We start from the raw sequence: 56,183 nt of genomic DNA on the forward strand, positions 1-56,183 counted from the left end.
CCACTGTCACAAGCCCGCGAAGGTCCCGTCGTCTAGTGGCCCAGGACGCCGCCCTCTCAAGGCGGTAGCGCCGGTTCGAATCCGGTCGGGACTACCACTGTCACAAGCCCGCGAAGGTCCCGTCGTCTAGTGGCCCAGGACGCCGCCCTCTCAAGGCGGTAGCGCCGGTTCGAATCCGGTCGGGACTACGTCTATCACACTCGCTCCGGCGCTCACAGCCCGGAGCGTTTCTGTTTTCCGCTCCCGCCTGCCACGTCTCCCTGGACAAAGCCCACCCACATGCGGCGCCTCGCCGACCCGAGGTGTCCGGCTACGCGTGGAGGGCCTGAGGTATCCGGCCGCGTGCGGTGGTGCCGCCCTGAATGTCCGCCCCGTTCGGTGGGCGCTCGCTGTGGAGTCCGAGGCCCACGAAGCCTGGCCGCGTGCGGTGCCTGCTCTCCCAAGGCGTCCGGCCCTTGCGGCTGCTCGTCGTGAGCGTACAAAGCGCCAGAAGGCCGGGGCACGTGGAAAGGCCCCCGCCGAGTGGCGAGGGCCTCCATGGAGCGGTGGTTACACGGAGCGGGCCTTGAAGAGGGCGCGGCGGGCCGTCTTGGCGACCTGCTTGTCCGGGTGGACCTGGGAGATCAGGTCCAGCAGCTCCTCCACGTGCGCGTGCGGAATCCGCCAGATCACCTCGAGCAGGTTGTTGACCATCTCCGGCCCGATGTCCCGCAGGCTGCTCACGAACTCGGAACGCCCCAGCCCGGCTGAGATCGTCCACATGTCCAGGATCAGCCAGTGGGTGTCGTCCTGGGTGGGCTCGGGAGCCCCCTCGACCTCCAGCTGGCTCAGGTGCGTGGCCGCGTAGGGCCGGAGCGAGGGCTGTTTGAGCGCCGCCTGCCAGGCCGGGATGGCGGCCTCGCCCAGGGTGCCGACCACGCTGGCCGCCTGCACCCTGATCAGCGCGTCGCTCTCGTCCTCGGCCGCCGCCTCCAGCAGCTCCTCGGCCGCCTTGCCCGGCTCCCGGAGCCGCATCCAGGCCGCGAACTCCGCGTCGGCCTCGTCCTCGGGCAGCTCGGCGCTGAGCGCCAGCAGCTCGTGGGCGCTCATGGACTCGATCGCGGGCCGCGCGTCCACTTCGATGTCGGCGTCGTCCACCAGGTGGACGACGCCCTCGGTGCCGAGCGGCGTGAGGCGGACGGTGCTGCCGTCGACCTCGACCATGCCGTACCCGACGAGCCAGTCGATCGCGGGGGCCAGCGGTTCGCCTGCCGCCTCCCACGCGTCAGAGCCCAGCTCGTCGAGGTCGGCGGCGGACTCGGCCAGGTCCTGCGCCAGGTCGTCGAGCTCGCGCGAGCCGCCCGCCAGCAGCAGCCTGACCAGCAGGCCCCGGGTCAGGCCCGCCAGCGCCATCGTGAGGTCTTCGTCGCTCAGCTCCGGGTCGCCGTAGTCGACGGAGTGGAGCCCGAGCATCCAGGCGTCGAGCACGTCCTCGTCGTCGTCGAACGGCCACTCAGAGGTGTCGTCCTGCACCGCGACCGTGTTGCCCTCGCCGGGCTGGAGGAACTCCAGGTCCACGGCCAGGTTCCAGATGTTCCAGAGCTGCGGGACGACCTCGGCGATCGGGCCGTCGGTGTCGGGCCTGGGCAGCCCGACGGCCGCCAGCGCCTCCTCCACCTCGGCGTCGGTGAGCAGGGTGTCCTCGCCCACCCGGCGGCCGGAACCCACCCAGAGGGCGAGGTCGCGGGCCTTGGCCACCAGCGGCGCCTGCCGGGCCGCCGCAGCGAGCTCCGAGTCGGGCCGCAGCCTGATCGTGTCGAGTTCGGCGAGGTCGTCCGCGAACGGCTCGAAATCGCCCAGGTCGCCGACCTCGTCCTCCCCGTCGTCGTCGCCCTCGGCGTCGTCGAGCAGCTCTTCCATGAGGTCGACGAACTCGTCCTCGACGTCGTCGAGCTCAGCCTGCAGATCGGCGAGGGAGTCCGAGCCCTCGGCCAGCCTGCCGGTCTGCGAGAGGAACGTCAGGTACGCGTCCACGGCCGGGAGCATCCCGTCGGCGGCGGCGTCGGGATCCTCCACGACCTTGGGCATGCGGTCGAGCAGCAGGTTGCGCAGGTCAGCACGCTTCCACGTGCCGAGGTCCTGCGAGAAGGCGAGACGGTGCCACAGTGCGGCGGGCCCCACGAGCTCGGGGTCGCTTCCGGGCGCGTTCGCACGCGCCCACATGATGAACTCTTCGAGCAGGGGTCGCAGCTCAGTGGCGGCTACCTCGATGCGATCTGTCACGCACTCAGGCTAGTGCGCCCACGAGGCACTCGGCTCCCCAAATACCTGCTTTCGCCGATCATGACGTGCGACGCATTGCCTCTGTTATACGTTCGGCCGCCGCCATAACGGGCACCGCGTGGAGCCGGCCCGGCGCCCTCGTGAGCCGTTCGATGGGGCCGGAGACCGACACGGCCGCGATCACCTTGCCGCCGCTGCCCCTTATGGGCGCCGACACGCTGGCCACCCCCTGCTCGCGCTCGCCGACGCTGTGGGCCCAGCCACGGCGCCGTACGGAGGCGAGGGTGGCGGCGCTGAACTTGGCGCCGCGCAGGCCGCGGTGCAGCCGGTCCGGCTCCTCCCACGCCAGCAGTATCTGCGCGGCCGAGCCCGCCGACATGGGCAGCGCGGAGCCCACCGGCACGGTGTCCCGCAGGCCGCTCGCGCGTTCGGCGGCCGCGACGCAGACGCGCTCGTCGCCCTGCCGGCGATAGAGTTGCGCACTCTCTCCAGTGAGATCCCTGAGCTGCATCAGCACGGGGGCGGCCACCGCCAGCAGCCGGTCCTCGCCGGCCGCGGTGGACAACTCGGAAAGCCGGGGACCCAGGACGAACCTGCCCTGTGTGTCACGACTCACAATGCGGTGGTGCTCAAGTGCGACGGCCAGCCGGTGGGCCGTGGGGCGGGCCAGACCGGTGGCCTGGACGAGCTGCGCCAGTGAAGCGGGTCCCGCTTCGAGGGCATTGAGTACAAGAACTGCCTTGTCGAGTACTCCGACTCCGCTAGAGTTGTCCATAAACCGATACTGCCGTCTCGACATATGAGAAGGCAAGTCGGAGGCAAACTCCCCCGCGAGGGAGCGCCGGTCTCTGGACTGAGGAACGAAAGGGACCGACCCGAGCGACCGAGCCGCGATACGCAGCATCGCAGAAGGCACGGAGGGAGCGCTGGTCCCCCGGAGCGGCGACCGGCGGGACCGGGCCTGAGCAAGCGGTGCGATGGCGCACCGCGAACAAACAGGAGGAGATCATGGGCCGCACACTGGCCGAGAAGGTCTGGGAGCAGCACGTAGTCCGGCGTGCCGAGGGCGAACCGGACCTGCTCTATATCGACCTGCACCTCATTCACGAGGTGACCAGCCCGCAGGCGTTCGACGGGCTCCGTCTCGCCGGCCGGAAGGTGCGGCGGCCCGATCTCACGATCGCCACCGAGGACCACAACGTGCCGACCGTGGTCGGCCCGATCTCCGACCCGGTGTCCAAGACGCAGGTCGAGACGCTGCGCAAGAACGCCGCCGAGTTCGGCATCAGGCTCCACCCGATGGGCGACGCCGGTCAGGGCGTGGTGCACATCATCGGCCCGCAGTTCGGGCTGACGCAGCCGGGCATGACGATCGTGTGCGGTGACTCCCACACCTCGACGCACGGCGCGTTCGGCGGTATCGCGTTCGGCATCGGCACCTCCGAGGTCGAGCACGTGCTGGCCACGCAGACGCTGCCCGCGTACCGGCCGAAGACGATGGCGATCGAGGTCTCCGGCGAGCTGCCCGCCGGCGTGACCGCCAAGGACCTGATCCTGGCCATCATCGCCAAGATCGGCACCGGCGGCGGCCAGGGTTACATCGTGGAGTACCGCGGCGAGGCCGTCCGCAAGCTCTCCATGGAGGGCCGCATGACGGTCTGCAACATGTCGATCGAGGCGGGCGCCCGCGCCGGCATGATCGCGCCGGACGAGACCACGTTCGAGTACCTGAAGGGCCGCCCGCACGCGCCCGAGGGCGAGGCGTGGGACCAGGCCGTCGCGTACTGGAAGACGCTGCGCACCGACGACGACGCCGTGTTCGACAAGGTCGTGGAGATCGACGCCACGACGCTGACCCCGTACGTCACGTGGGGCACCAACCCGGGCCAGGGCCTGCCGCTGGGCGAGTCCGTCCCGTCCCCGGAGAGCTTCTCCGACCCGGTCGAGCGCTCGGCCGCCGAGCGGGCGCTGGAGTACATGGGCCTGACCGCCGGCACGCCGCTGCGTGAGATCGAGGTCGACACCGTGTTCGTTGGCTCGTGCACCAACGGCCGCATCGAGGACCTGCGCTCGGCCGCCGAGATCCTGCGCGGCCGCCAGGTGAAGACCCGCACGCTGATCGTGCCCGGCTCGATGCTGGTCAAGCTGCAGGCCGAGCAGGAGGGCCTGCACGAGGTGTTCAAGGCCGCCGGCGCCGAGTGGCGCGAGGCCGGCTGCTCGATGTGCCTGGGCATGAACCCCGACACGCTCCAGCCCGGCGAGCGCAGCGCCTCCACCTCCAACCGCAACTTCGAGGGCCGCCAGGGCAAGGGTGGCCGCACCCACCTGGTGTCGCCGCAGGTCGCCGCCGCGACCGCCGTCACCGGCCGTCTGACCGCGCCCGCCGACCTGTAAGGAGACCTGGACCGATGGAAGCATTCACCACCCACACCGGTACGGCGGTGCCGCTGCGCCGCAGCAACGTCGACACCGACCAGATCATCCCGGCCGTCTGGCTCAAGCAGGTCAGCCGCACCGGGTTCGAGAAGGGCCTGTTCGCGGCCTGGCGCGAGGACCCGACGTTCGTGCTGAACGACCCGTCCTACGAGGGCGGCTCGGTCCTCGTCTCCGGCCCCGACTTCGGCACCGGCTCCTCGCGCGAGCACGCGGTCTGGGCGCTGCAGCAGTACGGGTTCCGCGCCGTGATCGCCGCCCGCTTCGGCGACATCTTCCGCAACAACTCCACGAAGATGGGCCTGCTGCCGGTCATCCTGCCGGGCGACAAGGTCGAGGCGCTGCAGTCGGCCGTCGAGGCGGACCCGAAGCTCGAGGTCACCGTCGACCTGGTCGAACGCCAGGTCCGCTGGGCCGATGAGGCCGTGTCGTTCGAGATCGACGACTACACCCGCTGGCGGCTCATGGAGGGCCTCGACGACATCGGGCTGACCCTGCGTCACGCCGACGATGTGGCGGCGTACGAGAATGGTCGGCAGCCATGGCTGCCGACGACCGTCTAGAAGACGACGAACTGGCGCGGCGGTTGCGCGAGGCGCACCGCCGCGTCCGCATGCTTCCCCCAGCCGAGAAGGACCGGCTGGCCCGCCGCTACCTCGCGATTTGCGATCTGGCGAAGCGTGACCCGGAAAGGGCCGCCGCCCGCCTCGACGCCTTTCTGGCCTCTCTCGACACGCCACGTAGTGAGGAAAACGCGCTAGGTGATTGAGTTCACCGGCGATCCCGCCTACTTTCAAGCCCGTAAGGGGTTTCTAGGGCGAACTCATGAGCTGGAACCCCGAGCCGTAACTGGGGGAGCAGGACTTTCATGAACAAGCGAGAACTCGTCGAGGCCATCGCTGATCGGGTTGGCGACAGGAAGACGGCCACCGAGGCCGTGAACGCGGTCATCGACACCATCCAGAAGGCCGTGGCGAGCGGCGACAAGGTCTCGATCACGGGCTTCGGCGCATTCGAGATGGTGAACAAGCCCGCCCGCACGGCCAGGAACCCGTCGACCGGCGCGGAAATCAACGTCCCCGAGAGCTGGGGGCCGAAGTTCCGCCCGGGATCCGACTTCAAGGAACTGGTCAACCAGGGCGGCAAGAAAGCCGGAAAGAAGAAGTAAACCCAGCACGCGCTTCCGCCCGGGCCATCGGCCCGGGCGTTTCGCATTTCGGCCCGCAATCGGCCGGGCCGCGACCCGGCAAAAGGGCCTGTTACTCGGAATCGCCCGCCGGCGGGCGGCCGCGGAAGGCGTCCGGGACCGGGAAGGTCGAGAGCGTGATGTAGGCGATCTCCCCGCCGGACATCCCGATGTTGACCCGCTGTCCCGTGCGCAGCAGCCGCAGCGGCCCCGCGTCGAAGGCGGACGTGCCGAACTCCAGCACGGTCCCGTCGTCGAGGAACACCGTCCCCGAGCGCGTGGCCTCGTCGAAGCTGCGTACCGTTCCCTGCACGCTGATCAGCGTAATTCGTTTGCCCCTTGTCCGGCCAGGCGGCAAAGATCGAGAGACATGGGACGTACGGGCGATTTCTGGCGGTTCGCGTGGGCGAACGCCATCACGCAGCTGGGCACGCAGGTCACGGTCGTGGCCCTGCCTCTGGCGGCGCTCCTCGCCCTGGACGCCGGAGCCTTCCAGCTCGGCCTGCTGTCGGCGGCCCAGATGCTCGCCTTCCTGCTGATCGGGCTGCCCGCGGGCGTGTGGGTGGACCGGTCGCGGCGCCGCCCGATCCTCATCTGGTCCGACCTCGCGCGTGGCGTGGCGCTGCTGTCGGTCCCGGTGGCGGCCTGGCTCGACGTGCTGACGCTGCCGCAGCTGTACGCGGTCGCACTGGTGCTGGGCGTGGGCACGGTCTTCTTCGACGTCGCCCACATGAGCTTCCTGCCCGCCATCGTGACCAAGGAGCGCCTCGAACGCGGCAACGGCGTCCTGGAGGTCACCAGGAACACCTCGCTGCTCGCCGGACCGGGCGTCGGAGGCTGGGCGGTGGCCGTGTTCACCGCGCCGATCGCGCTGCTCGCCGACGCCGTCAGCTACCTCCTCTCCGCGTTCCTGCTGTGGGGCGTGCGCGCCGAGGAGAGCCCGCGGCGCGGCGAGCGGAGGCTGCGCCAGGAGGTGGCGGAGGGCATCAGGTTCGTCGCGGGAGAGCGGGTGCTGCGCAGGGTCGCGATCGTGGGCGCGCTCGTCATGGCGGCCAACGGCATCGCGGCCGTCGGACTGCCGCTCTACCTGGTCAAGGAGCTGGGGGTCGGCTCCGCCCAGTACGGGCTGCTGCTGTCGGCCGCCGCCGTCGGCTCCCTCGTGGGCGCCGCGCTGGTGGCCCGCCTCACCGCGCGCTTCGGCAGCGGCCCCACCCTGTACGGCGCCGCCGTCCTGGCGGCCGTGCTCTACCTGCCCGCGCTGGCGACCGGCCCCGGCTGGCGGCTGCTGATCTTCCCGGTGGCCTCGTCGCTGTTCGGCGCGGTCAGCTCGATCTTCGGCGTGGCCCAGCTCAGCTACCGCCAGCGCATCACGCCCGACCACCTGATGGGCCGGGTCAACGCCAGCATGCGCTTCCTGATGTGGGGGGCGTACCCGCTGGGCGGGCTGGCCGGGGGCACGCTGGGGGAGTGGCTCGGCGGCTACGCGGCCTTCGCCGCGGCCGTGGCCCTGATGAGCCTGGCGCACCTGGCGGTGGCGACCTCGCCCGCCATCATGAAGACCTCCGCGACCACTTCATGAGCCCTCGGCAAGGAGACCGGAACCCAGCCGTCTCATGAGCCCGCGGCAGGAGAAGACCGGACCCAGCCGTCTCATGAGCCGGGCCACAGCTCGGCGACCACCGCGGCCGTGTGGCGGCCGAGGCCCAGCGCGATCGCCGCGCGCAGGTCGTCGGGCGTGTCCACGTCCCGCCGCACCGAGTCGATCCCCGTCAGGCACAGCTCCTTGGCCCCGCCCGCCAGGTGCTTGGCCCGCGACTCCCCGCCGAACCTCGGCGTGAACGGCATCCCGGGCCGCACCCCGTAGAAGGTCGTCCCGACGTCGAGCGCGTCCGGCACGAAGGACTGGTCGAACTCGGCGGCGGCCTCCAGCGCCGTCCCCAGCTCCGACGACCGCAGGGCGGGCAGGTCCGCCTGGAGCGCCCCCACCGCGTCGCCCGGCGCGACGCGTACGGCATGGGCGGCTCCGGTGCGCAGGGCGGTGTTCAGGCCGCGGTCCGGGTCGGGCACCACCTCGGCCCCCAGCGCGCCCAGGGGCCCGGCCGCGGCGGGATCGGCCGTCACCACGATCACCCGGGCGACCCGCGCGCACGAGAGCGCCGCCGCCACCGTGTCACTCGCCACGGCCACGGCCAGCCTGGTCCGGTGCGGGCCCGTGGCCGCCGCCAGCCTCGTCTTCGCCGCGACCAGCGTCTTCACCGGGATGACCAGGGACCAGCGGATGCTCATAGTCTTAAGCATCCCGCCTCGACATCCCGCGCGGCCAACCGGGAGACTTGGGGCGCATCCCGTACGTGTTGGAGGAGACCATGAGCCGCCCCGCGCGACCATCGCGTTTCTGGGAAACCCTGGCAGTCGTCATCGTGAAACCGCTGTCCTGGCTCCTGGTCAAGAGGGACTGGCGTCGTGGGGAGCGCATCCCGCGCACCGGCGGTGTGATCATCGCGACCAATCACCTCTCCTGGGCTGATCCGGTCCTGCTGTCGCACTTCCTCTACAACAACGGGCGCTGGCCGGTAATCCTGGCCAAGTCCGCTCTGTTCAAGGTGCCGTTCCTGGGCAGGGCGGTGACGGGGCTCCTGGCCATCCCCGTCGATCGGGGCAGCGCCGAGGCGGCGAAGTCCCTGCACATCTCGGCCCAGCGGCTCGAGGACGGCGGAGCGATCCTGTTCTACCCCGAGGGCACCTGCACCCGCGATCCCGACCTGTGGCCCATGGTGGGCAAGACGGGCGCGGCCCGGCTGGCGCTGGAGAGCGGCGCGCCGGTCATCCCAGTGGCCCACTGGGGCGCGCATGAGTTGCTGCCGTACGGGGAGAAGAAGCCCAGGCTGTTCCCGCGCAAGACGTTCCGCGTGACGGTGGGCCCACCGGTGGACCTGTCGAAGTACCAGGGCCGGCCGCTGCAGGCGGAGGTGTTGCGCGCGGCGACGGCCGACATCACGGCCGCGATCACCCAGCAGCTCGCCGAGCTGCGTGGCGAGAAGGCCCCCGAGACTCCCTACGATCCGGCCAAGGAGTGATGGCATGACAAAGGTGGCCGTTTTCGGGACGGGCTCGTGGGGGACCACGTTCGCGACGATCCTGGCCGAGGCAGGCAACGAGGTCACGCTCTGGGGCCGTAGACGGGAGCTGGTCGAGGCGATCGACCGCGACCACGTCAACCCCGACTACCTGCCGGGCCTCCCCCTCCCGGAGAAGCTGCGCGCCACGACCGACCCGGCCCGGGCGCTCGAAGGGGCCGAGTTCGTGGTGCTGGCGGTGCCGTCGCAGCAGCTGCGGCCCAACCTGGCCGCCTGGCGCGAGCACATCCCGCCGAACGCCGTCCTGGTGAGCCTGATGAAGGGCATCGAGCTGGGCACGACCAAGCGGATGAGCGAGGTGATCCGCGAGGTCGCCGAGGTGCCCGAGGAGCGGGTCGCGGTCGTCTCAGGCCCCAACCTGGCCAAGGAGATCGCCGAACGCCAGCCCGCCGCCACCGTCGTCGCCTGCACCGACGAGTCGGTCGCCGCCCGGCTGCAGGCGATCTGCCACCTGCCGCCGTGGTTCCGCCCGTACACCAACCACGACGTGGTCGGCGTGGAGCTGGGCGGCGCGGTGAAGAACGTGATCGCCCTGGCCGTGGGCGTCTCCGCGGGCATGGGCATGGGCGACAACGTCGGCGCCATGCTCATCACCAGGGGGCTGGCCGAGATCTCCCGCCTGGGCGCGGCCCTGGGGGCCGATCAGCACACGTTCGCGGGGCTCGCGGGCATGGGAGACCTCGTGGCGACCTGCACGTCGCCGCTGTCGCGCAACCGCACCTTCGGCGAGAACCTGGGCAGGGGCATGACCCTCGCCGAGGTCGTGGCCGCCACCAAGCAGACCGCCGAGGGCGTGAAGTCCTGCGAGTCCGTGCTGGAGCTGGCCAGGAAGCACGACGTCGAGATGCCGATCACCGAGGTCGTCGTCGGGGTCGTCCACGACGGCATGTCCCCGGCGGAGGCGGGCATGTTGCTCATGTCCCGATCGCCCAAACCGGAGCGGTACGGCGTGTAAGGATGGGAGAAAGTCCTGATTACGGCGTGCTCGGCTCGCTGTGACCCGGACACCCCGGTAGATTCGGACACCATGAGCAAGCCACGCGTCGCCGTTGTTTTCGGAGGCCGCAATTCGGAGCACGCCGTGTCCCTGATGGGCGCGGGCAGTGTGCTGGATGCGATCGACAGGAGCAAGTACGAGGTGATCCCCATCGGGATCGCCCAGGACGGCAGGTGGGTGCTGGCGGCTTCGGACCAGCGGTTCGCCATCGAGTCGGGCGAGCTGCCGGTCGTCGACACCTCGGGCGCGGCGCTGGCGCTGCCGTCCGGTGGGAGTTCGCTGGTGGCGTACGACCCCGGCAGCATCCCCGTGGAGCTCGGCTCGGTGGACGTGGTGTTCCCCGTGATGCACGGCCCGTTCGCCGAGGACGGCACCATCCAGGGGCTGCTCGAGATGGCCGGGGTGCGCTATGTCGGCTCGGGCGTGCTGGCCAGCGCGGTGGGCATGGACAAGGCCCACATGAAGACCGTCATGGCCGCCGCCGGGCTGCCGATCGGCCGCCACGTCGTCGTACGCGACCGCGACTGGCGGCTCGACCGCGACCGCGTGCTGAAGGAGGCGGAGGGGCTCGGCTGGCCGGTGTTCGTCAAGCCCGCCAGGGCCGGGTCCTCGCAGGGCATCTCCAAGGCCCACGACCTGGGCGAGCTGGAGGCGGCCGTGGAGGTCGCCAGGCAGCACGACCCCAAGGTGCTCATCGAGGCCGCCATCGTCGGCCGCGAGATCGAGTGCGCGGTGCTGGAGTCGCTCGGCGACGAGCCCGCGGTCGCGTCCCGGCCCGGCGAGGTGAAGGTCGAGGGCGGCCAGGAGTTCTTCGACTTCGAGGCGAAGTACTACCCGGACCAGATGTCGCTCACCGTGCCCGCCGACCTCCCCGAGGAGGCGGCCGAGCAGCTGCGGGCCATGGCGGTGGGCGCGTTCGAGGCGCTCGACTGCGAAGGGCTCGCGCGGGTCGACTTCTTCTACACGCCCGAGGGCCACCTGATCTTCAACGAGATCAACACCATGCCCGGGTTCACGTCGCTGTCGGTGGCGCCGCAGCTCTGGGCCGCCTCGGGGCTGGACTACCCGGCGCTGGTCGACCGGCTCATCCAGCTCGCGCTGTCGCGCTCGGCGGGCCTGCGTTGAGATCGCGCGGTCACTGGGACGAGGGCGAGACCTGGGCGATCGGCTTCGACAGGTCCGCCAGCACCTCGGCGGCCACGTGCTCGCCGCCGACCGTGACCTCCACGTAGGCCGCGTCCGTGACCGCGGTGAACAACGTGGGCCTGTCGGGGTCGGCGAACCAGCCCACCCCGCCGATCTCCTGGAGCTGGTCGGTGGGTGCCATCCTGGCCGGCCTGGGCACGCCGCAGCGCAGCGCGATGACCCCGTCGCCCCAGATGGCCACGTACGGCGACTCGGGCGTGGACGTGCCACGCCGGTCGCCGTCGAGCGTCTGGGGCAGCAGCGTCGCCAGCTTGCCGCAGGCCGTCACCGCCTCACCCGTCGGTTTGGGCGGCTCGACCTGTACGGTGCCGCCGCAACCGGCGAGCGCGAGGAGAACGAGCAGGGCGGCGGCGGCACGCATGCGACGACTACCTTTAAATGTGGACGATCGGACACGTAAGAGTACGCGTGATCCCTTCCACCGCCTGAATCTGTGCCACCACGAGCTTGCCCAGCTCGTCGACGTTGTTGGCCTCCGCGCGCACGATCACGTCGTAGGGCCCCGTCACGTCTTCCGCTTGAGTGACCCCGGGAATCCCGGAAATCTCGCGAGCCACGGCAGCGGCCTTGCCGACCTCGGTCTGGATAAGGATGTAGGCCTGCACCATCACGTCCTCCCGGGCGATTGGATCACGCCGAAGGGCCACCGTACCCTGTGTGCGTCAGGAGGTGCGTCATCACAGTCGGAGATCTCGGCGAATTCGGAGTGATAAATCGGATTACCGGTCGTCTGCCCCAGGGTGCGGCGGTAATGCTCGGTCCGGGTGACGACGCCGCCGTGGTCAGCGCGCCTGACGGCCGGGTCGTGGTCTCAACGGATTTGCTGATCGAGGGTAGACATTTTCGGCGGGATTGGTCCAGCGGTTACGACGTGGGTCGTAAGGCCGCCGCCCAGAACCTCGCCGACGTGGTCGCCATGGGCGCCGTGCCGACGTCCCTCGTGGTCGGGCTGGGCATGCCCGCCGACCTGCCGCTGACGTGGCTCGACGGGCTGACGGACGGGTTCCGCGACGAGTGCGCGGTGGTCGGGGCGAGCGTCGCCGGGGGCGACATCACGCGGTGCGACCTGGTGGTCATCGGGGTGACCGCGCTGGGCGACCTGGGCGGGCGGGCTCCCGTGACGCGCTCCGGCGCCCGGCCCGGGCATGTCGTGGCGGTGACCGGGCGGCTGGGCTATGCCGCCGCCGGGTGGGCGCTGCTGGAGGCGGGCGTGCCGGAGAACCCCGTCCTGGAGGAGGTCGTGGTCGCGCATCGGCGGCCCAGCCCGCCGTACGCGATGGGGCCGGGGGCGGCCGAGCTGGGCGCGAGCGCGATGCTGGACGTCAGCGACGGGCTGCTGCAGGACCTCGGCCACGTCGCCGAGGCCAGCGGCGTGCGCATCGAGCTGGATCCGCGGGCCTTCGCCGTGGGGGAGCCGGTTGCGGTCGCGGCCAAGGAACTTGGGGTCGACCCGCTGGAGTGGGTGCTCACGGGTGGTGAGGATCACGCGCTCGCGGCGGTCTTCCCCGCAGAGGTGAGTTTGCCACCGTCGTGGCAGGTCGTGGGCCGGGTGGCCGAGGGTGAAGGTGTGCTGGTTCATGGGCGCGAGATCGGCCGGCGCGGGTGGGATCACTTTCGGTGATGACTTGTCCCGATTTGAGTGACATTTTCCGGATTTGTGGTGGGACTCCGGGGATTGCTGTGACAACGGTGTCGCAAAGGTGTTATGAAGATTGGCGGCCACTGTAACCGCGAGAAAGGGCAGCCATGGGCCGCCACGGCACAGGTGGATCCGACGACGGGGATGAACGGGGGAACAACAGCGCATTCTGGGGTCCTGACGAGCAGGCCGAGCCGCCCGGCTGGCCTTCGCTGCCGGACGAACCCGAGGTGACGGGCCAGTGGGCTCCTATGCCGCGGCGCACTGACGGACCGCTTCCGCGCGGGCCGCAGTCCGAGCCGTTCGAGACCACCGGTGCCTTCGCGCTGCCCAACAACTCCGACGGCGGCTTCCCCCCGGCCAACGACCCCGTGCATGGCTTCCCGCAGCCGGGTCCTGGGGAGGCCGGGCCGTTCGAGACGACGGGCGCCTTCGCCCGGCCGCCGGAGTGGGGCCAGCCGGGCGACCGCCCTTTTGACGCTCCCGGTCCCTTTGACGGGCCCATGGAGCGCACGGCCTTCTTCGACGGCCCCGGCAATCCGGGCGCACCCGCCGGGCGGGGCCCTTTCGACGCCGCGGCTCCCATGGAGGGGCCCGCCGAGCGTACGGCCTTCTTCGGCGGCCCGGACGCTCCGCCCAGCCCTGGAGGACCGGGTCCGGGCCCGGCCGGCGGTCGAGGCCCCTTTGAGGCGTCTGGCCCCTTTGACGGGCCCATGGAGCGTACGGCCTTCTTCGACGGCCCCGACGTGCCGGGTGGCGCCTTCGGCGGACCACCTCCCGGCGACCGGCCCGGGCCCTTCGACGGGCCGTTCGATGGGCCCGGTGACCGTACCGGCGCGGTGCCCATGTCGGCCGGCCCGCCCGAGCCCGGGGACGTCAAGGTGGCCGGGGAGCCCACGGCCGTGCAGGCGCCCGCCTGGGCGAACGCCGAGACCGGCTTCCTCGCCTCCGACTGGGCGGCCGACCCCGGCCTCGACGAGCCTGACGAGCCCAAGGGCCGCCGCGGGCGCCGTAAGGGCGGACGCGGCGGCGGCGGCGACGTGCTCACCGCGCCCCCGTCGTCGGGTGGCGGCAAGGGCCGGGTCGCGCTGCTGTCGGTCGCGGCGGTCGCCGTCGTGCTCGGCGGCACCGTGGCGGGCGTCAAGTTCATGAGCTCGTCGGGTACGCCCGACAAGTGCGCGGGCGCGACCTGCGCCGCCGTCCAGGCGACGAACAACCAGCCGGGTCCCGCGGCCTCCCAGCCGACCGAAGAGGAGACCACGCCGGAGGAGGAGCCGTCCGAGGAGGAGTCGGCGGACGAGGAGCCGACGACGTCCAAGACCCCGGTGCCGACGGCTTCGTACAGCGCCCGTACACCCCCGCGCCGCACCGCCTCCGCGACGCCGACGCCCACCAAGACCAAGGTGAAGACGTCCGCGAAGCCGACGAAGGAGCCGACGCCGCCCGTCGAGGAGCTCGCCACCGAGACGCCGACCGAGGAGCCTTCGACGCTGGACGACGGCGACACCGGCGGGGGGACCAGCAGCGGCGGCAGCACCCCGCTCCCGACCACCACGAACACGTTCGGGTCCGGCCAGGGCGGCGCGATGAACATCAAGCAGACCATCAAGCAGCGGGTGCTCAGCTACCAGGCCGACATGACGCTCTCGAACACCTCTCGGGAGACGCTGGAGAACCCGACGGTCTCCGTCCCGGTCGAGGGCAAGGTCATGGCCGTGACCGGCGCCCAATGGACGCAGGACGGCGATCTGCTGATCCTCGACCTGTCGGCGTCGCTGTCGGCCGGTGACTCGGTGAACGTCTCGTTCACCGCCACGGGCGAGGGCCAGAAGGCCGCCAACTGCGGGCTGGTCAGCGGGGACTGCGCCATCAGCTGAGTGGTTGGATGGGGGACATGACGGTTTCGACCCCTCCACGCGTGCTGACCGTCGCCGGCTCCGACTCCGGGGGCGGCGCGGGCATCCAGGCCGACCTGAAGACCATGCTGGCCATGGGCGTCCACGGTATGAGCGTCATCGCCGCGGTGACGGCTCAGAACTCCCTGGGCGTCCAGGGCTACTGGGAGCTGCCGCCCGAGGCCGTGCGCGCGCAGCTCGACTCGGTCCTGGGCGACATCGGCGCCCAGGCGGTGAAGACCGGCATGCTGGCCTCCCCCGCGCTGGTCGAGGTCGTGGCCGACGCGCTCGGCTCGTACGCCGCGCCGGTGATCGTGGACCCCGTGGGGGTGTCGAAGCACGGCGACTCGCTGCTCGCGCCCGAGGCCGTCGACACGCTGCGGACGCGGCTGCTGCCCGTGGCCACCGTGGTGACGCCGAACCTGTGGGAGGTGGAGCAGCTCACCTCCGTCAAGGTGGAGGACGAGGGCGGGCTGCGGGCGGCGGCCGAGGCCGTTCTGGAGCTCGGGCCCAGGTGGGCGCTGATCAAGGGCGGCCATCTGCCGGGCGCGCCCGTGGACCTGCTCACGGACGGCACGGCCGAATACCGCTTCGCCGCCGAGCGCCTCGACAACCGCCACACCCACGGCACGGGCTGCACGCTGGCCTCGGCGATCGCCTCCCGGCTCGCGCTGGGCGACGACGTGCCGGAGGCGGTGGGGAAGGCGAAGGAGTACGTGACGGGCGCGATCGCGCGCGGTTTCCCTCTGGGAAGCGGCATCGGCCCGGTGGACCACGCCTGGCGCTGGCGCTGACGCTCGGGCCTCAGGGGCCCGAAAACGCGTAAGCCCGCGGCTCCCTCGGGAGCTACGGGCTTACGCGAAAGTGTGGGACCTAGCGGGTGACCTTGCCCGCCTTGATGCACGAGGTGCACACGTTGAGCTTCTTCGGCGTGCCGCCGACGACCGCGCGGACCGTCTGGATGTTGGGGTTCCAACGACGACGGGTACGGCGGTGGGAGTGGGAAACGTTGTTGCCGAAGGTCGGGCCCTTGCGGCAGACATCGCAGACGGAAGCCACGGTTCGCTCCTTAAAACAGTCGATGTAGCCCTGTCCGCTGATGCTTTCCGGGCGGAGGGCATGCCGGGACAACCGGCCAGCCAGACGAGAATATCCGATCCACACCGATGGGCGCGAACTGGAACGCTGGACCGGTGGTCCGGCGGCGATATTCTCCATCGACAACCGTAGCGCATCCGGGCCACGCCGGGAGCCGGGAGGGTGCAGATGAAGGTCCTCGACCCGCCGGCGGTGCGCCGCTGGGCCCGCCTGGCCGCCGACGCGCTCGGCCGGGCCAGGACCGAGATCGACGCGCTGAACGTGTTCCCCGTGGCCGACGGCGACACCGGCACCAACCTGCACCTGACCATGCTGTCCGCGGCCGAGGCCGTCGAGTCGCTGCCCGACGACGTGGACGCGGCCGTGGTGTGGCAGACGCTCTCGTACGGCGCGCTCGTCGGGGCCCGCGGCAACTCCGGCGTGATCGTCAGCCAGGCGTTACGCGGCCTCGCCGAGGTGCTGAAGGACGGCTCCGACCTGCGGGCCGGGCTGCTCAGGGCCGCCGTGCTGGCCAGGGAGGCGGTGGCCAGGCCGGTGGAGGGCACGGTGCTGAGCGTGCTGGAGTCGGCCGCGCGAGCCGTACAGGACGTGGACGGGGGCGATCTGCGGGCGGTGGCGCGGCAGGCGGCGGGTGAGGCCCGCGCCGCGCTGCGCCGTACGCCTTCCCAGCTGGACGTGCTGGCCCGCAGCGGCGTCGTGGACGCGGGCGGCGCGGGCGCGGCGATCGTGCTGGAGACCCTGGCCTCCGTGATCACCGACTCCTACAGCGATCACTACGACGTGCCCGCGCCGACCTCGCGGGTCGCGCCGATGGCCGAGGTGGGGGCGGGGTACGAGGTGATGTACCTGCTGGACGCCGACGACGCCGCGGTGGCCGCGCTGCGCGAGGAGCTCGACGCCATGGGCGACTCGCTGGTCGTGGTCGGCGGCGGCGGGCTGTGGAACGTGCACGTCCACGTGGCCGAGGCCGGTCCCGCCGTGGAGGCCGGGCTGCGGGCCGGGCGGCCGCACCGGATCAGGATCACGTACCTGGCCGAACGCACCCACCGCGGCAGCGCGGGCCGGGGCGTGGTGGCGGTGGCCGCGGGGGACGGGATCGCGGCGCTGTTCGAGGAGTGCGGCGCGGTCGTGGTACGCCGCGAGCCCGGCACCCGGCCCACCCTGCCCGCCATGCTGGCCGCGATCAGGCAGGCGGGCGGCGAGGTCGCGGTCCTGCCGAACGACGAGGGCGTCAGGTCGGTCGCCGCCGCGGCCGCGGAGATCGCCCGCGAGGACGGGGCCGTGGTCAGCGTGCTGCCGACGAAGGCGACCGTGCAGGGGCTGGCGGCGCTGGCCGTACACGATCCGCTGCGCCGCTTCGACGACGACGTGGTGGCGATGACGGACGCGGCCGGGCACACGCGGTACGGACACGTGACGGTGGCGGACCGCGAGGCGATGACGAGCGCGGGCCTGTGCCGCCCCGGGGACGTGCTCGGCATGATCGACGGGGACGTCGCGGTGATCGGCGGCTCGCTTGACCGCGTGGCCACCGTGGTCGTGGACCGGATGGTGGCCGGCGGCGGCGAGCTGGTGACCTTGGTCACGGGCGCGCAGGCGCCGCCGGGGCTCGCCGCGCGGCTGGAGGAGCAGTTGCGCGGTACGCGGCCCGACGTGGATCTGGTCGTGTACGACGGCGAGCAGGGCGGCTATCCGCTCCTGATCGGCGTGGAGTGACACCGATGAACGGGATTCCTGTCGGGCCGACGCGGTAGAACTTAATGCCGTGAGCCGTTTCGACGAGCCTCTGACGAAGGCGCTCGACCCGAAGACCGCCAAGTTGCTGCACAGCGTGCTCGACCTGGAGACGGTCGGCGACCTGCTGCGCCACTATCCCCGGCGTTACGCCGAGCGCGGCGAGCTGACCACGCTCGACGCGCTGGAGGTCGACGAGCACGTCACCGTGGTCGGCGAGGTGACCAGGCTCATGCGCAAGCCCATGCGCAACCGCGGCGGCACCTGGCTGGAGGTCGAGGTCGTCGACGGCAACGGCAACAGGCTCTACCTGTCGTTCTTCGGCAAGGGCTCCCACGTGGCCGAGTCGCGGCTCAAGCCCGGGCAGCGGGGCATGTTCGCGGGCAAGGTGGGGCTGTTCGGGGCGCGGTCGAAGCCGCGCTGGCAGCTCGCGCACCCGGAGTTCGAGCTGTTCGAGGAGGGCGAGGCGAACGCGGAGGAGTTCGCGGCGGCGCCGGTGCCGATCTACCCCGCGGGCAAGGACGTCACGCCGTGGGCGATCAGGCGCGCGGTCGGCGTCGTGCTCGACACGCTGGGCCCGCTCGACGACCCGCTGCCCGCCGAGCTGCGGGCCCGCCACGGGCTGCAGGATCTCGGCGAGGCGCTGGTGGGCATCCACCGGCCGAAGGACTTCGCCGAGATGGGGCGGGCGCGCAAGCGGCTGAAGTTCGACGAGGCGTTCGTGCTGCAGGCCGTGCTGCTGCGGCGGCGCCGGGCCGCCACCGCGCTGCCCGCCAAGCCCAGGCCCAGGCGCGGCGACGGCCTGCTGACCGACTTCGACGGGCGGCTGCCGTTCTCGCTGACAGAGGGGCAGGCGCAGGTCGGCGAAGAGATCGCCGCCGACCTCGCGCTGGAGCACCCGATGCACCGGCTGCTGCAGGGCGAGGTCGGCGCGGGCAAGACGGTGGTGGCGCTGCGGGCGATGCTCCAGGTGGTCGACGCGGGCGGCCAGGCGGCGCTGCTGGCCCCCACGGAGGTGCTGGCCCAGCAGCATCACCGCTCGATCACCGGCATGCTCGGGGATCTGGCGCAGGGGGGCATGTTCGGGGGCACGTCGGTCACGCTGCTGACCGGCTCCATGGGCGCCGCCGCCCGCCGCGCGGCCCTGCTGGACGCCGCCTCGGGCACGGCGGGGATCGTCGTGGGCACGCACGCGCTGCTGCAGGAGCACGTGCAGTTCGCCGACCTGGGGCTGGTCGTGGTGGACGAGCAGCACCGGTTCGGGGTGGAGCAGCGCGACGCCCTGCGCGAGAAGGCGGCCGGCGGCCGTCCGCACGTGCTGGTCATGACGGCCACCCCGATCCCGCGCACGGTCGCCATGACCGTCTTCGGCGACCTGGAGATCTCGACGCTGTCCCAGCTGCCGTCGGGCCGCGCCCCCATCACCACGCACGTCGTCCCGGCCGCCGAGAAGCCCCACTACCTCGAACGCACCTGGCAGCGGGTGCGGGAGGAGGTGGCGCTGGGGCGGCAGGCGTACATCGTGTGCCCGCGCATCGGCGACCTGGAGGGCGACGAGGGCGACCTGGCGGCCACCGCCGGCGACGACGACCGCCGCCCGCCGCTGGCGGTCCTCGACGTGGCCGAGCTCCTGAAGAGCGGCCCCTTCCACGACCTGCGGGTGGGCACGCTCCACGGCAAGCTCCCGCCGGAGGAGAAGGACGCGATCATGCGCTCCTTCACGCGGGGCGAGCTCGACGTCCTGGTGGCCACCACCGTCATCGAGGTCGGGGTGGACGTCCCCAACTCCTCCGTCATGATCATCATGGACGCCGACCGCTTCGGCGTCTCCCAGCTCCACCAGCTCCGCGGCCGCGTCGGCCGCGGCGGCCTCCCGGGGCTGTGCCTCCTGGTCTCCGACTTCTCCGAGGGCACGCCCGCCCGCGCCCGCCTCGACGCGGTGGCCACCACCCTGGACGGTTTCGAGCTGTCGCGCGTGGACCTGGAGCAACGGCGGGAGGGCGACGTCCTGGGGGCGGCGCAGTCGGGCAAGCGGTCGTCGCTGAAGCTGCTGCAGCTCCTGCGGGACGAGGACGTGATCGCCACGGCCCGCGACGAGGCCGCCGCCCTCCTGGAGGAGGATCCGGACCTGACGGCGTACGAGGGGTTGCGGGCGGAGATCGCCCGGCTGCTGGCGGACGAACGCGCGGAGTACTTGGAGAAGACCTGACCCCAATGGTCGTGACCGCCCGAGCAACCCCCGGGCCGGGGGCAGCGTGCGGCGCTTACGGCCGTCCGGGCGCGCGCTGGGGGTCTCGGGCGCCGGTGAGGCGGGGTGGTGCTCGGCGCGATGCGTGCGGCGGGTTGGGGGCCGGGGTTGGTGGCGGCGAGGGGCGCGTGGCGCTTCGGTGGCCAGCCCTGGGTGCCGGTGCGGTGAGGTGGGGTGCTTCGGTGGCGCGGTGGGCAGCCTGCCGGCAGTGGAAAAGCCCAGCCGCGGGGACGGCCTCCCCCCGAATGCCGTCCCCGGCTGGGCCCACCCTCGGGTCAGGTGCCGAGGGAACCGGCGTGCGGAAGGGCTCACGATCACGCCGGTCGGCCTTCATGTGGGTCACCTTGAAGGCCGCAGAACTCATCATGCGGGCCCGTCGCGCCGATGTGAATCACCCTTGCGCACTCGAGGCAGACACTTGTCCACTCTTGACCTGCGCGAACATGCGGAACAATGGGTCACATGACGCGGATCATCGCAGGCAGCGCAGGTGGCAGGCGGTTGGCGGTGCCGCCGGGGCGGGGGACGAGACCGACCAGCGACAGGGCCAGAGAAGGGATCTTCTTGACGCTCGACTCCCTGTACGGCCTCACCGGCGCCCGCCTGCTCGACCTGTACGCCGGGTCCGGCGCGATCGGTCTGGAGGCGCTGTCCAGGGGCGCCAAGGAGGCCGTGCTGGTGGAGTCCGACCCCAAGGCCGTCAGGACGATCAAGGCGAACGTCCAGTCGCTGGGCCTCGACGGCGCCAGGGTGATCGCGGACAAGGTCGAGCGGGTGCTCGGCAACCCGCCCGCCGAGCCGTACGACATCGTCTTCGCCGACCCGCCCTACGCCGTGTCCGACGAGGAGGTCCGGCGGACGCTGGAGTCGCTGCGCGACAACGGCTGGCTGCTGGATGAGGCTTTGGTGGCATTCGAGAGGGAAAGCAGGGGAAAGGCACTGATGTGGCCGGACGGCTACGTTGAGGAGAGGGTCCGTCGTTATGGCGAAGCATCCGTTTGGTACGGTCGCGCCGCCGGGAACCCGTAGACCTGGGAGGCGTCTTGCGCCGCGTAGTCTGCCCGGGGTCGTTCGACCCCATCACCAATGGCCACCTCGACATCATCGGCCGGTCCGCCCGGCTCTATGACGAGGTGACCGTGGCAGTCCTCATCAACGTCGAGAAAAGCAGCCTGTTCACGGTGGACGAACGAATCGAGATCCTGCAGACCGTGACCAAGGAATATCCGAACGTCAAGGTGCGGAAATTCCACGGACTGCTGGTCGACTTCTGCAGGCAGAACGACATCCCCGCCATCGTCAAAGGCATCAGGGTGGTCAGCGACTTCGACTACGAGTTGCAGATGGCGCAGCTCAACTACCGCCTGTCGGGGGTCGAGACGCTGTTCATGCCGACGAACCCCGAATACTCGTTCCTGTCCTCCAGCAGGGTGAAGGAGATCGCCAGGTATGGTGGGGACGTCTCGGGCCTCGTGCCCGATCTCGTGCACAAGCTGCTCATCGAGCGGCTCAGGGGCTGAGCGCGACCTGCTATCCTTTCATTTCGGCCTTGTACGACGGCGATCGTCTCGCCATGCCTAGCGAGAGCAGGATGACTCAGCACCTCGACCCCCGCTCCCCGTGGGTGATCTCAACCCATGACCTGGGAAAGCGGCCGGGCACGATGCGGCAGATGACTCTGACCCTCCCGGCACCGGCGGATCTCGGCGTCGACATGATCGGTGTCCCCAAAGACGCCGAAGTCGAGCTGGACCTCCGGCTCGAAGCAGTGATGGAAGGCGTGCTCGTGTCGGGCACGGCGCAGGCCCCGCTCGCCGGGGAGTGCGCTCGCTGTCTCGACCCCGTCACCTCGGACATCGAGGTTGACCTGCAGGAGCTGTTCTTCTACTCCGACGAGGACGCCTCGGACGAGGATTCGCTGCTCGACGGCGAGCTGTTCGACCTCGAGCCGACGTTCCGCGACGCGGTGGTGCTCGCACTGCCGTTGAGCCCCGTCTGCCGTGAGGACTGCGGAGGGCTCTGCACGGAGTGTGGGATCAAGCTGGCCGAGGCCGGCGAGGATCACCGGCACGAGAAGATCGATGCCCGCTGGGCGTCGTTGCAAGGTCTGAATACCGACAAAGATAACGATCAGGAGAAGTGACGTGGCCGTCCCGAAGCGAAAGATGTCGCGGAGTAACACCCGCCACCGTCGCTCCCAGTGGAAGACGACTGCTGTCGCCCTGGTGAGCTGCCCGCAGTGCCGTTCGCCCAAGCAGCCGCACATCGCGTGCCCCACCTGCGGCACCTACAACCGGCGTCAGGTCATCGAGCCTTCCGCCTGATCCGTCAGCAGTTGACGTGATGCCGACCGGGTGCGATGGTGCCTCGGTCGGCGTTACCGTCTCAGATGCGTGCGGCGGCGGTTCGCCCGCGGCCGTGGTGGACGCCGGGGCTACGCGTTACCCCGACGCCCACCACGTTTTCGGGCATCTTCCGCAGTCGCCACACCATGCGAAGATGTCCGAGGAGGAAAGCACGTGGGCACAGGTCCTAAGCCGGTGGCCGTAGAGGTCGCCCGAGACGAGCTGGAGCGGGTCCTGGCGGTCGGCCTCGACTCCGACATCCTGGAGCGGGCGCTGACGCACCGCTCCTACGCGTACGAGAACGGCGGCCTGCCCACCAACGAGCGCCTGGAGTTCCTGGGCGACTCGGTGCTCGGCCTGGTGGTCACCGACACCCTCTACCGCAACCACCCCGACCTCCCCGAGGGCCAGCTGGCGAAGCTGCGCGCCGCGGTGGTCAACATGCGCGCGCTGGCCGACGTGGCCCGCAACCTGGGCCTGGGCCGGTTCCTGCGGCTCGGCAGGGGCGAGGAGGGCACCGGCGGGCGTGACAAGTCGTCCATCCTGGCCGACACCCTCGAGGCGCTGATCGGCGCGATCTACGTCGACAAGGGGCTCGACGAGGCGTTCCGGGTGGTGCACCTGCTGTTCGACCCGCTGATCGTCCGTTCGGCCTCGCTCGGCGCCGGGCTCGACTGGAAGACCTCCCTGCAGGAGCTGACGGCCTCCGAGGCCCTCGGCGTGCCTGAGTACCACGTCGAGGAGAGCGGTCCCGACCACGCCAAGTCGTTCACGGCGATGGTGCGGGTCGGCGGCGAGTCGTACGGTTCGGGCACCGGGCGCAGCAAGAAGGAGGCCGAGCAGCAGGCGGCCGAGGCGGCCTGGACCCGGATCAGGGCCCGGCGCGAGCAGCGCGAGAGCCAGCCCGCGGGCTGAACGCCCGCCCGGGGCGAGCCACACGAAAGGGTCTGAGGTGCCTGAGCTACCGGAGGTCGAGGTCGTCAGGCGCGGCCTCGCGCAGTGGGTCACCGGGCGCGAGATCGCCTCGGCGGAGGTGCTGCACCCCCGCGCCATCAGGCGGCACGCGCCAGGAGCCGACGAGTTCGCCGCGCGCCTCAAGGGCCGCGCGGTGCTGTCCGCCGAGCGGCGCGGCAAATACCTGTGGCTCCCGCTGTCGGGCGCCGAGGAGGCCCTCCTGGCCCACCTGGGGATGAGCGGCCAGCTGCTGGTCGTCGAGCCCGACTCGCCGCCGGAGAAGCACCTGCGGGTACGCCTCCGCTTCGAGGACGGCGGTCCCGACCTGCGCTTCGTCGACCAGCGGACGTTCGGCCACGTCATGCTGACCGGCCTGGCCGATGGCGTTCCCGAGCCGATCGCCCACATCGCCCCCGACCCGTTCGAGCCGGTGTTCGACGACGCGGAGTTCGCCGGCAGGCTCAGGGCCAGGCACACGGAGATCAAGCGCGCGCTGCTCGACCAGTCGCTGATCAGCGGCGTCGGCAACATCTACGCCGACGAGGCCCTCTGGATCGCCCGCCTGCACGGGGCCCGGCAGACGCAGACGCTCACGCGTCCCAAGATCGCCGAGCTGCTGGCCGGGGTCCGCGCCGTCATGTCCTCCGCGCTGCAGCAGGGCGGCACCTCGTTCGACAGCCTGTACGTCAACGTCAACGGCGAGAGCGGCTACTTCGAGCGCTCGCTGGAGGTCTACGGGCGGCGCGACCTGCCCTGCTCCCGCTGCGGCACCGCGATCAGGCGCGAGCCGTTCATGAACCGCTCGTCCTACTCCTGCCCCAGATGCCAGCGACGACCGCGGTGAGAACGGCGAGCCCGGAGCCCAGCCACATCACGGCGGAGATCGAGACCCCGTCCACGACCCGGCCGCCGGCGAACGCGCCGAGCGCGATGGAGACGTTGAAGGCGCCGACGAAGAGCGCCGTGCCGAGCTCCCCGCCGCCCGCGCGCATGATCCACAGCTGCAGGGTCACCCCGACGCCTCCGTAACCGAAGCCCCACACCAGCAGCACGACCAGCGGCAGGCCGATCGAGGCCAGGGCCGCCGTGGCGAGCGCGATGAGGGCGGCCAGAGCGATCAGGACCGGCTTGGGGTTCCTGGCCGCCCATGCCCCGGCGGCGAAGTTGCCCGCCACGCCCGCGGCGCCATACAGGAGCAGGAGCGTGCTGACGAGGGCGGGGCCGGCGTGCGAGACCTGCTCCAGGAACGGCCGGACGTAGGTGTAGGCCGCGAAGTGGCCGGACATGACGAGCACGGTCAGGACGAGGACGGTCTTGAGCGGCCCCGAGAGCCATCCGCGCCGGGATCCGGCACTTCGGGCAGGGGCCTCGCCGGGAAGGGGCGGCAGGGTCGCGTACAGGACGGCGGTCAGGGCCAGCGCCACCGCTCCCATCGCGACGAACGCGCTGCGCCACCCCGCGAACGACGACACGAACGTCGCCGCGGGCACCCCCAGCACCGACGCCACGGACACCCCGGCCAGGATGATCGACGTGGCCCGCCCGACGGACCGTTCCGGCACCAGCCGCGTCCCGAGGCCGGCCGCGAACGCCCAGAACCCGCCGATGCTCACCCCCGTCAGCACCCGGGCGGCCAGGATGACGGGATAGCTCGGCGCGAACGCGCCCACCAGGTTGGCCACCGCCAGCAGCGCCATCAGCCCGATCAAGATCACCCGCCGGTCCAGCCGGCGGGCGGTGAGCGCCAGCACCGGCGCGGACACGGCGGCGACCAGCCCCGGGGCCGACATCATCAGCCCGGCCGTCCCGTCGGACACCTCAAGGGTGGCGGCGATCGAGGTCAGCAGGCCGACGGGCAGCATCTCGCTGGTCACGACGGTGAAGGTGCCCACCGCCACCGACGACACGGCGAGCCAGCGCGCCCGGACGGCGGGGGAGACATCAGTAGTGGTCATGCCCCTCAGCCTCGGGTTCGGCGGCGGACGGGAACAATGACGAAGTCCGAAGGCTTGGTTTAGGCAGGCTAAGCGATCCGAGGTGATGGGGATGGAGTTCAGGGAGCTGGAGTGCTTCGTGGTGCTCAGCGAGGAGCTGCACTTCGCGCGTACGGCCGAGCGCCTCTACCTGTCGCCCGGCAGGGTGAGCCAGCTCATGCGCTCGCTGGAGACCAGGATCGGCGGCAGGCTCTTCGAGCGCACCAGCCGCAGGGTGCGCCTCACGCCGCTGGGCGAGCGCTTCCTGGCCGACCTGCGCCCCTCCTACGACGGCCTGGCGAACGCGGTGCGCCGGGCCAAGGCGGCCGCCCGCGAGGTGACCGGCCGGCTCAGGGTCGGTTTTCTGGCCACGCCGACGGAGGTCGTCACCGGCAGCGTGCGGGCCTTCGAGCGCCGGTATCCGGAGTGCGAGGTGGAGCTGGTCGAGATCCCGCTCTCGGACCCCTTCGGCAAGCTGCGGGCCGGGCAGGTGGATCTCACGTTCACGCTGCTCCCGGTGAACGAGCCGGACCTGGCGACCGGCGAGGGGCTGAACGAGGTCTCCTACCAACTGGGCGTCTCCACCCGCCACGCGCTGGCCGCCCGCCCCGCCATCGCCGCGGAAGAGCTGGTGAACGTCCCCCTGATCGGCCTGGACGGCCCCGCCCCGCGCGCCTACCGCGAGCGGATCGCACCGTCCGTAACCCCTTCCGGACGTCCGATTCCCCAGGCCGGCACCGTGGCGACCAGCCAGGAGGGCCTGACCCAGGTGGCGCTCGACCGGGGTGGCATGCTGTTCTGCACGCCGACGGCGGCCCACCACCGGCGGCCCGACGTGAGCTTCGTCCCCGTCACCGGGCTGAGCCCGTCGATCATGGGCCTGGCCTGGGTCAAGGCGGCCGAGACCGCGGCCGTGCTGGCGTTCGACGAGGCGGCGGTCGGGCACGCACACCGGATGGAGTCCCTTGTGGCCTGACGGGAGATGAAATGCAGGAAAACAATGACAATTCACGGCTGACCGCCTGGGTACGGGGCAGGGTCCAAGGGGTGGGGTTCCGCTGGTGGACCCGGGCGCGCGCACTGGAGCTGGGGCTCGTGGGATGGGCGCGCAACACCGAGGACGGACGGGTGGAGGTGGTCGTGGAGGGCCCGCGCGAGGCGTGCGTCAAGCTGCTGGCGCTGCTCAGAGGTTGCGACACGCCGGGCAGGGTCGATGGAGTAGTGGAACGTTGGAGTGAACCCCGAGGTAGTTTGGGTGGATTTGTGGAGCGGTAGCGACTTCCGTTAAACCGCCCAAATAGGGTATAGTTGTATGTCGGGAGTGCCCATCAGTAGGGCTCAGCGGTTCGTTCGACTTGACCGCCCACACTGCCGGTGCGACTCTTGTTAGGTACCACGCGCACCCCTCCCGCGGAATAAGAAGTGCGCGAACCAGTCTGGTCACTCAGCGTGGAGGACCCTTTACCATGGCGAAGGCTCTACTCGGCCACGTCGGCGGTCCTGACCCTCGGATGGTCTCGGAGATGCGCCGCCTGCAGCAGCGTATCCGGGATCTGGAGGCAGAACTCATCCGACTTCAGGCCACCAATGACGCTCTTGCGGCGCAAACCCGTGATGAGGCACTAAGCCGCATGCAAGAGCGCGAGCCGGCACTCACCTGAGAGTGATCGGAGCGCAAGACCCCAGGGACGTCTCGGAGAGGCGTCCCTTGTTATTTGCGCATATTCGGAAAGCTTCCTTTACGCGGGCCGGGCAGTCGTGGACTGTAGCGGCCCGCGTGGGGCAGTGAGGACCAGTAGGCTTTCCGAAGTCCGCATCAGGGAGAAGGGGGTCGCGCTTGTATTTGAAGACCCTCACCCTGCGCGGCTTCAAGTCTTTCGCCTCAGCGACCGCCCTGCGTCTCGAGCCGGGCATCACCTGCGTCGTCGGCCCCAACGGCTCGGGAAAGTCCAACGTCGTCGACGCCCTCGCCTGGGTCATGGGCGAGCACAGCGCCAAGTCGCTGCGCGGCGGCAAGATGGAGGACGTCATCTTCGCCGGCACCTCCTCCAGGCCGCCGCTCGGGCGCGCCGAGGTGACGCTGACCATCGACAACACCGACGGCGCGCTGCCGATCGACTACACCGAGGTCACGATCAGCCGGCTGATGTTCAGGTCGGGGCAGAGCGAATACGCGATCAACGGCGACACCTGCCGCCTGCTCGACATCCAGGAGTTGCTGTCCGACTCCGGCATCGGCCGCGAGATGCACGTGATCGTCGGCCAGGGCCAGCTCGACGCCGTCCTGCACGCGGGGCCCGAGGACCGGCGGGCGTTCATCGAAGAGGCCGCGGGCGTGCTCAAGCACCGCAAGCGCAAGGAAAAGGCGCTGCGCAAGCTCGACTCCATGCAGGCCAACCTGACCCGCGTGCAAGACCTCACCACCGAGCTGCGCCGCCAGCTCAAGCCGCTGGGCCGGCAGGCGGAGATCGCCCGCAAGGCCGCCGTCATCCAGGCCGACCTGCGGGACGCCCGGCTGCGGCTGCTCGCCGACGACGTGTGCATCCTGCGTACGACGCTGCAGCGCGAGGCCGCCGACGAGGCCGCGATCACGGCCAGGCGCAACCAGGTCGAGGCCGAGCTGGCCGAGGGCCAGCAGCGCGAGGCGGCCCTGGAGACGGCCGAGGCCGAGACCCAGCCGCGGCTGAGCGCCGCGCAGGAGACGTACTTCCGGCTCTCGTCGCTGCGCGAGCGCATCACCGGCCTGGCGCAGCTCGCCGCCGAGCGCCACCGGCACGCGCTCGACGCCGCCGCCATCGAGCGCCGCGGCCGCGACCCCGAAGACCTCGAGCGCGAGGCCGCCGAGGTGCGCGAGCGGGAGCTGATCCTCGGTGCCGAGCTGGAGCAGGCTCAGGAGCTGCTGGAGGAGGCCGTCCAGCGGCGGGCCGAGGCCGAGGCCGAGCTGAGCGCCGAGGAGCACCGCCTCGCCCTGGCCGCCCGGGCCGCCGCCGACCGCCGCGAAGGGCTGGCCAAGCTGCGCGGCCAGGTCGATTCCGTACGGAGCCGGACGCGGGCCGCCGAGGAGGAGATCGGACGGCTCCAGCAGTCCGTGGCCGACGCGGCCGGGCGCGAGCGGCGGGCCAGGGAGGACCTGGAGGCGCAGCGGCTGGAGGAGCCCGCGGTCGATCCCGCGCTCGCCGAGGAGCTGGCCACGGCGCAGGAGCTGGTGGAGGAGGCCAGGGCGGTCGCCGACGAGGCGCGCGCGGCGGCCGAGGAGGCCAAGGCGGGCCTCGACGCGCCGCGCGCCGCCCTGCAGGCCGCCAAGTCCGGGATGACCACCGCGCGCGCCGCCGACCAGGAGGCCCAGCGGTCCGTGGCCGCGCTGATCGCCCGCCGTGACGCCCTGGAGCTGGGGCTCGCCAAGGGCGACGGCGGCGCGGCCCTGCTGGACGCCGACCTGGCCGGGGTGCTGGGGCCGCTGGCCGCCTCGATGCAGGTCACGCCCGGCGCGGAGCCGGCGGTGGCGGCCGTGCTGGGCCCGGTCGCCGAGGCCATCGCGGTCAAGTCCCTCGACACGGCCGTCGAGGCCCTTGACCTGCTGCGCACCCAGGGCTCGGGTCAGGCGACCCTCCTGGTGGGGGCGGACGACGACAGGGCCCGGCGCACCCGTACGGCGGCTCCCGAGGGCGGCCGGTGGGCCGCCGACCTCGTCACGGTCCCCGACCACCTGCGGCCCGCCCTCGACCACGTCCTCGCGGACGTCGTGCTCGTGGCCGACCTCGAAGCCGCCCGCGCGGTCGTCGAGAGCCACCCCGAGCTCAGGGCGGTCACCAAGGCGGGCGACCTGCTGAGCGCGCACCTGGCCAGCGGCGGCTCCGAGGGCGGCACCTCCGTGCTGCAGGTACGGGCCGCGTTCGACGAGGCCGTCAGGGACCTGGAGGAGGCCGAGGGCCGGGCCGAGGAGACGGCCGTCGCCCTCGACCAGGCGGCCGAGCAGGAGCAGACGGCCCAGACGGCGCTGGAGGCCGCCCAGGCGAAGGCCAACGAGGCCCAGACCGCCGTCACCACCGCCCAGGCGGGCGTGAGCGCCGTCCAGGGGACCCTCGACCAGGTCAGGGGCCGCCAGCGGGAGGCCGACCAGCGCAACGCCGCCGCCGCCAAGCGCCTGGCCCAGCTCGAGGCCGCCGCCAACGCCGCCCACGACGAGGCCGAGCGCCTGGCCGTGAGCGTCACCAAGGCGGAGGAGGCCCGCGCCGAAGGGCTGGAGGAGGTGGCCGAGCTGGAGGTCCGCCTGGCCGAGGCCGAATACGCCCAGGAGCTGGAGTCCGAGCCCACCACCGACCTCCGCGACGACCTGGCCGGCGCCTGCGAGGTCGCCCGGCAGCGCGAGATGGACACCCGGCTCCAGGTCCGCACCGCCGAGGAGCGGGTCAAGGGCATCGAGGGCCGCGCCGACGGGCTCGTCCGGGCCGCCCAGCGCGAGCGCCAGGACCGCGCCCAGGCCGCGGCCCAGCGCGCCAGGCGCCGCCAGCAGGCCGCCGTGGCCGAGGCCGTCAGCAAGGGCGCCAAGCAGGTGCTCAGGGAGCTCGAGTCCTCCGTCCGGCTCGCGTCGAGGGAGCGCGACGAGGCCGACCTCGCCAGGGTGGCCGTCGACGCCGAGCTCAAGCAGGTGCGCCTGCGCGTCCGCGAGCTCGGCCAGGAGCTGGACAAGCTGGTCAACCGCGTCCACGGCAGCGAGGTCGCCCGCACCGAGCAGCGGCTGCGGCTGGAGCAGATGGAGCAGCGGGCGCTGGAGGAGTTCGGGGTCGAGATCGAGGCCCTGATCTCCGAGTACGGGCCCGAGGTCCCGGTCCCGGGAGACCCGCCGGTGCCGTACGTGCGCGAGGAGCAGGAGAAGCGGGCCAGGGCCGCCGAGCGGCAGATGAACCAGCTCGGCAAGGTCAACCCCCTCGCCCTGGAGGAGTTCGCGGCCCTGGAGGAGCGGCACGCGTTCCTCACCTCGCAACTGGAGGACCTCAAGAAGACCAGGCGCGACCTGCTGCTCGTGGTCAAGGAGGTCGACGACCGGGTGGAGCAGATGTTCGCCTCGGCGTACGAGGACGTGGCCCGGGAGTTCGAGCAGATCTTCACCAGGGTGTTCCCGGGCGGCGATGGACGGCTGGTGCTGACCGAGCCGGCCGACATGCTGACCACCGGCATCGAGGTCGAGGCGAGGCCGCCGGGCAAGAAGGTCAAGCGGCTGTCGCTGCTGTCGGGCGGGGAGCGCTCGCTGACCGCCGTGGCGTTCCTGATCTCCATCTTCAAGGCGCGACCCTCGCCGTTCTACGTGATGGACGAGGTCGAGGCGGCGCTCGACGACACGAACACGCAGCGGCTGCTGAGGCTGTTCGAGGAGCTGCGGCAGAGCTCGCAGCTGATCGTCATCACCCACAACAAGCGCACGATGGAGATCGCCGACGCGCTCTACGGCGTCTCGATGCGCGGGGACGGCGTGACGCAGGTCGTCAGCCAGCGGCTCCGCGAACGCGAGCCGGCCTGACCCCACTGCGCTCCACGTGGTGGCGGCGCGCCGGACAGCCGGTCTGAGGGCGTGAGTTGGGCCTGATCGGTGGTGCCTTGGGCATGACCATGCCGGTCGATCTGGAAAACTGACATCTTGTGGATGGTTACCTCGGCGTCATAGTGATCGTGGCCGTCGTCGCCCTGCTGGCGGCCGGCGGCCTTCTGCTGTACTTCAAGCCGGGTCGCAAGGCGGCCCCGCCGGTCAAACCGCCAGAGACTCCCGTGCTCCCCGAGCAGGAGGAGAAGCCCGCGGGAGTGGCGGGCGAGGAGGGCGAAGGCGCGACCACCACGCTGCCGCCACCGGTCAAGCCCGCCGAGCCGGCCGTCGTCACGCCCGAGATCGAGGTGCCGCCGCCGTCCGCGGGCCGGATGGTGCGGCTGCGCTCGCGGCTGGCACGCTCGCAGAGCGCCCTCGGGCGCGGCCTCCTGGAGCTGCTCTCCCGCGACCGCCTCGACGACGACGTGTGGGACGAGGTCGAGGAGAAGCTGATCACCGCCGACGTCGGCGTCGCGCCGACCCGGGTGATCGTCGACGACCTGCGCACCAAGGTCAAGGTGCTGGGCAGCCGCACCCCCGAGGAGCTGCGCGGCCTGCTGCGCGAGGAGCTGCTGGCCCAGGTCAACCCCGACCTCGACCGCACGCTGCACGTCCAGAAGCACGGCGAGCGGCCCGCGGTGGCCCTCATCGTGGGCGTCAACGGCACCGGCAAGACCACCACCACCGGCAAGCTCGCCCGCTCGCTCGTCGGCGACGGCAAGAAGGTCGTGCTCGGCGCGGCCGACACGTTCCGCGCGGCCGCCGCCGACCAGCTCCAGACGTGGGGCGAGCGGGTGGGGGCCGACGTCGTTCGCGGACCCGAGGGCGGCGACCCGGCCTCCGTGGCGTTCGACGCCGTCGCCAAGGGGATCGAGGAGAAGGTCGACGTGGTCATCGTCGACACCGCGGGCCGCCTCCACACCAAGACCGGCCTCATGGACGAGCTGGGCAAGGTCAAGCGGGTCATCGAGAAGAAGGCCACGGTCGACGAGGTGCTGCTCGTCCTCGACGCCACCACGGGTCAGAACGGCATGCGCCAGGCCCAGGTGTTCGCCGAGGTGGTCAACATCACCGGCATCGCGCTGACCAAGCTCGACGGCACCGCCAAGGGCGGCATCGTGATCTCCGTGCAGCGGGAGCTGGGGGTGCCGGTCAAGCTCGCGGGGCTCGGCGAGGGGCCCGACGACCTGGCGCCGTTCGACCCCGAGGTGTTCGTGGACGCGATCCTGGGCGAGTGAGGCGAACACGATTCGGGCGCGCGGTAATTGACGAGGGAATAGCCATTACCAGATAAACAATTGTTCGAGGGCTTTTCCCTGTGCTGACATGTAGCGGTCATCAATGATCGCTCGTTCTGCGCAAAGGGGCGCCATGAAGAAGATCGTCGTTCATCGGCCAGGAACCGTGAAGCCGACCGCCGCGGCCGCGCCGAGGCACAGCGCCTGAGCCGCCCGGCCGGCGTCTCGTGGGGCGCCGGCCAGCACGGAAAGGCCGTTCGTGGACACGATCTCCCTTGACGCCGACCGCCGGATCGGCGGCCCTTACACTTTCGCGGCCGGGCTCCTCGGCCATCTCATCCCCCGGGCGCTGGAGCGCCGACCGGAGCTGGTCGCCGCGCACGACATCGAGATCCGCACCGCCGCGCCGCAGCTGCGCGAGTCCGTCCCCGAGCGCAGGAGCTCGCTGGCCGGCCGCCTGCCCACGGGGCAGCGCATCCTCGTGCCCGGCGCCCGGCGCAGCCTCAGGATCGCGAACGGGCTGGCCGAGTTCGTCCGCGACCACCTGCGCGACGCGGGCCCGCTCGCGCTCACCGTGACGAACCTGGGCGCGGCCGACCACACCGACACCGAGCTGGTGGCCGTGCTGCGGCGCAGGCTCGACCCTGGGCTGCTGCGCATCGACGAGGGCCCGCCGGCCCCGAGCACCGGACCGCTGTGCGCGGACTTCGACCGCTACCGCGACGAGGGCTTCCATCACGCCATGGCCGAGTCGGGCCTGGCCGTGCTGCGCGGGATGGCGTACGAGGACGACCCGGAGGGCTGGCAGCACCTCCTGCAGCGCGTCGCCGGCGCCCTGGAGGCCATCGAGCGCGAGGACGAGGCCCGCGAGCTCTACGACCGGGCCAGGCGCGTGAGCACCGACCCCAAGCACCGCGCCACCTTCGCGTACGCCACCGCCATGATCCTCGTACGCCACCACGACCCCGCCCGGCGCGACCCCGAGCAGGCCCTGGCCTGGATCAACGAGGCGATCACGATCACGTCGCTGCTGCCGGACCGCCGCGAGCGGGCCTTCCACCTCGGCTTCGACCTCAACGGCAAGGCCCTGGTCGAGGTGCGCAGGGGCCGTCACGAGGCGGCCATGGAGCTGGTGCAGCGGGCCATCGACCTGGCCGAGACGGACCTGGCCGGCGAGCACCCGATCCACCGGCTCGTGCTGCACGCCAACAGGGCGCAGCTCCTGGCCATGGCGGGCCGGACGGAGGAGGCGCTGGCCGGCTACACGCGGGCCGTCGAGGCCGATCCCGGCTACCCCGACTACTACCTCGAACGCGGCAACCTGCTGCACCGGCTCGGCCGGTCGGAGGAGGCGCTGGCCGACTATGAGGCGGTCATGCGGCTCAGCCCGCCCTTCCCCGAGGCGTACTACAACCGGGCCGAGGTCCGGTTCGCTGCGGGCGACCTCGACGGGGCCCGCGCCGACCTGGACCACACGCTGGAGCTGGACCCCGAGTTCGCGCCCGCGTACGTGAACCGCAGCGGTATCGATGTGGTGATGGGGGACTACGCCAGAGCCAGGGAGGACGTGGTGCGCGGGCTGGGGCTGACGCCCCGCGACCCCCACCTGCTGTGCGTGCTCGGGCAGGTGGAGCTGGCCGAGGGCAGGCGCCCGGAGGCGCGGACCGCGTTCGACGGGGCGCTGGAGGCCGACCCCGAGCTGGTGGCGGCCTGGGCGGGCCGGGCCGAGCTGGCCTTCGAGAGCGGCGACCACGACGCGGCGCTGGCCGACCTGACCCACGCGCTGAAGCTGGCGGAGACGGCCGAGCTGCTGTTCAACAGGGCCGTGCTCTACCGGGCCGCGGGGCTGGCGGACAAGGCCAGGGACGACCTGCTCAGGGCCGCGGAGCTGGCCCCTGACGACGAGGAGGTCAGGCGGGCGCTGGCCGAGGCGTGATCGCCGCCGTGGCGGGTCAGGCTCGCGGCTCCGCGGGGTGCGAACGCGGCCGGATCGGAACCACGAGCGGCGTCCCCGCCACCGGGTCCTCGATGACCTTGGCGTCCAGCTCGAACACCTCGCCCAGCAGGTCCTCGGTCAGCACCTCGTGCGGGGTGCCCGCGGCGACCACCCGCCCGGCGCGCATGGCCACCAGCCGGTCGGCGTAACGGGCGGCCAGGTTGAGGTCGTGCAGGACCATGACGACCGTGCGGCCCGCCTCCTGGTGCAGGTGCCGTACGAGCTCCAGCACCTCCACCTGGTGCGCCAGGTCAAGGAACGTGGTCGGCTCGTCGAGCAGCAGCAGGTCCGTGCCCTGGGCCAGGGCCATGGAGATCCACGCCCGCTGCCGCTGCCCGCCCGACAGCTCGTCCAGCGGCCGTTCCGCCAGGTCGGCCAGGCCCGTCATGTCCAGGGCGGCGGCGACGGCGCCCTCGTCGTCCGAGGACCACTGCCGGTACCACGTCTGGTGCGGATGCCTGCCCCTGGCCACCAGGTCGGCCACGGTCAGCCCTTCGGGGGCGCTGGGCGCCTGGGGGAGCACACCGAGGATCTTGGCCACCTCGCGGGTGGGGATCTTGTCGATGCGCTTGCCGTCCAGCAGCACCTCGCCGCCCTGCGGCTTGAGCAGGCGGCCGAGCGCGCGCAGCAGCGTCGACTTGCCGCAGCCGTTCGGGCCGATGATCGTGGTCACCGTGCCCGCCTCGATGCCGAGGTCGAGCCCGTCGACGACCAGGCGTTCGCCGTATCCGAGCTTGACGCCGGCGGCCTGCAGCCTCATTTGCGTGACCTCCAGATCAGGTGGATCAGGTAAGGGGCGCCCAGCACGGCCGTGACGATGCCGACCGGCAGCTCCAGCGGGGAGAACGCGGTCCTGGCGATCAGGTCGGCGGCGGTGGTGAGCACGGCGCCCACGACCGCCGAGCACAGCAGCGGCGGCTGGGCGGAGCGGGTGAGCCTGAGCGCGATCTGCGGCGAGGCCAGGGCCACGAACGCGATCGGGCCGGCGGAGGCGGTGGCCACGGCGGCCAAGAGCACGGCCGCCAGGATCATCAGGGCGCGGGACAGGTTGGTGCGGACGCCGAGCGCGGTCACCGTGTCGTCGCCGAAGCGCAGGGCGTCGAGGGAGCGGGTGCCGAGCAGGGTCAGCGGCACCAGCACGGCCAGGGCCAGCGCGGTGGGCAGCACGTGCTCCCAGCCGCGGCCGTTGAGCGAGCCGCTGATCCAGACCATGGCGCGGCCGGTGTCGTTGACGTCGCCGACGGTCAGGAGCCAGAACTTGATGTTCGTGAACACGGCGGCCACGCCGATGCCGACCAGGACCAGCCGGTAGCCGTCCAGGCCGCGCCGCCACGCCAGCCCGTACACGACGGCAGCGCCGATCAGGCCGCCGAGCAGGGCCAGCGCGGGGATGCCGGCGGTGGCCAGCAGGCCGCTGGCGCCGCCGTACGCGCTGCCGCTGGCCACGACGCCGGCCACGACCGTGACCGAGGCGCCGGTGGTGACGCCGAGGATCTCGGGGCTGGCGAGCGGGTTGCGCGCGATGGACTGGATGATCGCGCCGGACAGCGCGAGCGCCGCGCCGACGAGGGCGCCGGTGAGGGCGCGCGGCAGGCGCAGCTCCATGATGACGAAGTGGGCGGCGCTGTTGACGTCGAACGTGCCGGAGATCACCTCCGGCAGCGTCATCCGGATCTCGCCGATGCGCATGTTCATGGCCATGAGCAGGACGATCAGGACCAGGCCGATCAGGGAGACGGCGACGCCGCGCAGCCGTACCCGCCAGGACACGGCGCCGACGCGGAGGGAAAGAGCGGTCATCACAGTCGCACTGGCTTCCTGCGCCTGACGAGCGCGACGAAGAACGGCGCGCCGATCAGCGCGAGCACCACGCCCACCTCCAGCTCTCCCGGCGGGGCCACCACGCGGCCGATCACGTCGGCGAGCAGCAGCAGCGCCGCGCCGATCAGTCCCGAGAACGGCAGCAGCCACCGGTGGTCGGTGCCCGACAGCGGGCGGGCGAGGTGGGGCACGATCAGGCCCACGAACGCCAGCGAGCCGCAGGCCGCGACGGCCGCGCCCGACAGCAGGGTGACCGCGGCGACGCCGACGGTGCGGGTCGTGGAGATGTTCTGGCCGAGGCTCCTGGCCACGTCCTCGCCGAGGGAGAGCGCGTTCAGGCCCGGCGCGTTGACCATCGCGAGCACCAGGCCCACGAGGATGAACGGCAGCACCTGCCAGACCACGTCCGAGCCCCTGGCCGCGATCGAGCCGGCCTGCCAGAAGCGGAAGACGTCCATCGCCTGCTCGTCCAGCAGCACGATGGCCGAGGTCAGCGCGTACAGCAGGGCGCTCACGGCGGTGCCCGCCAGCGCCAGCGTGACCGGGGTCGGGCCGCCCCTGCCGCCCACCATGCCCAGCGCGAACACCCCGACGCTGGCGACCAGGGCGCCCGCCAGGCCGAACCAGATGTAGGTGAGCAGGCTGGAGGCGCCGAGCAGGATGATCGAGGACACCATCGCGAACGCCGCCCCCTGCGTGACGCCGAGCAGCCCCGGGTCGGCGAGCGGGTTGCGGGTGTGGCCCTGCATGAGCGCGCCCGCCACGCCGAGCGCGATCCCGGCGAGAACGCCTAAGGCGGTCCTGGGGAGGCGCAGCGAGCGGATGACGATGTCGTTCTCGGTCCCGGTGGGGGCCGTGAGGGCGTGCCAGGCGTCGGCGAGCGGCACGGACTTGGAGCCGACCGTGATGCTCAGCACGATCGCGACCAGCACGGCGGCCAGCAGCGCGAGGAGAACGGTGAGCCGCCTGTGCCGGATGCCATGGAGGCGCGGGGCCACAGCGGTCGCACTCACCCACGTCCTCCTCAACATTTGCCCGATCACGGTGAAGTATGCCAGCTTAGGCAGGGCTAACCTAATTTAGGGTTACCTTACTTTGGGATTCGGGAAAGGGATCTTATGAGACCGTTGCGCATGCTGGTCGGGGCTCTCCTTGTGACGGGGCTCGCGGCCTGTGGTTCCTCCGGCGCCTCCGGGGGGAGCGCGGCGGCTCCTGCCTCCGGTGCCCCGTTCAGGACCGTCAAACACGCGATGGGCGAGACCGTGATCCCGGCCCAGCCGAAGCGGGTGGTGGCGCTCGACCAGAGCTTCGTCGACGCGGTGCTCACGCTGGAGACGCCGGTGGTGGGGTACACCACGTACCGGTCGCTCGACGACAAGCTGCCCGCCTACCTGGGGACCGTCGCCGAGCAGTACGGCAAGGAGGCCGCCCCGGTCGGCTCGCTGGAGCAGCCGAGCCTGGAGAAGATCATGGCGCTGAAGCCCGACCTGATCGTCTCGGCGAAGGTCCGGCACGAGGCCCTGTACGACAAGCTGTCCAAGATCGCGCCGACCGTCTTCAGCGAGACCACCGGGGCCATCTGGAAGGAGAACATCCGGCTCATGGGACAGGCCCTGGGCAAGGAGCAGCTCGCCGACACCAGGATCAAGGAGTATGAGGGACGAGCGGCCAAGATCGGCGCGGCCATCAAGGCGAAGAGCGGCGAGCTGCCGACGATCTCGGTCGTGCGGTTCGCCGGCGAGCCGACAGTCAGGCTTTATGTTGAAAAGTCCTACTCCGGGCTGGTGTTGAAGGATGTCGGGTTCCCGCGGCCCGAGGGGCAGCCGACCGAGCAGGGCGCCATCGCGGTGGACATCAGCCAGGAGCGGATCGCGGACCTGGACGCCGACCACATCTTCGTCTCGACATATCAGGATCCGTCGGCGGAGGGGCCCAAAGAGAAGTTCGTGAACAACCCGCTCTGGGGCAAGCTCAAGGGCGAGAAGCACGATGTCGCCGACCTGACCTGGATGACCGCGGTGGGCATCCAGGGGGCGCACGCGATCCTGGACGACGTGGCCAAGCTCTTCGAGGTGGACCCGGCCAAGGCCTGAGCCCGCTCAGTCCGGCAGGAACGCGCGGAGCTCGTCCAGGTGGGGTTCGACGTCCAGGCCCTGGTCGGCGAGCCACCCCGGGTTGCCGTACGTGCCCCGGTAGCGGTCGCCGCTGTCGCAGACCAGGGTGACGATGCTGCCCTGCTCGCCCGCCGAGCGCATCTCCTGGATGAGGTCCACGCAGGCCGCCATGTTCGTGCCCGTGGAGCCGCCGACGTCCAGGCCCGTGACCTCGCGCGTCCAGTGCATGGCGGCGATCGAGCGGGCGTCGGGGACGGCGATCATGCGGTCGATGACGGACGGCTGGAACGAGGGCTCCACGCGCGGGCGGCCGATGCCCTCGACGCGGGAGCCCCGCGCGGTGACCGAGGTGTCGCCGGAGACCCAGCTCGGGTAGAAGGCCGAGCCCTCCGGGTCGACGACGGCCAGGCGGGTGGGGTGGCGGCGGTAGCGGATGTAGCGGCCGATGGTCGACGACGTGCCGCCGGTGCCGGCGCCCACCACGATCCAGGAGGGCTCCGGGTGGGGCTCCATGGACATCTGGGAATAGATGGACTCGGCGATGTTGTTGTTCCCGCGCCAGTCGGTCGCCCGCTCCGCGTAGGTGAACTGGTCCATGAAATGGCCGCCGGTCTCGGCGGCCAGACGGTGAGATTCGTCATAGATCGCGCCGGGGTCCGTCACGAGGTGACACTTCCCGCCGTAGAACTCGATGAGGTGACACTTCTCCGGCGACGTGGACGCGGGCATGACCGCGATGAACGGCAGGCCCAGCAGGCGGGCGAAGTACGCCTCGCTGACGGCCGTGGATCCGCTCGATGCCTCCACGATCGTCGTGGCGGGCCCGATCCAGCCGTTCGCCAGGCCGTAGAGGAACAGGGACCGAGCAAGTCGATGTTTGAGTGAACCCGTAGGGTGTACCGACTCGTCTTTCAAGTAGAGGTTTACACCCCAGTGCGAGGGAAGCGGAAAGACGTGCAGATGTGTGTCGCAGCTACGGTTGGCATCGGCCTCGACCTTGCGTATGGCGTCTGTCACCCAGTGGCGCGAAGCAAGGTCGTGACGGTCCACAAAACTCATGCCCATACGCTATCCCATGTGACTCTTGCCACTATTACTGCGAAATTGGGTGGGTAGTGTTATGATACTGAGACTTGTCCGGCCGTGGACGTGACGACACACGCCGCGAGCAGATGGACGGAAACCCCCTCTGACCAAGGCGGAACCTCTAACGCGTCCCTTACCTGGGACTTGCCATGATGGAAACCGCCCGCAGGCGGCTTGTGCCGAAACGGGGGATAGCGCAAGGGGGAATGAATTGATCACTATGACCGATGAGCAGCGTCAGGACTGGTTCGAGCGCGATGTCGTGCCCGTGACGTCGCAGCTGTTCGCCTCCGCCATGCGCCTCACCCGCAACGCCGCTGACGCGGAGGACCTGGTGCAGGAGACGGTGGCCAAGGCGTACACCTCGTACCACCAGTTCCGGGAGGGCACCAACCTCAAGGCGTGGCTGCACCGGATCCTCACCAACAACTTCATCAACGACTACCGCAAGAAGCAGCGTTCGCCCAAGTTGTCGGCCGCCGAGGACATCGAGGACTGGCAGTTGCACGCCGCCGAGTCGCACAGCTCGACGGGCCTGCGCTCGGCCGAGACCGAGGCGCTCGACCGGCTGCCCGACAGCGTCGTGATGAACGCCCTGCGTTCGCTGCCCGAGGACTTCCGCGTGGCCGTCTACCTGGCCGACGTGGAGGGGTTCGCGTACAAGGAGATCGCCGACCGCATGGGCACGCCCATCGGCACGGTCATGTCCCGCCTCCACCGGGGCCGCCGCCAGCTGCGCGGCATGCTCGAGGAGTACGCCCGCGAGGAAGGCGCCGTACGGCTCCCCGCCCAGCGCGCCGCGTGAAGACCCCTACGACCCCATCATGAAATGAAGGCGGACGCGTAACACGCCGCCTTCATTGCGCAGCTGTACGAGATCGCAGAGCTGCCGGCTGATCCAGAGCCCGTATCCCCGAGGGGATTCGGGCTCAGGTGGTATGTAGCCGGGTAACGGGTCGTCCAGGGCGCCGCCCGGGTCGGCGACCTCGCAGACCAGCTCCCCGTCGCTCACCCACATCGTGATCATGCCGTGTCCGGCGCCGTGCTCGATGCTGTTCGCGGCGATCTCCGACACGCTGATTACGAGCGAGGTGATCAGGTTGCGATCCATGCCGGCCGCTCTGGCGTAGTCGCCCACGCTCTGGCGCAGCCGCTTCAGCTCCCGGGCCGTGAAGGGGATGGTCTCGGCGCCGTCGGCTGGCGCGGGCAGGGGCGCGCGGTCGGCGTTCAGGACCAGCTCGTGGGGCTCGACGAAGCGGGTGCTGGACGCCTCGCCGTCCGCGCCCAGGAGAAACGGGTGGCTGACCGGGCCGAAGTCGAGCGCGGTCCTGGGGGCGCGGCGCACGTCGTACAGGCACATCATGATCGCCGCCGCCGGTCGGAGCGCGGCGTTGACCACCGACTCGTAGCGGATCAGCTCCCTGATGTCGCGCTCGCTCCTGCCCTCCCAGTCGGGCTCGCCGATGACGAGGGTGCGGCGGTCGCGGGTGTACTCGTGATAGGCGGCCAGGGTGCGGTACGGGTGCCCGTACCAGCCGGTCGAGACCCTGCTGTCGATGCGCCCGGCGTCACGGCCGAGGGCGTCGTGCAGCAGGGCGAGCTTGTCCGCGCACGTGATCACCAGCACGTGCCTGCCCTCGTCGAGGGCGGAACGCACGCGCGGGGTGGCGAGCCTCACGAAGGTCTCGTCCGAGTCGTGCGGCACCGCGATGTGCCGTAGCGACTCGCCGTCCGAAGGTGCCCGGTCAGGGCGCACGGGCGAAACGTAGCAAGCGCTAGAGGTGCTGCGCAACGGCTATCAGCGCCACCGCCCCGAGCGCGCAGGCCACACCGGCCACCTGGATGGCCCGCAGCCGCTCTCCCAGCACCTGTCTGGCCAGCAGCAGGGTGCTCGCGGGGTACAGCGACACCAGCACGGCGACCAGGCTGAGCAGGCCGTCCTGCTGGGCCAGCAGGTACAGGACATTGGCCGCCATGTCGAGCACGCCCGCCGCCACGATGATGTGCAGGGAGCCCGGGCCGGGCCTGAGCGCGCGCCGCGTGACCAGGGCCAGCAGCGCCACCGTCGTGATCGACGACACTCTGGCGCCGACCAGCGGCCACAGCCCGGCATCGTCCGGCGCCATGGCCAGCAGGATGAAGAACCCGCCGAACCCGGCCCCGGCCGCCAGCGCGGTCAGCACCGATGCCAGGGAGCCCTGCCGGTCCGTGGACCTGTCCTGGCTGACCAGCAGCACCGAGCAGAGCGCCAGCGCGATGCCCACCAGCGCCCAGAACGCCGGCCGCTCGCCCGTCGCCAGCCCGAACACCACGGGCAGCGCCGCCGAGGTGACCGCGGTCGTCGGGGCGACCACCGACATGACGCCCGTGGCCAGCGCCCGGTAGAACAGCACCAGCCCGGCCGCGCCCGCCAGGCCCGCCGCCAGGCCCCACGACAGGGCCGCGGCGCCGGCCGTGCCGGGCAGCACCGGCAGCAGGGCGAGGATCAGCACCAGGCCCGCGATCTGCGACAGCACGACGACCGACAGCACTTGGGATCGGCGGGTGGCCAGGCCGCCGAAGAAGTCGGCCGTGCCGTACACCACCGCGCAGGCGGTCGCCAGGATCACCGTCACCGGTATTCCCCCCTTTGGTTCAACAGGTTGCACTGTCAGTACAACACACAGAGTACATTCCATTGCAAATCGGATTCACTAGACTGCACTGCGTGGAAGATCCAGACCTGATCAACCAGGCCATCGCCAGCAACGTCCGGGCCCAGCGGGCGCACCGGGGGCTGACGCTCGACGCCCTCGCCGCCAGGTCGGGGGTGAGCAGAGGCATGCTGGTCCAGGTGGAGCAGGGCAGGACGAACCCGAGCGTCTCCACCCTCACCCGGATCGCCTCCGCCCTGGGCGTCACCGTGGCCCGGCTCGTCGAGGTCGCCGACGTGCCGACGGTGCGGATCGTGAGCAAGGCCGACGTGGTCACGTTCGACCAGGGGGACGTGCGGGCGCGGCTGCTGGTCGGCGCCGACGTGCCGATGATCCTGGAGCTGTGGGACTGGCGGATGCCGCCCGGTGAGCACCACGACGGCGACGCCCACCCGCCGGGCACCCGCGAGATGCTGACCGTCCTGGACGGGGAGCTGACACTCACCGTGTACGGCAAGAGCCACGTGATCGGCAAGGACGACGCCGTGCTCTTCACGGCCGACCGGCCCCATCGCTACGCCAACCGGGGCACCGAGGACCTCAGGTTCGTGATGGTCGTCGCGGAGCCGCGCGACACCCAGGACCAATAACCGCTGCTTCTCCTTCCGGGACGGCATGGAAAACCTTGGTAACAGCCAGTAATGTTTGCGGTCGGTGAGGTTGACGTGACAGGAGGTGTGCGATGGCGGTGTCCTGGGACGCGCGCCTGACGACCGTCTCGCTCTGGCCCTCCGACGGCCGATGACCGGCCTCCCCACAGCCGGACGGGATCCTCGGAGCAGACCCCCGGCTTCACCCAGCGGTCGTTGACGATTACTTGATGCTTTGGACGGCTGATGTCCGTTGTTGGGTACATCCCTGGTGTGGCGGAATGTGGGCAGGGGGTGGCGTGTGAGTGAGGCCCTCGCGGCGACGGAGAAGCTCCAGTCGGAGCTTCGCGCTCTGGGCGTCACCAGCGCGTACGAGGTAGGGGACGGAGCGACTATCTCGGTATGGATAGGCCTGGTCGTTCGGTATAGAGATGGTTTTTACCGTTGGCAGGAAGGACCGGTGAAACGTCGGCATCTGGGTACGGATCCGGTCGGATGTGCCATGCGCGTGGCGCGCCGCTACAAGGAACTGCAGGCCGATATCCCACTCTGGTGGGACGACCTGGCCAGGGAATTGCGGGGGAAACCGGTTCAGGACTATCCATAGGCCCCCGCGCGCGGCGCTTCGGGGGGAACCATGCGCGTATGGGCTTTGCCGCTGGCCCTGCTCGCTCTGGCAGTCTGCGTCACGTGCTCGGTGGCGAGCCGCCATCAGACCGAGGCGCCGATCGTGCCGTACAAGGCGGCCGTCGTCGATCCGGCGGTGCTCGCCAAGCGGCTGGTGTCGATGCAGTACGGGTCCGGCTGGCCGCGCAGCCGCAAGTTCGACTGCGCGAAGCTCAAGTGCGTGGCCCTGACCTTCGACGACGGGCCCGGCGAGTACACCGGGCGGCTGCTCGACATGCTGCGCAAGCGTGACGTCAAGGCCACGTTCTTTGTCATCGGGCAGATGGTGGCGGCCGACAAGGGCGGCCGGCTCGTCCGGCGCATCGTCGAGGACGGCCACGAGCTCGGCAACCATTCCTGGAGCCACCCCGCCCTCGCCGGGCTGTCGCACGACGACGTGCGGCGGCAGCTCCAGCACACCAACGACCTCGTGTTCAAGCTGACCGGGGTGCGGATGCACCTCATGCGGCCGCCGTACGGGTCGACCAACGCCGCCGTCGCCGCGGAGGCACGCCACGAGGGGCTGGCGGAGATCCTCTGGAGCGTCGACACCCTCGACTGGCTGCACCGGGTCCCCGCGGCCGTGGCCCGGCGGGCCGGCGAGGCCAAGTCCGGATCGATCGTCCTCATGCACGACATCCACCGCACGACGGTGGAGGCCGTGCCCGCCATTCTCGACATCCTTGACCGGAAGGGCTTCACGTTCGTCACGGTTTCGGAGCTCTACGGCAAGACGCCGTCGCCGGGCCGGACGTACACCGAGCGGTGACCCGAGGTGTCGGTGCGGCGTGGCACCCTTGGGAGCATGGGTTTCAGCGGCTTCCCTGATGAGGCTTTCCTGTTCTACGAGGGGCTCGAGGCGGACAACTCGAAGACCTACTTCACGCGGCACAAGCACCTCTACGAGGAGGCGGTGCGGGAGCCGATGCTCGCACTCACGGACGAGCTGGCCGCCGAGTTCGGGGCGGCGCAGCTCTTCCGGCCCTATCGTGATGTGCGCTTCTCCAAGGACAAATCGCCGTACAAGACCCATCAGGGCGCGTTCGTGGACCTCCAGCCGGGGATCGGGCTCTACGTGGAGCTGAGCGCGGCCGGGATCTACACGGCCGGGGGCTTCTACACCCAGGCGCCCGACCAGGTGGCCCGCTACCGGGCCGCGGTGGACGAGGACCTGACCGGCAAGCCCCTGGAGTCGATGACGGGGGAGCTGGTGTCCGCCGGTTACGAGCTGGGCGGGGAGCGCCTCAAGACCAAGCCGCGGGGCTTCTCGGAGGACCATCCGCGGATCGAGCTGCTGCGGCACAAGTCGCTCTACGCGGGGGTGCGCTGGGAGCCGGAGCCGTGGGTGCACACGGCGGAGGTGCGCGAGCGCGTGTCCCGTACGTGGCGCGCGTACGGGCCCCTGGTCGACTGGCTCTGCACCCACGTCCGCGGCAGCGAACTCCCCCGCCGCTGACCCTTCCACCCACGACACACACCCACCCCGCCGGGCGCTGGGTCGGCGGGGTGCCGGTGCGGTGTGCCCCAGCCCACCAGGCGGGGTGTGGGCCCGGAGCCATGCGGTTAGCGGGGGGCGGTGGTGGTGATTTGGTCGCCCTTGAGGATGCGGTCGACGGTTTGGCCGGCCGCGGAGGTGGCGGCGGTGGTGCCGGCCGCTACGACGATGGCCAGGGCGGGGGCCGCCAGGCTGCGGACGCTGCGGAGGTTGCGGACCCGGGCCCACGGTTCCCCGGCCAGGTGCATGAGGCGCCACTCCCAGTACAGCCCCAGCCCGACGCAGACCATGGTCACCTGACCCACCACGATCCCCACCACCTGCACCTTGTCGAAGGCCCCGATGTCCGGCTCCACCAGGGTGGACAGGTAGCCGGACAGCTCCGTGAGCAGGGCCGCGGCGATCAGGTGGAGGGCCTTGGTCATCGGCTGGGTGCCGCGCAGGCGCGGGTAGAAGTAGCCGAACAGGAAGCCGAAGGCCGGCAGCGTGATCAGGTAGCGCGCGTCGAAGATGAAGCTGGTCAGGTCGGCCCCGTCCGGCCACCCGTACACGATCGCGAAAGGCAGGCTCAGCAGCAGGCTCACGGCGAAGGCGTGCACGCCGTTGTGCCAGGGCGTGCAGCCGGCGGCCGTGGCGAAGGCGGTCTCCGGGTGCCGGCCGTGCTGCCGCAGCGCCTCCTCCAGGGCGTCCCGCCGCTCGTCGAAGTCCGTCATCGACATCTCACCCGAGCCGATGCTGCCGCGTCCCACGCGGTACAGCTCCTGCTCGGCCACCAGCAGCAGCCGTTTGTGCAGGGCGGCCCTGACGAGCCGGCGGTGCTCCTCCTGCGAGGCGGGCTCGGCGAGTACGAGGCGCGGCCCGGAGAGCAGCCAGCGCGCGCTCGCCCAGGCGACGATCGAGGTGATCGCCAGCAGCGGCAGCGGCACGTCGATGTCCGCCAGGGTCGTGCTGCCGCCGGGTGTGATGTACAGCACCATCAGCACGGCGATCATGGTCGACTCGGCGACCGGGTTGTCGATCGCCGCGAGTTCGTCGCCGAGCCGCCGCAGCCGCAGCACCAGCATCAGGAACCCCAGCAGCAGCAGCCCGAGCACCCCGCGCACGAGCGGGGTGAGCACCAGGCTGCCGATCCTGGGTTCGGGTTGCGACACCGCCAGGCTCCACGACCCCGAGTCCAGCCATTCGGTCGGCCAGCCCTGGACCAGCAGGCTCACGATCACCGCGCCGGCCACCGCGCCACGCGTCCACTGCTTGGTGGCCACGGCGATGGCGGCGACCGGGATCATCGCCCAGCTCAGCGCCAGCACCAGCCGGACGCTGTCCGGCGGGTACACCCCGGTCAGCAGCGCCCGCAGCCACAGCGCCAGCGCGAGCAGTCCGATCGCGGCCTCGGCCGACAGCACGGCCAGCCGTACGATCACCGGCCTGACCCCCAGGTCCACGCTGAACGCCACCGCGGACCCCGCCGCGGCCACGGCCGCCACCGCCCCTCCGGCCAGCAGCGTCTGCCCCGGCAGCTGTCCGTGCAGCCACGACCAGGCCAGCATGCCGAGCCCGACCACCACGCCCAGCCCGGTCACGACCAGCAGGTCGCGCGTGTTCCACGGCGGGCTGGTGGGCAGCACCCGTCCCGCGTGCCGCAGCGCGAACGCGGGCACCGCGACGAAGAGGATCACGTACGCGACCGCCGACCAGTCCTCGGCGAACAGCGGGATCAGCAGCGTGGGCGCCGCCAGGACGAGCCCGACGAACAACTCCCTGTTGGCCAGCCGCGCCCACCACCCGCGCCCGAGCGAGCGCAGCAGGAAGGCGACGAGAGCGATCGCGGTGAGCACGCCGAGCGCGGTGGCCCACGAGAAGTCGTCCTCCACGACCGTGTCGGCGAACCCGAACGAGTCCGGCGCCAGCGTCATGCTCACCGGGTACGCCCCGATGGTGAACTCCAGCCGCTCCTCCTGCTCCCGCTCCGGCGTGATCCCCGCCAGTCGCAGCACCGTCCACTCACCGGGCAGCACGGCGATCGAGCGCGAGGTGACGATCAGCGGGACCGCGCCGGGCGCGGTGAAGTCGAGCTTCAGCAGTTCGTCCGCCTTGACCTGCCGCAGCAGCGTCACGGCGAACCTGGCCGTGGTCCCGGTGGAATCGGAGGTCAGGATCGGCGCCAGGCGCGTCGTGGGTGCCAGCCCGGGCCCGCCCACCTTGATCGCGCCGAACGCTGCGTCGGTGACCTGCTGAAGCGTGCCCGGGAACCCGCTGCCCTGGCGCAGCGCCTCGGTGAGCGGGTCCTTGGGGGCCATCTGGAGCCGGTGTACGACGGTCACCTTGACCTGTCGCTGGCGGGGATCGATCCGCCCCTTGGGCACCGGGTCCAGGTCGCGCTCAGTCGCCCTGGTGAGCGTCACCTCGGTGGTGGCCTTGCGGGCCCAGCCCACGAGAGGGTCGGCGCGGGCGGCGGCCGCCACCCACGGGTTGGGCACCGCCGTGCTCTTGGGCAGCACGGGACCCGCCACCGGTCTGGCTACGACGGTGCACCAAACGATCGCCCCCAACGACACCAGAGCCAGCCCGAACGCAGTTGCCATCCGGAGCGTTCCCACAAATTGGATGATTCTCCGGAATGGCGGAATGTTCTATGTCAAGGGGTCACGGTGTGATTACAGCTTTTCACCATGACCCCTTTTCTTGACCGGCGGGCTCATTCATCGCCCATGGCGAAGCCGCGAGCCTTACCGGCCGGGCTTACACCGAAAAAAGCGAAGAAAAAGCTCAGGCGCGCTTGGCGCGGGCCGCGGCGCGACCGCGCGTGGCGGCGTCGAGCACAACCTTGCGAATGCGCACGTGCTCCGGAGTGATCTCCACGCACTCGTCCTCGCGGATGAACTCCAGCGCCTGCTCCAGCGAGAGGACGCGCGGCGGGATCACCTTCTCCGTCTCCTCGCTGGTGGAGGAGCGCATGTTGGTGAGCTTCTTCTCCTTGGTGATGTTCACGTCCATGTCGTCGGACCGGGAGTTCTCGCCGACGATCATGCCTTCGTAGACCTCGGTCGTCGGCGAGACGAACAGCGTGCCGCGCTCCTGCAGGTTGAGCATCGCGAACGCGGTCACCGGGCCGGACCTGTCGGCCACCAGGGAACCGTTGTTGCGGGTGCGCAGCTCGCCGAACCAGGGCTCGTACGAGTCGAACACGTGGTGCACCAGGCCGGTGCCGCGCGTCTCGGTGAGGAACTCGGTGCGGAAGCCGATCAGGCCGCGCGCCGGGACCACGAACTCCATCCGGATCCAGCCGGTGCCGTGGTTGGTCATGTGCTCCATGCGGCCCTTGCGCACGGCCAGGAGCTGGGTGACCGCGCCGAGGTATTCCTCGGGGCAGTCGACCGTCAGGCGCTCGACCGGCTCGTGCACCTTGCCGTCGATGGTCTTGGTGACGACCTGCGGCTTGCCGACGGTCAGCTCGTAGCCCTCGCGGCGCATCTGCTCGACCAGGATGGCCAGCGCCAGCTCGCCGCGGCCCTGCACCTCCCAGGCGTCGGGCCGGTCGGTGGGCAGCACGCGCAGCGACACGTTGCCGACCAGCTCCTTTTCGAGGCGGTCCTTCACCATGCGGGCGGTGACCTTGGACCCCTTGACCTTGCCGACCAGGGGCGAGGTGTTGGTGCCGATGGTCATCGAGATGGCCGGCTCGTCCACCGTGATCAGCGGCAGCGGGCGCGGGTCCTCGGGGTCGGCCAGCGTCTCGCCGATCATGATGTCGGGGATGCCGGCGATGGCGATGATGTCACCGGGGCCCGCCTCTTCGGCCGGCTTGCGCTCCAGGGCCTCGGTCATGAGCAGCTCGGTGATCTTGACGCGCTGGATCGTGCCGTCGGTGCGGCACCAGGCCACCTGCTGGCCCTTGCGCATGACGCCCTGGTGGATGCGGCACAGCGCGATGCGGCCGAGGTAGGAGGAGGCGTCGAGGTTGGTGACGTGGGCCTGGAGCGGCGCGCTCGGGTCGTACGTCGGCGCGGGGATGGTCGACTTGATGATGTCGAACAGCGGCTCAAGGTCCGTCGAGTCGGGCATGCCGCCGTCTTCGGGGCGCTCCATGGAGGCCCGGCCGGCCTTGGCGGAGGCGTAGACGATCGGGAAGTCGATCTGCTCCTCCGTGGCGTCGAGGTCCATGAACAGCTCGTAGACCTCGTCCACGACGTCCTTGATGCGGGCGTCGGGGCGGTCGACCTTGTTGATGCACAGGATGACCGGCATCTTCGCGGCCAGCGCCTTGCGCAGCACGAAGCGGGTCTGCGGCAGCGGCCCCTCGGAGGCGTCGACCAGCAGCACCACGCCGTCGACCATCGACAGGCCGCGCTCGACCTCGCCGCCGAAGTCGGCGTGGCCGGGAGTGTCGATGATGTTGATGGTCATGCCGCCGTGCTTGACCGCGGTGTTCTTCGCGAGAATGGTGATGCCCTTCTCGCGCTCGAGGTCGTTGGAGTCCATGACGCGGTCGTCGACGTCCTGGTTGGCGCGGAAGGCCCCGGACTGCCAGAGCATGGCATCCACAAGCGTGGTCTTGCCATGGTCGACGTGCGCGATGATCGCGATGTTCCGCAGGTCGTCGCGGCTGTTCAAAGGCATGATGACGTCTCGCTCTGTGTCGTGGGGGCGGCCGCGCGAAGTCGCGGCCTTATAAGTCTAGTTGATCCCCTCTGATGACAGGCGCGACTGAGGAGAGGGGCGGTTGTGGATATGGGGTCCCCTGAGAGCAGGCGCGACGCGAGGGGGACGGGTGCGGATACGGGAGTCCCCCAGGTGACAGGCGCGACGTGAGGGATCCCCGATGTCAAGCGCGATCCTCGATGTCAAGCTGACGTTAAGCCCTACGTACATAGCCGGTTGCACAATTGTGCGCATGGCAAGCCGGGCCGCCGTCCTTAGATTATCGGCATGACCTGGACAGAGCTGGTTATGGCCGCCGCGCCGACCCAGGGGGACCAACCGGCGGTCAGCGAAGTCAGGACCGGCGAGGTGCTGTCGTACTCCGCTTTCACCAGGCGCGTCACCCGCGCCGCGGCGGGTCTGCAGCGCCAGGGCCTGCGTTTCGGCGACGAGGTGATCGTCGACGTCCCGCTCGGCACGTCGTTGCCCCTGGCGGTGCACTCCGTGGCCTGGGCGGGCGGGGTGGCGGTGCTCGCGGACTCGGGGACGGCGCGCTTCATGATCACCCAGCGTCGCTACGACCCCGCCGCGGTGAAGGTCGACCGGGTCTTCTCCTTCCAGACCGTGCCGGGGGCGAAGCCGTTCACGGCGCTCATCGGCGACCGCGCCCTCGAGTACGGCCCGCTGGCGGGGCCGGCGCTCACCGTCGACGGCGGGCGGGTGTTCGATCACCACACGCTGGCGAGCGACCTGCGCAGGCTGGCCGGCCGGCTGGTGATCGGCAAGGAGGACGTGGTGATCAGCGCGGTGAGCGAGCCGTTCCGGGGCCTGCGGGTGATCGATCTGGCGATGACGGTGGGGGCGCACGTCGTCATCGCCCACGAGCCGAGCCTGGTGGGCTGCCGCGTGCTGGCCCAGGAACGCCGGGCCACCATGGTCGTCGCGCCGTACGACCTGGCCAGACGGCTGCTCGGCGACCCCGTCCTGCGTGTCGTCGACGAAAGGGCGATCGTGAGCTCGCTTGGGCTGTGAAAAGTGCGACACTGTGGGAGAGTGTGATCCTTCAGCGACGCAGGGTGACCACATGCCAGAGCCCCCCAGGCACAATCTTCCGGCGGAGCCCAACCGGTTCGTTGGTCGCGAGCGCGATCTCGACGAATTGCGCGGGCTGTTCCGCGAGACGCGCGTGGTCACGTTGTGCGGGGTGGGCGGCATCGGCAAGACCCGCCTGGCCCTGCGGGTCGCGGCCGGGCTGGTGTCGGCGTACCCCGACGGCGTCTGGCTGGTCGAGCTGGCCAGGCTGCGCCACGCCGAGCTGGTCGACCAGGAGATCGGCCGGGTGCTCGGCGTGCGGGAGGAGGCGGGCCGCCCGGTGTTCGGCACCGTCCTCGACCGGTTGCGCGACCTGCACTGCCTGCTGCTGCTCGACAACTGCGAGCATCTCATCGACAGGTGTGCCGAGGTCGCCGCGGAGCTGATCGCGGCCTGCCCGCGCCTGAGCGTCCTGGCCACCAGCAGGGAGCCGCTGCGCATCGCAGGCGAGCTGATCTGGCGGGTCCCGCCGCTCGACCTCCCCGACGAGAGCACTTCCAGGGAGGGCGGCCCCGAGCACGAGCATGAGCCCGTGCAGGGTGGTCCCGAGGCGGAGTCCGTGCAGCTCTTCCTGGACCGGGCGACGGCCGCCGGCACCAGGCTGGGCCCGGGCAGCATGCCCGACGTGGTGCGGCTGTGCCGGGCGCTCGACGGGCTGCCGCTGGCGCTGGAGCTGGCCGCGGCCCGCACGAGCCTGCTCAGCCCCGGCCAGATCGCCGACCGCATCGACGACCGGTTCTCGCTGCTCACCACCGGCGGCCGCACCGCCCCCGCCAGGCAGCGCACGCTGGTCGCGGCCGTCGAGTGGAGCTACGACCTGCTGTCGGCGAAGGAGCAGGTGCTGCTGCGCAGGCTGTCGGTGTTCGCCGGGGACTTCGACCTCGACCTGGCCGAGCAGGTCTGCGCCGAGCGGCCCATCTCGGAGTCGGAGATCGTCGATCTGCTCGGCGGGCTGGTCGACAAGTCCCTCGTGCTGTGCGACGAGAGCCGCAGGCGCTACTGGCTGCTGGAGACCATCAAGCGCTACGCGGTGGGGTGCCTCCAGAAGGCCGGCGAGCGCGAGGTCCTGCGCGAGCGCCACCTGCACGTGGTCTGCGAGCTGCAGGAGCGCCACTTCGCCACCGAGATGGTCGAGCCGGGCGTGCCGTGGGCGCGCCGCCTCGAGGCGCTGACCATGAGCAAGCGCCTCGTCGACGACCAGCGGATGGCGCTCGACTGGTCCGTGGAGTCCGGCAACGTGCCGCTGGGCCTGCGCCTCTGCGCCGCCAGCAGCGGGCTGCTGCCGCTCTGCGGAAACCTGACGGAGATCGTCACCTGGATCGAGCGGCTGCTGTCGCTCGACCTGACCGAGGTGCCCGTCGAGCAGATCGCGCAGGCCAGGGGATACCTCGCCTACGGTCTGGAGGCCAGGGACGAGCTGAGCCGCTCCCTGGCGCTGGCCGAGGAGAGCCTGGCCGAGATCACCACCGACAACACGTTCGCGCGCTGCGTCATCCACAGCCTCATCGTCGTGGTGCTGCTGCGCATGGGCAGGCCCGAGGACGCGGTGCACCACGCGGAGGAGGGCCTGGCGCTGGCCCTGCGGTCGGGAGACGCGTGGAACCAGGCGGCGGGGCTGGCCGGGCTGTCGGCCGTGGCGCTGACCCGCGGGCGGCTGCGCGAGGCGCAGCGGCACGGCGAGGAGGCGCTCGCGCGGGCCCGCGAGCACGGCCACCGGTGGATCATGGCCAGGACCGCCACCCAGCTCGGCTCGGTGGCCGAGTTCCGCGGCGACCTGGTGACCGCCAAGGCCCATTACGAGATGGTCGTCCCGTGGCTGCGCGAGCTGGGCAGCGACCTCGACCTGTCGCGCGCCCTGGCCAGGGTCGGCAGGGTGACGGCGATGCTGCACGAGTTCGCCGCCGCGCGGGAGTGGCTGGCCGCCAGCCTCGCCCTGGGCCGGGAGACCGGGCAACGCCACGGGGTGGCCCTGTGCCTGGTCGGGCTGTCGATGCTGGCGGAGTGCGAGGGCGACCTGGAGGGCGCCGTGCTGGCCGCGGGCGCGGCGGTCAGGCTGCGCGAGTCGATCGGGCAGAAGTCGCCCACGCTCAGGATCGAGGAGCTGCTCGGCCGGGCCCGCACCAAGCTGGGCGACGGCCGCACCACCTCGATCTGGTCGCGGGGCCGGGCCATGAGCCCCGACGACGCCGCCTGCCACGTGCTGGAGGGCGAGCGCATCGCGCAGAAGGCGCCGGTGGCGACCAAGCCGCTCAGACACTCGCTGCTGACGGCCCGCGAGCAGGAGGTCGCGGGCCTGCTCACGCGAGGGCTGTCCAACCGCGCCATCGCGACGGAGCTGGTGATCAGCCCCGCCACGGTCGCCCGGCACATCGCCAACATCATGGAGAAGCTGGGCTACACGTCGCGGGCCCAGATCGCGGTCTGGGCCGCCGAGCACCCGACCGTCGCGTAGTGAACGTGGCGCGCGGTTCTGCATAGGGATCTGCATATTCCGCCCCATGTATGCATGAGGGGCCCTCCCTACCGTGGGCCACATGGATGAGCGCATCGTCATGGTGGACTCGGGCACCGGCCTGAGGCTCACCGAGGAGCAGCTGGACGAGAGGTCTGCAGTCGCGGCCGTCCAGCTGCGGCGCCGAGGTGTGCGCGCGGGTGACGCCGTGCTCATCTGCCTGCCCGTGGGAGCCGACCTCCTGGTGGCGGCCGACGCGGTGATCGCCGCGGGCGGCGTCGCCTGGCCGTTGCCGTGCGACCTCGACGCGGGCGCCTTCAGGGACCGGATCCACGCGAGCGGCGCCCGCGTGATGATCTCCGAGATGCCGAGGGCGCTCGCCGCCGCGGACGAATCACGCGTACGGATCGTGATGAGCGTCGCCGACCTCGGGGTCCTGCATTCATATCCAACCAGTCGCGAACTCTGCACGGAAAGTGACCCCATCAGCCCCTGAACCAGGGGAGACTTGGCATCGGATGTGATCCCCCCGCGACCACCTGGGCCCCACATGATCGCGCAAGTTCCGCACAATCTCCCCGCCGAACCCAACCGCTTCGTCGGTCGCGTCCGCGACGTGGCCGAGCTGGCGGTGCTCGTCCACGAAGAACGCGTGGTCACGCTCAGCGGCGTGGGCGGCATCGGCAAGACCCGGCTCGGCCTGCGCGTGGCGGCGCAGGAGCTGAGACGCTTCCCCGACGGCGTGTGGCTGGTCGAGCTGGCCCGCATCGGCAACCCCGAGCTGATCGTCAACGAGATGGCCGAGGTGCTCGGCGTACGCGACGAGGTGCCCGGGCGGCTGCTGGACGGCCTGCGCACGCGCCTGCGCACGGCCAGGGCGCTGATCGTGCTGGACAACTGCGAGCACCTGGTCGAGCGCTGCGCCGAGCTGGTGGCCGGTCTGACCGCCGAGTGCCCCGAGCTGCGGTTCCTGCTCACCAGCCGGGAGCCGCTGCGCATCCCGGGCGAGCTGGTCTGGCGGGTGCCGCCGCTGGAGCTGCCCGACGAGCGGCATCCCGAGGCCGAGTCCGTGCTGCTGTTCGTCGAGCGGGCGCTCGCGGCGGGCGCGAGCGGGGTGGCGGGCGTCATGGACGACGTCGTACGCCTGTGCCACGCGCTCGACGGCCTGCCGCTCGCGCTGGAGCTGGTGGCGGCCCGTACGAGCCGGTTGAGCCCCGGGCACATCGCCGACCGCCTGGCCGGTCGCGGCGGAGAGCGGCTCGGCCTGCTCGCGGCCGGCGATCGCACGGCTCCGGCCAGGCAGCGCACGCTCCTGGCCATCGTCGAGTGGAGCCACGAGCTGCTTCCGCCCAAGGAGCGGGTGCTGCTGCGCCGGCTCTCGGTGTTCGCCGGGCCGTTCGACCTCGGCCTGGCCGAGCGGGTCTGCGCCGACGGCGGCATCCTGCGCAGGGCCGAGCTGCCCGGCCTGCTCACCGCCTTGGCCGGGAAGTCGCTGGTGCGCCACCACGCCCCCGGCCGCTACCGCCTGCTGGAGACCATCAAGCAGTATGCCGCCGAGCGCCTGGCCGAGGCCGGCGAGGCCGCGCACCTGCGTGACAGGCATCTGAAGGCGATCTGCGAGGAGATGGAGCACTGCCACGAGGCCGGCTCGCTCGACCGCAGGATGCCGTGGCAGGATCGGTTCGCCCACTTCACCAGGGGCCGCGCCCTCCTCGACGACTCCAGGAACGCGGTCGACTGGGCGGTGGAGTCGCGGGACCCCGTGCTCGGGCTGCGCCTGGCCCGCGCCGCGATGGCCGTCATGGCCGTCCGGGGCGACCTGGGCGAGAGCGTCGGCTGGCACGAGCGGCTGCTCGCGCTCGACCTGTCCGGGGCCCCTGCCGACCTGGTCGCGGTGGCCAGGTGCGGGCTGGCGTACGGGCTGGAGCTCGCCGACGAGCTTGGCCGGGCGGAAGAGCTGGTCGTGCGGGGGCTGGAGGAGCAGAAGCGGCACCCGTACACCTACTGGCTGGGCATCACGTACGGCGTGGCGCTGACCGTGCTCTTCCGCACCGGGCAGAGCGAGCGGGCGCGGCGTTACGCCGCGGAGCTGGAGATGGCGGCCGGCGCCCACGACGACCTGTTCAACCTGGTCACGGCCAGGATCGCCCAGCTCAACCTGGCGCTCTTCCACGGCCGGCCGGACGAGGCCCGGCGCTACGGCGAGGAGGCGCTCGCGCTGGCCGCGGAGGCCGGGCACCACTGGTCGCTGGCCAGGGCGCTGACACACCTGGGCGCGGTGGCCGAGGCCGCGGGCGACCTGGAGACCGCCAGGTCACACCACGCCGCCGCGCTGCCGCTGCTGGAGGACCTGGACAACCGGATCGAGCTGGCCCGCTGCCAGGCCCAGATCGGCCGGGTGGCGGCCGGGCTGCACGACCACGCCGCGGCCAGGGGGCACATAGCCGACAGCCTGGCGCTGAGCAGGCAGACGGGCCAGCGCAGGGGGATCGTCCGCGCGCTCATGGCCGTCTCCGCCCTGGCGCAGGCGCGGGAAGACCTGGAGGGGGCGGTGCTCGCGGCCGCGGCCGCCACCGCGCTGCGCGAGTCCATCGGGCAGGTCGGCGCGTCCGGCCGGATCGAGGATCTGCTGGCGCTCGCCCGCGCGCGGCTCGGGGCGGACCCGGTGGAGCTGCTGTGGGCCAGGGGGACGGGGATGCCGCCGGAGGTGGTGGCCGGGCTGGTGCTCGACGGCGATCCCGGGTCGGCCGTGCCGCCGCCGCGCGTGCTCGACCGAGACGGGCTGAGCGAGCGGGAGCGGGAGATCGCCGCCATGCTGGCCCGCGGCCTGAGCAACCGTGGCGTCGCCGAGGCGCTGGTGGTCAGTCCGGCCACCGTGGCCAGGCACGTCGCCATCATCATGGAGAAACTGGGCTTCGACTCGCGGGCGCGGATCGCGGTCTGGGCGGCCGAACACGGGGTGGACGCGGAGCGAACATAAGCTCGTCCCCATGCCCTACGCGCCTCATTTCCCCGTCATGCTCAGGACCGACGACGGGGTACGCCTCAACGCCGCCCACACCCCCTTCGCACGGCGAGGGAGCGCCGTCGCCTGGACTGAGGAGCGTCGGGAGCGTAGCGACCAGAGCGACGAGGGAAGGCGACGGCTCCCCAGCGACCGAGCCCGCCTCCACGGAGTGGAGGCCATGAACACAGGCATTGTGATGGCGCACGGGTTCACCGGGTCGTGGCGGGATCGTACGGCGCGGCGCATCGTGCACGTGCTGAGCGGGTACGGCGGCGTGGTCGCCTTCGACTTCCGCGGCCACGGGCGCTCCGGCGGTGAGACCACGGTGGGCGACCTGGAGATCCTCGACCTGGACGCCGCCGTCCGGCATGCCCGCGTGGCCGGCTACTCCAAGATCGCGGTCGTGGGCTTCTCCATGGGGGCGGCGGTGGCCGTACGGCACGCGGGCCTGCGCGGCGGCGTGGACGCCGTGGTGGCGGTGAGCAGCCCGGCCCGCTGGTACTACCGCGGCACCAAGCCGATGCGGCAGGTCCACTGGGCCATCGAGCGGCCGTTCGGGCGCCTGGCGGCGAGGGTGGTCAAGCGGACGAGGATCGCCCGCGGCGACTGG

Annotated in this window: 51 protein-coding genes and 2 tRNA genes (1 of these 53 cut by a window edge); 37 read left to right on the forward strand and 16 right to left on the reverse strand. The window is 71.2% G+C overall.

Annotated elements, in window-relative coordinates:
- Positions 1-21: 21 nt before the first annotated feature.
- Positions 22-97: transfer RNA gene (locus ACWDRB_RS54260), tRNA-Glu, on the forward strand.
- 18 nt (positions 98-115) lie between these two features.
- Positions 116-188: transfer RNA gene (locus ACWDRB_RS54265), tRNA-Glu, on the forward strand.
- Positions 189-549: 361 nt separating this feature from the next.
- Here the strand turns inward: ACWDRB_RS54265 and ACWDRB_RS54270 are convergent.
- Together ACWDRB_RS54270 and ACWDRB_RS54275 are read right to left on the reverse strand one after the other, a co-directional pair.
- Entirely contained in the window at positions 550-2,262 is a 1,713-nt protein-coding gene (locus ACWDRB_RS54270) for a hypothetical protein (protein ID WP_363976042.1), read from the reverse strand.
- Positions 2,263-2,320: 58 nt separating this feature from the next.
- Positions 2,321-3,037 carry an IclR family transcriptional regulator gene (locus tag ACWDRB_RS54275; protein WP_350729701.1) on the reverse strand — a complete coding sequence of 239 codons (717 nt, stop codon included), beginning with the start codon at positions 3,035-3,037 and terminating at the stop codon, positions 2,321-2,323.
- Positions 3,038-3,270: 233 nt separating this feature from the next.
- On the opposite strand from ACWDRB_RS54275, the gene leuC reads away from it, so the two are divergent.
- From leuC to ACWDRB_RS54295, 4 genes are all read left to right on the forward strand, one after another.
- Positions 3,271-4,656, forward strand: a complete 1,386-nt coding sequence (leuC, locus tag ACWDRB_RS54280; RefSeq protein WP_449908394.1) for a 3-isopropylmalate dehydratase large subunit — start codon at positions 3,271-3,273, stop codon at positions 4,654-4,656.
- Positions 4,657-4,670: 14 nt separating this feature from the next.
- Positions 4,671-5,258, forward strand: a complete 588-nt coding sequence (gene leuD / locus ACWDRB_RS54285; RefSeq protein WP_449908396.1) for a 3-isopropylmalate dehydratase small subunit — start codon at positions 4,671-4,673, stop codon at positions 5,256-5,258.
- Positions 5,237-5,464: an SCO5555 family protein gene (locus ACWDRB_RS54290; RefSeq protein WP_355208881.1), complete on the forward strand. Its 228-nt coding sequence runs from the start codon at positions 5,237-5,239 to the stop codon at positions 5,462-5,464. The genes leuD and ACWDRB_RS54290 overlap by 22 nt, the downstream gene beginning before the upstream one ends.
- Before the next feature lie 99 nt (positions 5,465-5,563).
- Positions 5,564-5,863, forward strand: a complete 300-nt coding sequence (locus tag ACWDRB_RS54295) for an HU family DNA-binding protein (protein WP_350729708.1) — start codon at positions 5,564-5,566, stop codon at positions 5,861-5,863.
- A 91-nt stretch (positions 5,864-5,954) separates the two neighbouring features.
- Here ACWDRB_RS54295 and ACWDRB_RS54300 read toward each other — a convergent pair whose 3' ends face one another.
- Complete coding sequence (locus ACWDRB_RS54300) at positions 5,955-6,194, reverse strand: hypothetical protein (RefSeq protein WP_449908398.1); 240 nt, start codon at positions 6,192-6,194, stop codon at positions 5,955-5,957.
- A 57-nt stretch (positions 6,195-6,251) separates the two neighbouring features.
- Here ACWDRB_RS54300 and ACWDRB_RS54305 point away from each other — a divergent pair, with 57 nt between their 5' ends.
- On the forward strand, positions 6,252-7,460 hold the full coding sequence (locus tag ACWDRB_RS54305; protein ID WP_449908400.1) for an MFS transporter: 1,209 nt from the start codon (positions 6,252-6,254) through the stop codon (positions 7,458-7,460).
- A 71-nt stretch (positions 7,461-7,531) separates the two neighbouring features.
- On the opposite strand, the gene cofC is transcribed toward ACWDRB_RS54305, so the two are convergent.
- Positions 7,532-8,167: a 2-phospho-L-lactate guanylyltransferase gene (gene cofC, locus ACWDRB_RS54310; RefSeq protein ID WP_350729713.1), complete on the reverse strand. Its 636-nt coding sequence runs from the start codon at positions 8,165-8,167 to the stop codon at positions 7,532-7,534.
- 80 nt (positions 8,168-8,247) lie between these two features.
- Between cofC and ACWDRB_RS54315 the strand changes: the two genes are divergently transcribed.
- The 3 genes from ACWDRB_RS54315 to ACWDRB_RS54325 all read left to right on the forward strand — a co-directional run bounded on the left by ACWDRB_RS54315 (position 8,248) and on the right by ACWDRB_RS54325 (position 11,140).
- Positions 8,248-8,958 (forward strand): lysophospholipid acyltransferase family protein, encoded by a 711-nt coding sequence (locus tag ACWDRB_RS54315; RefSeq protein WP_364262563.1) that lies wholly within the window; start codon positions 8,248-8,250, stop codon positions 8,956-8,958.
- A 4-nt stretch (positions 8,959-8,962) separates the two neighbouring features.
- Positions 8,963-9,973, forward strand: coding sequence for an NAD(P)H-dependent glycerol-3-phosphate dehydrogenase (locus ACWDRB_RS54320; protein ID WP_350729715.1), 1,011 nt, complete (start codon positions 8,963-8,965; stop codon positions 9,971-9,973).
- Positions 9,974-10,045: 72 nt separating this feature from the next.
- A complete protein-coding gene (locus ACWDRB_RS54325; protein WP_449908403.1) occupies positions 10,046-11,140 on the forward strand; it encodes a D-alanine--D-alanine ligase family protein in 1,095 nt (364 codons plus the stop codon).
- Positions 11,141-11,150: 10 nt separating this feature from the next.
- Here the strand turns inward: ACWDRB_RS54325 and ACWDRB_RS54330 are convergent, their stop codons facing one another.
- Together ACWDRB_RS54330 and ACWDRB_RS54335 are read right to left on the reverse strand one after the other, a co-directional pair.
- The gene (locus ACWDRB_RS54330) at positions 11,151-11,582 is read right to left on the reverse strand and encodes a DUF3515 family protein (protein ID WP_449908404.1); all 432 of its coding nucleotides are present in this window, start codon (positions 11,580-11,582) and stop codon (positions 11,151-11,153) included.
- A gap of 13 nt (positions 11,583-11,595) precedes the next feature.
- Entirely contained in the window at positions 11,596-11,829 is a 234-nt protein-coding gene (locus tag ACWDRB_RS54335; RefSeq protein ID WP_106249262.1) for an Lrp/AsnC family transcriptional regulator, read from the reverse strand.
- Positions 11,830-11,876: 47 nt separating this feature from the next.
- On the opposite strand from ACWDRB_RS54335, the gene ACWDRB_RS54340 reads away from it, so the two are divergent.
- The 3 genes from ACWDRB_RS54340 (at position 11,877) to thiD (ending at position 15,549) form a co-directional block, all read left to right on the forward strand.
- The gene (locus ACWDRB_RS54340; protein WP_449908407.1) at positions 11,877-12,842 is read left to right on the forward strand and encodes a thiamine-phosphate kinase; all 966 of its coding nucleotides are present in this window, start codon (positions 11,877-11,879) and stop codon (positions 12,840-12,842) included.
- Positions 12,843-13,111: 269 nt separating this feature from the next.
- Complete coding sequence (locus ACWDRB_RS54345) at positions 13,112-14,737, forward strand: hypothetical protein (RefSeq protein WP_449908409.1); 1,626 nt, start codon at positions 13,112-13,114, stop codon at positions 14,735-14,737.
- An 8-nt stretch (positions 14,738-14,745) separates the two neighbouring features.
- Positions 14,746-15,549, forward strand: a complete 804-nt coding sequence (gene thiD, locus ACWDRB_RS54350; RefSeq protein ID WP_355208904.1) for a bifunctional hydroxymethylpyrimidine kinase/phosphomethylpyrimidine kinase — start codon at positions 14,746-14,748, stop codon at positions 15,547-15,549.
- Between the two features lie 79 nt (positions 15,550-15,628).
- Here thiD and rpmB read toward each other — a convergent pair whose 3' ends face one another.
- On the reverse strand, positions 15,629-15,814 hold the full coding sequence (gene rpmB / locus ACWDRB_RS54355; protein ID WP_043618345.1) for a 50S ribosomal protein L28: 186 nt from the start codon (positions 15,812-15,814) through the stop codon (positions 15,629-15,631).
- A 207-nt stretch (positions 15,815-16,021) separates the two neighbouring features.
- Here rpmB and ACWDRB_RS54360 point away from each other — a divergent pair, with 207 nt between their 5' ends.
- The 8 genes from ACWDRB_RS54360 (at position 16,022) to mutM (ending at position 23,978) form a co-directional block, all read left to right on the forward strand.
- Complete coding sequence (locus ACWDRB_RS54360; RefSeq protein WP_449908411.1) at positions 16,022-17,569, forward strand: DAK2 domain-containing protein; 1,548 nt, start codon at positions 16,022-16,024, stop codon at positions 17,567-17,569.
- 49 nt (positions 17,570-17,618) lie between these two features.
- A complete protein-coding gene (gene recG / locus ACWDRB_RS54365; RefSeq protein ID WP_449908412.1) occupies positions 17,619-19,796 on the forward strand; it encodes an ATP-dependent DNA helicase RecG in 2,178 nt (725 codons plus the stop codon).
- Between the two features lie 501 nt (positions 19,797-20,297).
- Positions 20,298-20,864 carry a 16S rRNA (guanine(966)-N(2))-methyltransferase RsmD gene (gene rsmD / locus ACWDRB_RS54370; protein ID WP_449908414.1) on the forward strand — a complete coding sequence of 189 codons (567 nt, stop codon included), beginning with the start codon at positions 20,298-20,300 and terminating at the stop codon, positions 20,862-20,864.
- Between the two features lie 14 nt (positions 20,865-20,878).
- Positions 20,879-21,355, forward strand: coding sequence for a pantetheine-phosphate adenylyltransferase (coaD, locus tag ACWDRB_RS54375; protein WP_185068071.1), 477 nt, complete (start codon positions 20,879-20,881; stop codon positions 21,353-21,355).
- Positions 21,356-21,408: 53 nt separating this feature from the next.
- Positions 21,409-21,978, forward strand: a complete 570-nt coding sequence (locus ACWDRB_RS54380; protein WP_449908462.1) for a YceD family protein — start codon at positions 21,409-21,411, stop codon at positions 21,976-21,978.
- A 1-nt stretch (position 21,979) separates the two neighbouring features.
- Complete coding sequence (gene rpmF / locus ACWDRB_RS54385) at positions 21,980-22,159, forward strand: 50S ribosomal protein L32 (RefSeq protein ID WP_139632166.1); 180 nt, start codon at positions 21,980-21,982, stop codon at positions 22,157-22,159.
- A 216-nt stretch (positions 22,160-22,375) separates the two neighbouring features.
- A complete protein-coding gene (gene rnc, locus ACWDRB_RS54390) occupies positions 22,376-23,095 on the forward strand; it encodes a ribonuclease III (RefSeq protein ID WP_363976698.1) in 720 nt (239 codons plus the stop codon).
- 37 nt (positions 23,096-23,132) lie between these two features.
- Positions 23,133-23,978: a bifunctional DNA-formamidopyrimidine glycosylase/DNA-(apurinic or apyrimidinic site) lyase gene (gene mutM, locus ACWDRB_RS54395; protein WP_363975993.1), complete on the forward strand. Its 846-nt coding sequence runs from the start codon at positions 23,133-23,135 to the stop codon at positions 23,976-23,978.
- Here the strand turns inward: mutM and ACWDRB_RS54400 are convergent.
- Positions 23,926-25,089: an MFS transporter gene (locus ACWDRB_RS54400; protein WP_449908416.1), complete on the reverse strand. Its 1,164-nt coding sequence runs from the start codon at positions 25,087-25,089 to the stop codon at positions 23,926-23,928. The two genes, mutM and ACWDRB_RS54400, sit on opposite strands and share 53 nt — an antisense overlap.
- A 91-nt stretch (positions 25,090-25,180) precedes the next feature.
- Here ACWDRB_RS54400 and ACWDRB_RS54405 point away from each other — a divergent pair, with 91 nt between their 5' ends.
- The 6 genes from ACWDRB_RS54405 to ACWDRB_RS54430 all read left to right on the forward strand — a co-directional run bounded on the left by ACWDRB_RS54405 (position 25,181) and on the right by ACWDRB_RS54430 (position 33,859).
- Positions 25,181-26,083 carry a LysR family transcriptional regulator gene (locus tag ACWDRB_RS54405; RefSeq protein ID WP_449908418.1) on the forward strand — a complete coding sequence of 301 codons (903 nt, stop codon included), beginning with the start codon at positions 25,181-25,183 and terminating at the stop codon, positions 26,081-26,083.
- 11 nt (positions 26,084-26,094) lie between these two features.
- Positions 26,095-26,382, forward strand: coding sequence for an acylphosphatase (locus ACWDRB_RS54410; RefSeq protein WP_350729740.1), 288 nt, complete (start codon positions 26,095-26,097; stop codon positions 26,380-26,382).
- Positions 26,383-26,573: 191 nt separating this feature from the next.
- Entirely contained in the window at positions 26,574-26,768 is a 195-nt protein-coding gene (locus tag ACWDRB_RS54415; protein ID WP_090938435.1) for a hypothetical protein, read from the forward strand.
- 176 nt (positions 26,769-26,944) lie between these two features.
- Positions 26,945-30,625, forward strand: coding sequence for a chromosome segregation protein SMC (gene smc / locus ACWDRB_RS54420; RefSeq protein ID WP_449908420.1), 3,681 nt, complete (start codon positions 26,945-26,947; stop codon positions 30,623-30,625).
- Between the two features lie 119 nt (positions 30,626-30,744).
- Positions 30,745-31,923, forward strand: coding sequence for a signal recognition particle-docking protein FtsY (gene ftsY / locus ACWDRB_RS54425; protein ID WP_355208933.1), 1,179 nt, complete (start codon positions 30,745-30,747; stop codon positions 31,921-31,923).
- Between the two features lie 259 nt (positions 31,924-32,182).
- On the forward strand, positions 32,183-33,859 hold the full coding sequence (locus ACWDRB_RS54430; protein WP_449908422.1) for a tetratricopeptide repeat protein: 1,677 nt from the start codon (positions 32,183-32,185) through the stop codon (positions 33,857-33,859).
- Between the two features lie 16 nt (positions 33,860-33,875).
- On the opposite strand, the gene ACWDRB_RS54435 is transcribed toward ACWDRB_RS54430, so the two are convergent.
- Genes ACWDRB_RS54435 through ACWDRB_RS54445 form a run of 3 tightly spaced genes read right to left on the reverse strand, consistent with a single transcriptional unit; the run spans position 33,876 to position 36,753 of the window.
- Positions 33,876-34,679 (reverse strand): ABC transporter ATP-binding protein, encoded by an 804-nt coding sequence (locus tag ACWDRB_RS54435; protein ID WP_355208939.1) that lies wholly within the window; start codon positions 34,677-34,679, stop codon positions 33,876-33,878.
- Complete coding sequence (locus ACWDRB_RS54440) at positions 34,676-35,719, reverse strand: FecCD family ABC transporter permease (RefSeq protein ID WP_350729749.1); 1,044 nt, start codon at positions 35,717-35,719, stop codon at positions 34,676-34,678. Before ACWDRB_RS54440 ends, ACWDRB_RS54435 begins: the two co-directional genes overlap by 4 nt.
- Entirely contained in the window at positions 35,719-36,753 is a 1,035-nt protein-coding gene (locus tag ACWDRB_RS54445) for a FecCD family ABC transporter permease (RefSeq protein ID WP_363975972.1), read from the reverse strand. The genes ACWDRB_RS54440 and ACWDRB_RS54445 overlap by 1 nt, the downstream gene beginning before the upstream one ends.
- Before the next feature lie 237 nt (positions 36,754-36,990).
- Between ACWDRB_RS54445 and ACWDRB_RS54450 the strand changes: the two genes are divergently transcribed.
- Positions 36,991-37,833 carry an ABC transporter substrate-binding protein gene (locus tag ACWDRB_RS54450; RefSeq protein WP_449908425.1) on the forward strand — a complete coding sequence of 281 codons (843 nt, stop codon included), beginning with the start codon at positions 36,991-36,993 and terminating at the stop codon, positions 37,831-37,833.
- Positions 37,834-37,839: 6 nt separating this feature from the next.
- On the opposite strand, the gene ACWDRB_RS54455 is transcribed toward ACWDRB_RS54450, so the two are convergent.
- Positions 37,840-38,913 carry a PLP-dependent cysteine synthase family protein gene (locus ACWDRB_RS54455; protein ID WP_449908427.1) on the reverse strand — a complete coding sequence of 358 codons (1,074 nt, stop codon included), beginning with the start codon at positions 38,911-38,913 and terminating at the stop codon, positions 37,840-37,842.
- 247 nt (positions 38,914-39,160) lie between these two features.
- Here ACWDRB_RS54455 and ACWDRB_RS54460 point away from each other — a divergent pair, with 247 nt between their 5' ends.
- On the forward strand, positions 39,161-39,745 hold the full coding sequence (locus tag ACWDRB_RS54460) for a sigma-70 family RNA polymerase sigma factor (RefSeq protein WP_185068057.1): 585 nt from the start codon (positions 39,161-39,163) through the stop codon (positions 39,743-39,745).
- Positions 39,746-39,751: 6 nt separating this feature from the next.
- On the opposite strand, the gene ACWDRB_RS54465 is transcribed toward ACWDRB_RS54460, so the two are convergent.
- Both ACWDRB_RS54465 and ACWDRB_RS54470 read right to left on the reverse strand, forming a co-directional pair.
- Positions 39,752-40,696 (reverse strand): anti-sigma factor RsbA family regulatory protein, encoded by a 945-nt coding sequence (locus ACWDRB_RS54465; RefSeq protein WP_449908429.1) that lies wholly within the window; start codon positions 40,694-40,696, stop codon positions 39,752-39,754.
- A gap of 19 nt (positions 40,697-40,715) precedes the next feature.
- Positions 40,716-41,555, reverse strand: coding sequence for a DMT family transporter (locus ACWDRB_RS54470; RefSeq protein WP_350729759.1), 840 nt, complete (start codon positions 41,553-41,555; stop codon positions 40,716-40,718).
- Positions 41,556-41,647: 92 nt separating this feature from the next.
- On the opposite strand from ACWDRB_RS54470, the gene ACWDRB_RS54475 reads away from it, so the two are divergent.
- The 3 genes from ACWDRB_RS54475 (at position 41,648) to ACWDRB_RS54485 (ending at position 44,345) form a co-directional block, all read left to right on the forward strand.
- Positions 41,648-42,223, forward strand: coding sequence for a helix-turn-helix domain-containing protein (locus ACWDRB_RS54475; RefSeq protein ID WP_350729761.1), 576 nt, complete (start codon positions 41,648-41,650; stop codon positions 42,221-42,223).
- Positions 42,224-42,860: 637 nt separating this feature from the next.
- Entirely contained in the window at positions 42,861-43,658 is a 798-nt protein-coding gene (locus ACWDRB_RS54480; RefSeq protein ID WP_449908432.1) for a polysaccharide deacetylase family protein, read from the forward strand.
- Positions 43,659-43,694: 36 nt separating this feature from the next.
- Entirely contained in the window at positions 43,695-44,345 is a 651-nt protein-coding gene (locus ACWDRB_RS54485) for a DUF2461 domain-containing protein (RefSeq protein WP_449908434.1), read from the forward strand.
- Positions 44,346-44,452: 107 nt separating this feature from the next.
- On the opposite strand, the gene ACWDRB_RS54490 is transcribed toward ACWDRB_RS54485, so the two are convergent.
- On the reverse strand, positions 44,453-46,966 hold the full coding sequence (locus ACWDRB_RS54490) for a hypothetical protein (RefSeq protein ID WP_449908436.1): 2,514 nt from the start codon (positions 46,964-46,966) through the stop codon (positions 44,453-44,455).
- A gap of 184 nt (positions 46,967-47,150) precedes the next feature.
- Positions 47,151-49,001, reverse strand: coding sequence for a translational GTPase TypA (typA, locus tag ACWDRB_RS54495; protein WP_357743434.1), 1,851 nt, complete (start codon positions 48,999-49,001; stop codon positions 47,151-47,153).
- A gap of 309 nt (positions 49,002-49,310) precedes the next feature.
- On the opposite strand from typA, the gene ACWDRB_RS54500 reads away from it, so the two are divergent.
- The 5 genes from ACWDRB_RS54500 to ACWDRB_RS54520 all read left to right on the forward strand — a co-directional run.
- Positions 49,311-50,054, forward strand: a complete 744-nt coding sequence (locus ACWDRB_RS54500; RefSeq protein WP_449908438.1) for an AMP-binding protein — start codon at positions 49,311-49,313, stop codon at positions 50,052-50,054.
- A 52-nt stretch (positions 50,055-50,106) separates the two neighbouring features.
- On the forward strand, positions 50,107-52,566 hold the full coding sequence (locus tag ACWDRB_RS54505; RefSeq protein ID WP_449908440.1) for a LuxR C-terminal-related transcriptional regulator: 2,460 nt from the start codon (positions 50,107-50,109) through the stop codon (positions 52,564-52,566).
- Positions 52,567-52,648: 82 nt separating this feature from the next.
- Positions 52,649-53,062: an AMP-binding protein gene (locus ACWDRB_RS54510; RefSeq protein WP_397373008.1), complete on the forward strand. Its 414-nt coding sequence runs from the start codon at positions 52,649-52,651 to the stop codon at positions 53,060-53,062.
- A 54-nt stretch (positions 53,063-53,116) separates the two neighbouring features.
- Positions 53,117-55,546 (forward strand): ATP-binding protein, encoded by a 2,430-nt coding sequence (locus ACWDRB_RS54515; protein WP_449908442.1) that lies wholly within the window; start codon positions 53,117-53,119, stop codon positions 55,544-55,546.
- A gap of 205 nt (positions 55,547-55,751) precedes the next feature.
- Positions 55,752-56,183: the 5' portion of an alpha/beta hydrolase gene (locus ACWDRB_RS54520; RefSeq protein WP_449908443.1), read on the forward strand. 237 nt of this gene lie beyond the right edge of the window; 432 of the gene's 669 nt are visible here — the first part of the coding sequence; its start codon is at positions 55,752-55,754; its stop codon lies off the right edge, out of view.

This window comes from Nonomuraea sp. NPDC003707 (assembly GCF_053587055.1).

What these genes read in the sequence shown, in the direction of transcription:
- ACWDRB_RS54305 (WP_449908400.1), top strand. Translation starts at nt 6,252, where the DNA reads ATGGGACGTACGGGCGATTTCTGGCGGTTCGCGTGGGCGAACGCCATC.
- ACWDRB_RS54505 (WP_449908440.1), top strand. Translation starts at nt 50,107, where the DNA reads ATGCCAGAGCCCCCCAGGCACAATCTTCCGGCGGAGCCCAACCGGTTC.
- ACWDRB_RS54360 (WP_449908411.1), top strand. Translation starts at nt 16,022, where the DNA reads ATGAAGGTCCTCGACCCGCCGGCGGTGCGCCGCTGGGCCCGCCTGGCC.
- ACWDRB_RS54290 (WP_355208881.1), top strand. Translation starts at nt 5,237, where the DNA reads ATGGCTGCCGACGACCGTCTAGAAGACGACGAACTGGCGCGGCGGTTG.
- cofC (WP_350729713.1), bottom strand. Translation starts at nt 8,167, where the DNA reads ATGAGCATCCGCTGGTCCCTGGTCATCCCGGTGAAGACGCTGGTCGCG.
- ACWDRB_RS54315 (WP_364262563.1), top strand. Translation starts at nt 8,248, where the DNA reads ATGAGCCGCCCCGCGCGACCATCGCGTTTCTGGGAAACCCTGGCAGTC.
- ACWDRB_RS54485 (WP_449908434.1), top strand. Translation starts at nt 43,695, where the DNA reads ATGGGTTTCAGCGGCTTCCCTGATGAGGCTTTCCTGTTCTACGAGGGG.
- ACWDRB_RS54440 (WP_350729749.1), bottom strand. Translation starts at nt 35,719, where the DNA reads ATGACCGCTCTTTCCCTCCGCGTCGGCGCCGTGTCCTGGCGGGTACGG.
- ACWDRB_RS54415 (WP_090938435.1), top strand. Translation starts at nt 26,574, where the DNA reads ATGGCGAAGGCTCTACTCGGCCACGTCGGCGGTCCTGACCCTCGGATG.
- ACWDRB_RS54405 (WP_449908418.1), top strand. Translation starts at nt 25,181, where the DNA reads ATGGAGTTCAGGGAGCTGGAGTGCTTCGTGGTGCTCAGCGAGGAGCTG.
- ACWDRB_RS54490 (WP_449908436.1), bottom strand. Translation starts at nt 46,966, where the DNA reads ATGGCAACTGCGTTCGGGCTGGCTCTGGTGTCGTTGGGGGCGATCGTT.
- ACWDRB_RS54380 (WP_449908462.1), top strand. Translation starts at nt 21,409, where the DNA reads ATGCCTAGCGAGAGCAGGATGACTCAGCACCTCGACCCCCGCTCCCCG.
- ACWDRB_RS54515 (WP_449908442.1), top strand. Translation starts at nt 53,117, where the DNA reads ATGATCGCGCAAGTTCCGCACAATCTCCCCGCCGAACCCAACCGCTTC.
- typA (WP_357743434.1), bottom strand. Translation starts at nt 49,001, where the DNA reads ATGCCTTTGAACAGCCGCGACGACCTGCGGAACATCGCGATCATCGCG.
- ACWDRB_RS54480 (WP_449908432.1), top strand. Translation starts at nt 42,861, where the DNA reads ATGCGCGTATGGGCTTTGCCGCTGGCCCTGCTCGCTCTGGCAGTCTGC.
- leuC (WP_449908394.1), top strand. Translation starts at nt 3,271, where the DNA reads ATGGGCCGCACACTGGCCGAGAAGGTCTGGGAGCAGCACGTAGTCCGG.
- ACWDRB_RS54295 (WP_350729708.1), top strand. Translation starts at nt 5,564, where the DNA reads ATGAACAAGCGAGAACTCGTCGAGGCCATCGCTGATCGGGTTGGCGAC.
- ACWDRB_RS54335 (WP_106249262.1), bottom strand. Translation starts at nt 11,829, where the DNA reads ATGGTGCAGGCCTACATCCTTATCCAGACCGAGGTCGGCAAGGCCGCT.
- ACWDRB_RS54510 (WP_397373008.1), top strand. Translation starts at nt 52,649, where the DNA reads ATGGATGAGCGCATCGTCATGGTGGACTCGGGCACCGGCCTGAGGCTC.
- ACWDRB_RS54460 (WP_185068057.1), top strand. Translation starts at nt 39,161, where the DNA reads ATGACCGATGAGCAGCGTCAGGACTGGTTCGAGCGCGATGTCGTGCCC.
- ACWDRB_RS54400 (WP_449908416.1), bottom strand. Translation starts at nt 25,089, where the DNA reads ATGACCACTACTGATGTCTCCCCCGCCGTCCGGGCGCGCTGGCTCGCC.
- ACWDRB_RS54435 (WP_355208939.1), bottom strand. Translation starts at nt 34,679, where the DNA reads ATGAGGCTGCAGGCCGCCGGCGTCAAGCTCGGATACGGCGAACGCCTG.
- ACWDRB_RS54345 (WP_449908409.1), top strand. Translation starts at nt 13,112, where the DNA reads ATGCCGCGGCGCACTGACGGACCGCTTCCGCGCGGGCCGCAGTCCGAG.
- ACWDRB_RS54500 (WP_449908438.1), top strand. Translation starts at nt 49,311, where the DNA reads ATGACCTGGACAGAGCTGGTTATGGCCGCCGCGCCGACCCAGGGGGAC.
- ACWDRB_RS54320 (WP_350729715.1), top strand. Translation starts at nt 8,963, where the DNA reads ATGACAAAGGTGGCCGTTTTCGGGACGGGCTCGTGGGGGACCACGTTC.
- ACWDRB_RS54450 (WP_449908425.1), top strand. Translation starts at nt 36,991, where the DNA reads ATGGGCGAGACCGTGATCCCGGCCCAGCCGAAGCGGGTGGTGGCGCTC.
- rsmD (WP_449908414.1), top strand. Translation starts at nt 20,298, where the DNA reads ATGACGCGGATCATCGCAGGCAGCGCAGGTGGCAGGCGGTTGGCGGTG.
- ACWDRB_RS54275 (WP_350729701.1), bottom strand. Translation starts at nt 3,037, where the DNA reads ATGGACAACTCTAGCGGAGTCGGAGTACTCGACAAGGCAGTTCTTGTA.
- thiD (WP_355208904.1), top strand. Translation starts at nt 14,746, where the DNA reads ATGGGGGACATGACGGTTTCGACCCCTCCACGCGTGCTGACCGTCGCC.
- ACWDRB_RS54410 (WP_350729740.1), top strand. Translation starts at nt 26,095, where the DNA reads ATGCAGGAAAACAATGACAATTCACGGCTGACCGCCTGGGTACGGGGC.
- ACWDRB_RS54325 (WP_449908403.1), top strand. Translation starts at nt 10,046, where the DNA reads ATGAGCAAGCCACGCGTCGCCGTTGTTTTCGGAGGCCGCAATTCGGAG.
- ACWDRB_RS54455 (WP_449908427.1), bottom strand. Translation starts at nt 38,913, where the DNA reads ATGAGTTTTGTGGACCGTCACGACCTTGCTTCGCGCCACTGGGTGACA.
- leuD (WP_449908396.1), top strand. Translation starts at nt 4,671, where the DNA reads ATGGAAGCATTCACCACCCACACCGGTACGGCGGTGCCGCTGCGCCGC.
- ACWDRB_RS54330 (WP_449908404.1), bottom strand. Translation starts at nt 11,582, where the DNA reads ATGCGTGCCGCCGCCGCCCTGCTCGTTCTCCTCGCGCTCGCCGGTTGC.